Annotated in this window: 46 protein-coding genes (2 of these 46 cut by a window edge); 30 read left to right on the top strand and 16 right to left on the bottom strand. The window is 51.3% G+C overall.

The genetic code is table 11. The annotated features are described in order from the left end of the window. The 5 genes from AC0YNX_RS23090 to AC0YNX_RS23070 form a co-directional block, all read left to right on the top strand. Nucleotides 1-169, top strand: the end of a protein-coding gene (locus AC0YNX_RS23090) for a DUF6382 domain-containing protein (RefSeq protein ID WP_475818066.1). 1,469 nt of this gene lie to the left of the window's left edge; 169 of the gene's 1,638 nt are visible here — the last part of the coding sequence; the start codon falls outside the window, past its left edge; it ends in the stop codon at nt 167-169. Nucleotides 170-362: 193 nt separating this feature from the next. Beyond that, nucleotides 363-2,567, top strand: a complete 2,205-nt coding sequence (locus tag AC0YNX_RS23085) for a helix-turn-helix domain-containing protein (protein ID WP_475818065.1) — start codon at nt 363-365, stop codon at nt 2,565-2,567. Nucleotides 2,568-2,811: 244 nt separating this feature from the next. Next, nucleotides 2,812-3,786: an ABC transporter permease gene (locus tag AC0YNX_RS23080; protein WP_475818064.1), complete on the top strand. Its 975-nt coding sequence runs from the start codon at nt 2,812-2,814 to the stop codon at nt 3,784-3,786. 13 nt (nt 3,787-3,799) lie between these two features. Beyond that, a complete protein-coding gene (locus AC0YNX_RS23075; RefSeq protein WP_475818063.1) occupies nt 3,800-4,699 on the top strand; it encodes a carbohydrate ABC transporter permease in 900 nt (299 codons plus the stop codon). A 108-nt stretch (nt 4,700-4,807) separates the two neighbouring features. After that, nucleotides 4,808-6,502 (top strand): type 2 periplasmic-binding domain-containing protein, encoded by a 1,695-nt coding sequence (locus tag AC0YNX_RS23070; RefSeq protein WP_475818062.1) that lies wholly within the window; start codon nt 4,808-4,810, stop codon nt 6,500-6,502. A gap of 105 nt (nt 6,503-6,607) precedes the next feature. Here AC0YNX_RS23070 and AC0YNX_RS23065 read toward each other — a convergent pair whose 3' ends face one another. Both AC0YNX_RS23065 and AC0YNX_RS23060 read right to left on the bottom strand, forming a co-directional pair. Further along, complete coding sequence (locus AC0YNX_RS23065) at nt 6,608-7,513, bottom strand: TIGR01777 family oxidoreductase (protein WP_475818061.1); 906 nt, start codon at nt 7,511-7,513, stop codon at nt 6,608-6,610. Between the two features lie 52 nt (nt 7,514-7,565). Next, on the bottom strand, nt 7,566-7,997 hold the full coding sequence (locus AC0YNX_RS23060; RefSeq protein ID WP_475818060.1) for a DUF2621 domain-containing protein: 432 nt from the start codon (nt 7,995-7,997) through the stop codon (nt 7,566-7,568). Nucleotides 7,998-8,229: 232 nt separating this feature from the next. On the opposite strand from AC0YNX_RS23060, the gene AC0YNX_RS23055 reads away from it, so the two are divergent. The 4 genes from AC0YNX_RS23055 (at nt 8,230) to ppnP (ending at nt 13,022) form a co-directional block, all read left to right on the top strand. Then, nucleotides 8,230-9,357: a deoxyribonuclease IV gene (locus tag AC0YNX_RS23055; RefSeq protein WP_475818059.1), complete on the top strand. Its 1,128-nt coding sequence runs from the start codon at nt 8,230-8,232 to the stop codon at nt 9,355-9,357. Between the two features lie 43 nt (nt 9,358-9,400). After that, a complete protein-coding gene (gene purU / locus AC0YNX_RS23050) occupies nt 9,401-10,300 on the top strand; it encodes a formyltetrahydrofolate deformylase (protein WP_475818058.1) in 900 nt (299 codons plus the stop codon). A gap of 235 nt (nt 10,301-10,535) precedes the next feature. Then, nucleotides 10,536-12,551, top strand: coding sequence for a transketolase (tkt, locus tag AC0YNX_RS23045; protein WP_475818057.1), 2,016 nt, complete (start codon nt 10,536-10,538; stop codon nt 12,549-12,551). Between the two features lie 153 nt (nt 12,552-12,704). Further along, a complete protein-coding gene (gene ppnP, locus AC0YNX_RS23040) occupies nt 12,705-13,022 on the top strand; it encodes a pyrimidine/purine nucleoside phosphorylase (RefSeq protein WP_090576498.1) in 318 nt (105 codons plus the stop codon). 72 nt (nt 13,023-13,094) lie between these two features. Here ppnP and AC0YNX_RS23035 read toward each other — a convergent pair whose 3' ends face one another. Beyond that, the gene (locus AC0YNX_RS23035) at nt 13,095-14,420 is read right to left on the bottom strand and encodes an NAD(P)-binding domain-containing protein (RefSeq protein ID WP_475818056.1); all 1,326 of its coding nucleotides are present in this window, start codon (nt 14,418-14,420) and stop codon (nt 13,095-13,097) included. 145 nt (nt 14,421-14,565) lie between these two features. On the opposite strand from AC0YNX_RS23035, the gene AC0YNX_RS23030 reads away from it, so the two are divergent. From AC0YNX_RS23030 to AC0YNX_RS23005, 6 genes are all read left to right on the top strand, one after another. Further along, the gene (locus AC0YNX_RS23030; protein ID WP_475818055.1) at nt 14,566-15,915 is read left to right on the top strand and encodes a glucose-6-phosphate isomerase; all 1,350 of its coding nucleotides are present in this window, start codon (nt 14,566-14,568) and stop codon (nt 15,913-15,915) included. Nucleotides 15,916-15,924: 9 nt separating this feature from the next. After that, entirely contained in the window at nt 15,925-16,557 is a 633-nt protein-coding gene (locus tag AC0YNX_RS23025; RefSeq protein WP_475818054.1) for a YigZ family protein, read from the top strand. Between the two features lie 221 nt (nt 16,558-16,778). After that, nucleotides 16,779-17,582: a sulfate ABC transporter permease subunit CysT gene (gene cysT / locus AC0YNX_RS23020; protein WP_475818248.1), complete on the top strand. Its 804-nt coding sequence runs from the start codon at nt 16,779-16,781 to the stop codon at nt 17,580-17,582. Beyond that, nucleotides 17,579-18,376: a sulfate ABC transporter permease subunit gene (locus tag AC0YNX_RS23015; RefSeq protein WP_475818053.1), complete on the top strand. Its 798-nt coding sequence runs from the start codon at nt 17,579-17,581 to the stop codon at nt 18,374-18,376. The genes cysT and AC0YNX_RS23015 overlap by 4 nt, the downstream gene beginning before the upstream one ends. Nucleotides 18,377-18,379: 3 nt before the next feature. Beyond that, on the top strand, nt 18,380-19,444 hold the full coding sequence (locus tag AC0YNX_RS23010) for a sulfate/molybdate ABC transporter ATP-binding protein (RefSeq protein WP_475818052.1): 1,065 nt from the start codon (nt 18,380-18,382) through the stop codon (nt 19,442-19,444). A gap of 16 nt (nt 19,445-19,460) precedes the next feature. Further along, the gene (locus AC0YNX_RS23005) at nt 19,461-20,543 is read left to right on the top strand and encodes a sulfate ABC transporter substrate-binding protein (RefSeq protein WP_475818051.1); all 1,083 of its coding nucleotides are present in this window, start codon (nt 19,461-19,463) and stop codon (nt 20,541-20,543) included. A 1,085-nt stretch (nt 20,544-21,628) separates the two neighbouring features. Here AC0YNX_RS23005 and AC0YNX_RS23000 read toward each other — a convergent pair. Beyond that, on the bottom strand, nt 21,629-22,846 hold the full coding sequence (locus AC0YNX_RS23000) for a stalk domain-containing protein (RefSeq protein ID WP_475818050.1): 1,218 nt from the start codon (nt 22,844-22,846) through the stop codon (nt 21,629-21,631). Nucleotides 22,847-23,077: 231 nt separating this feature from the next. Here AC0YNX_RS23000 and AC0YNX_RS22995 point away from each other — a divergent pair, with 231 nt between their 5' ends. Further along, nucleotides 23,078-24,172 (top strand): YeiH family protein, encoded by a 1,095-nt coding sequence (locus tag AC0YNX_RS22995; protein ID WP_475818049.1) that lies wholly within the window; start codon nt 23,078-23,080, stop codon nt 24,170-24,172. 53 nt (nt 24,173-24,225) lie between these two features. On the opposite strand, the gene AC0YNX_RS22990 is transcribed toward AC0YNX_RS22995, so the two are convergent. Together AC0YNX_RS22990 and AC0YNX_RS22985 are read right to left on the bottom strand one after the other, a co-directional pair. Continuing rightward, a complete protein-coding gene (locus AC0YNX_RS22990) occupies nt 24,226-25,032 on the bottom strand; it encodes a Cof-type HAD-IIB family hydrolase (RefSeq protein ID WP_475818048.1) in 807 nt (268 codons plus the stop codon). Nucleotides 25,033-25,076: 44 nt separating this feature from the next. Beyond that, entirely contained in the window at nt 25,077-25,961 is an 885-nt protein-coding gene (locus AC0YNX_RS22985; RefSeq protein ID WP_475818047.1) for a helix-turn-helix transcriptional regulator, read from the bottom strand. Nucleotides 25,962-26,082: 121 nt separating this feature from the next. On the opposite strand from AC0YNX_RS22985, the gene AC0YNX_RS22980 reads away from it, so the two are divergent. The 3 genes from AC0YNX_RS22980 to AC0YNX_RS22970 all read left to right on the top strand — a co-directional run bounded on the left by AC0YNX_RS22980 (nt 26,083) and on the right by AC0YNX_RS22970 (nt 30,218). Further along, the gene (locus tag AC0YNX_RS22980) at nt 26,083-27,021 is read left to right on the top strand and encodes an aldo/keto reductase (RefSeq protein ID WP_475818046.1); all 939 of its coding nucleotides are present in this window, start codon (nt 26,083-26,085) and stop codon (nt 27,019-27,021) included. 181 nt (nt 27,022-27,202) lie between these two features. After that, a complete protein-coding gene (locus AC0YNX_RS22975; RefSeq protein ID WP_475818045.1) occupies nt 27,203-28,633 on the top strand; it encodes a S41 family peptidase in 1,431 nt (476 codons plus the stop codon). Nucleotides 28,634-28,718: 85 nt separating this feature from the next. Beyond that, nucleotides 28,719-30,218, top strand: coding sequence for an IMP dehydrogenase (locus tag AC0YNX_RS22970; RefSeq protein ID WP_475818044.1), 1,500 nt, complete (start codon nt 28,719-28,721; stop codon nt 30,216-30,218). 66 nt (nt 30,219-30,284) lie between these two features. Here the strand turns inward: AC0YNX_RS22970 and AC0YNX_RS22965 are convergent, their stop codons facing one another. The 4 genes from AC0YNX_RS22965 to AC0YNX_RS22950 all read right to left on the bottom strand — a co-directional run bounded on the left by AC0YNX_RS22965 (nt 30,285) and on the right by AC0YNX_RS22950 (nt 33,228). After that, nucleotides 30,285-30,890: a histidine phosphatase family protein gene (locus AC0YNX_RS22965; protein WP_475818043.1), complete on the bottom strand. Its 606-nt coding sequence runs from the start codon at nt 30,888-30,890 to the stop codon at nt 30,285-30,287. 41 nt (nt 30,891-30,931) lie between these two features. Further along, nucleotides 30,932-31,300, bottom strand: coding sequence for an antibiotic biosynthesis monooxygenase family protein (locus AC0YNX_RS22960; RefSeq protein ID WP_475818042.1), 369 nt, complete (start codon nt 31,298-31,300; stop codon nt 30,932-30,934). An 18-nt stretch (nt 31,301-31,318) separates the two neighbouring features. Next, nucleotides 31,319-31,933, bottom strand: coding sequence for a DUF2087 domain-containing protein (locus tag AC0YNX_RS22955; protein ID WP_475818247.1), 615 nt, complete (start codon nt 31,931-31,933; stop codon nt 31,319-31,321). A 143-nt stretch (nt 31,934-32,076) separates the two neighbouring features. Further along, the gene (locus AC0YNX_RS22950) at nt 32,077-33,228 is read right to left on the bottom strand and encodes a HupE/UreJ family protein (RefSeq protein WP_475818041.1); all 1,152 of its coding nucleotides are present in this window, start codon (nt 33,226-33,228) and stop codon (nt 32,077-32,079) included. Between the two features lie 222 nt (nt 33,229-33,450). Here AC0YNX_RS22950 and AC0YNX_RS22945 point away from each other — a divergent pair, with 222 nt between their 5' ends. Continuing rightward, a complete protein-coding gene (locus tag AC0YNX_RS22945) occupies nt 33,451-39,909 on the top strand; it encodes an S-layer homology domain-containing protein (RefSeq protein ID WP_475818040.1) in 6,459 nt (2,152 codons plus the stop codon). Nucleotides 39,910-40,454: 545 nt separating this feature from the next. Here AC0YNX_RS22945 and AC0YNX_RS22940 read toward each other — a convergent pair. The 3 genes from AC0YNX_RS22940 to AC0YNX_RS22930 all read right to left on the bottom strand — a co-directional run bounded on the left by AC0YNX_RS22940 (nt 40,455) and on the right by AC0YNX_RS22930 (nt 43,997). Continuing rightward, a complete protein-coding gene (locus AC0YNX_RS22940) occupies nt 40,455-41,441 on the bottom strand; it encodes a helix-turn-helix transcriptional regulator (RefSeq protein ID WP_475818039.1) in 987 nt (328 codons plus the stop codon). An 18-nt stretch (nt 41,442-41,459) separates the two neighbouring features. Further along, nucleotides 41,460-42,620: an RluA family pseudouridine synthase gene (locus tag AC0YNX_RS22935; protein WP_475818038.1), complete on the bottom strand. Its 1,161-nt coding sequence runs from the start codon at nt 42,618-42,620 to the stop codon at nt 41,460-41,462. Between the two features lie 543 nt (nt 42,621-43,163). Beyond that, a complete protein-coding gene (locus AC0YNX_RS22930) occupies nt 43,164-43,997 on the bottom strand; it encodes a phytanoyl-CoA dioxygenase family protein (protein WP_475818037.1) in 834 nt (277 codons plus the stop codon). A gap of 153 nt (nt 43,998-44,150) precedes the next feature. Between AC0YNX_RS22930 and AC0YNX_RS22925 the strand changes: the two genes are divergently transcribed. The 6 genes from AC0YNX_RS22925 (at nt 44,151) to AC0YNX_RS22900 (ending at nt 51,723) form a co-directional block, all read left to right on the top strand. Then, nucleotides 44,151-45,050, top strand: coding sequence for a helix-turn-helix domain-containing protein (locus tag AC0YNX_RS22925; RefSeq protein WP_475818036.1), 900 nt, complete (start codon nt 44,151-44,153; stop codon nt 45,048-45,050). Between the two features lie 117 nt (nt 45,051-45,167). After that, entirely contained in the window at nt 45,168-46,712 is a 1,545-nt protein-coding gene (locus tag AC0YNX_RS22920) for a stalk domain-containing protein (RefSeq protein WP_475818035.1), read from the top strand. Between the two features lie 167 nt (nt 46,713-46,879). Beyond that, the gene (locus tag AC0YNX_RS22915) at nt 46,880-48,697 is read left to right on the top strand and encodes a B12-binding domain-containing radical SAM protein (protein ID WP_475818246.1); all 1,818 of its coding nucleotides are present in this window, start codon (nt 46,880-46,882) and stop codon (nt 48,695-48,697) included. Between the two features lie 70 nt (nt 48,698-48,767). Beyond that, nucleotides 48,768-49,763 (top strand): L-glyceraldehyde 3-phosphate reductase, encoded by a 996-nt coding sequence (gene mgrA, locus AC0YNX_RS22910; protein ID WP_475818034.1) that lies wholly within the window; start codon nt 48,768-48,770, stop codon nt 49,761-49,763. Between the two features lie 185 nt (nt 49,764-49,948). Further along, complete coding sequence (locus AC0YNX_RS22905) at nt 49,949-50,953, top strand: phosphotransferase (RefSeq protein ID WP_475818245.1); 1,005 nt, start codon at nt 49,949-49,951, stop codon at nt 50,951-50,953. Between the two features lie 47 nt (nt 50,954-51,000). Then, entirely contained in the window at nt 51,001-51,723 is a 723-nt protein-coding gene (locus AC0YNX_RS22900; protein ID WP_475818033.1) for a DsbA family oxidoreductase, read from the top strand. 90 nt (nt 51,724-51,813) lie between these two features. Here AC0YNX_RS22900 and AC0YNX_RS22895 read toward each other — a convergent pair whose 3' ends face one another. Genes AC0YNX_RS22895 through AC0YNX_RS22885 form a run of 3 tightly spaced genes read right to left on the bottom strand, consistent with a single transcriptional unit; the run spans nt 51,814 to nt 53,312 of the window. Then, complete coding sequence (locus tag AC0YNX_RS22895) at nt 51,814-52,185, bottom strand: EamA family transporter (RefSeq protein WP_475818032.1); 372 nt, start codon at nt 52,183-52,185, stop codon at nt 51,814-51,816. Next, nucleotides 52,182-52,544: a DUF2304 domain-containing protein gene (locus tag AC0YNX_RS22890; protein WP_475818031.1), complete on the bottom strand. Its 363-nt coding sequence runs from the start codon at nt 52,542-52,544 to the stop codon at nt 52,182-52,184. Before AC0YNX_RS22890 ends, AC0YNX_RS22895 begins: the two co-directional genes overlap by 4 nt. Before the next feature lie 60 nt (nt 52,545-52,604). Continuing rightward, entirely contained in the window at nt 52,605-53,312 is a 708-nt protein-coding gene (locus AC0YNX_RS22885) for a glycosyltransferase family 2 protein (RefSeq protein ID WP_475818030.1), read from the bottom strand. 198 nt (nt 53,313-53,510) lie between these two features. Here AC0YNX_RS22885 and AC0YNX_RS22880 point away from each other — a divergent pair, with 198 nt between their 5' ends. From AC0YNX_RS22880 to AC0YNX_RS22865, 4 genes are all read left to right on the top strand, one after another. Next, complete coding sequence (locus AC0YNX_RS22880; RefSeq protein ID WP_475818029.1) at nt 53,511-54,731, top strand: glycosyltransferase family 39 protein; 1,221 nt, start codon at nt 53,511-53,513, stop codon at nt 54,729-54,731. A gap of 111 nt (nt 54,732-54,842) precedes the next feature. After that, nucleotides 54,843-55,916: a hypothetical protein gene (locus AC0YNX_RS22875; protein ID WP_475818028.1), complete on the top strand. Its 1,074-nt coding sequence runs from the start codon at nt 54,843-54,845 to the stop codon at nt 55,914-55,916. A gap of 12 nt (nt 55,917-55,928) precedes the next feature. Continuing rightward, complete coding sequence (locus AC0YNX_RS22870) at nt 55,929-56,789, top strand: hypothetical protein (protein WP_475818027.1); 861 nt, start codon at nt 55,929-55,931, stop codon at nt 56,787-56,789. A gap of 544 nt (nt 56,790-57,333) precedes the next feature. Further along, on the top strand, nt 57,334-57,671 hold the start of the coding sequence (locus AC0YNX_RS22865; RefSeq protein WP_475818026.1) for a glycoside hydrolase family 32 protein. The gene runs 1,066 nt beyond the window's last position; only the first 338 of its 1,404 coding nucleotides appear in the window; its start codon is at nt 57,334-57,336; its stop codon lies beyond the right edge, outside the window.

Below are 57,671 nucleotides of genomic sequence, written 5' to 3'. Positions count from 1 at the left end.
CAACAGCAAGGGGAGCTGGTCAGCCAAGGATATGGGCTCCCGCAATGGCAGTACATTAAATGGGAATACGATGATCCCATATAAGCCATATGCGCTGAATGACAATGACTTGGTTCAGCTGGCAGGCGTGAAAGGTCCGAAATATATTTTTCGAGCCAATAGCCATTAATTCAAACAAACGGAGTGCAAGCTCGGCGCCGGGTTGGGGAGTTCGTAATAGGGTTCGCCCATACAATTACTACCAATAGTTGCATGGACGATGATTACAGCTGAGAGTATAATGGAAAAGTAATGAATGCGGTTACATTTGAGGATTTCACCATGAATACGCGCAAACTTCCTTTAGAAGGAATGATGCTATTTTGAACCGTACATGGCTTCGAAGAATGATATGGTCCTATTTGCCGATCTTCTTTATTATGTTTTCCTTTCTCTTCTTTGTCTTCTTTCAGACGCTAGCCGAGCAAAATAACCGGAATACGAAAGAAGCCAGTAAGGTATTCGTTGGCCAGCTGCTTCAAACGGTCGACGTCAGCTTAAAGTCGCTGGACACGATGATGATTCGTGAGCTGGTATCCAGCAAGCTGCTCAGCGATTTCTTCCTGGCAAGCGGTAATGATAACGTGTTTCTGAACTATCAGGTCGTCAATCGAATGCAGCAAATGCAATACGAAATGTCGATCATTGATTCCTACTATTTGGTACGGTTCAAAGACGGTATCGTCTTCAATGGGAAGACGACGAAGATAGACGATTTCAAAGACATTGCGTTCATTCGTAGTGAGCAGAACAGCAAAGGAAGTCACACCTCTACTTGGAGCTCCATTCGACCGTATCAAGAACTGGTCGCTCAGAAGCCTAAGAGCGTTATTAGTCTCGTTCACCGAGTTTCCGTTGGGAGTGGTGCAGACGGACTTATCGTTGTGAATGTTAATGCGGCATCGCTTCGTGTGATGATTAAAGATATGTACAATACAGACCAAGCGTTTGTCCAGTTGTATGATCGCAGCAGACAGCCGTTGTTCGCGCAAGATGGAGCGAACACATCTGGTAAGGTTCTGGCGAGTCAGACGTCTCCATATTCTGGGTGGACGGTCGAGAGCGGCGTGGTGCATGGCAAGGTCGTTAACCTGATCTCGAATTTATCAAGTATATGGCTCGTGCTGGGACTTATTATTTTCTTAGCTGGCAGTGTCTCCATTGTTTATATCACTCGTAAGAACTATAAGCCGATTGAAGAGCTCGTATTTCGGATTCAAGATCAATTTGGATCGGGAAAGCCGACGCTGGGGAGGCTTGCGGTGGACGAGTTTACGTTCATCGAAACGGCGATCAATAACTTTGCCGAGCAGACCAAGCTGTTTCGCAAGGAAGCCGAAGCGTCTGCTATCAGCAAGCGAAAGACCGTCTTTATGGAATTGCTGCAGTTCGATAGAGTTGTGCAGGCGGAAGCTATTGACCTGACGACGCTGCCCCAGCACGATAAGCAGCGGGTTCTCGTCATCGAGATCGATCAACCGGAGCAAGTATTCAATCAGTATAAAAGCCGCGACCAGTCTTTATTCAAGTTCGTTATCAGCAGCGCAACCCATGAATTGTACACGCAACATGGCATTCCGATCTGGCTGGAGTGGACATCCTCCCTGCAACTGACAGGCATCTTGTTTTTACCGGATTGCTTACATGTTGAGGCAGAAACAATCTGCGAGCGTATTAACGGATGGATTCATCAGCATTTAGCTTTCACGGTAACGATTGGTCTGGGGGAAGTTCATGCAGGTGCTGAACTGGCGGGAGTGTCAAATAAACAGGCGTTGGAGGCACTAACGTTCAAGGCAGCGCTTGGGCACAATCGGGTCATTCAATACAGCGAAACGCAGCAGGCGGCAACGATGAAAGCGACCAATACACACTTGCAGGCGATTCACCGGCTTATTCAGCAGTTGCGCCTTCATGAAGAGAACTGGCGGGAGAGTTTCGACGCGATGTTCAATGGTATGCGAAGCTGCTGCTTGCCGAAGAATGAAATCTCCGAGCTATGCCGCTATTTGGTTGCACATATGGATCTTCAGCTGTCGCAGGCCTCGAAGGATTACTACGACGTTTGGAAGTCCGAAACATCAGCATCCCTGCGCCAAATCATAGATGAGTTCGATACGCTGGATGAGCTGCAAAGACTATGCTACGCGGCGTTGCAATCGTATGCCGATCAGATGGGGCAATTGTACAGCGGACGCCTGCATCATCTACTCTTGCAAGATGTTAGAGCCTATATAGGTCTACACTACTCTTATCCGGAGCTGTCGCTCGATTACTTGGCAGACAAATTCGGAATAAGCGCCAAATACATTAGCCAGTTGTTTAAAGAAGAGTTTGGCGAGAATTTCCTTGATTACTTGTCGCAGCTGCGAATTTCCGAAGCGAAGAAGCTGCTGCTCGAACAGCCGGATTCGATTCAGGAAGTCGGCGAGCACGTCGGCTACTTGAATGCGGCAACATTCAGACGCGTCTTTCGCAAAGTTGAAGGCATATCGCCAGTCGATTTCCGTAAACGCCATGCCATGTAATAAACAAAGGACCGCTCCCAAGCAGAAGAGCTGCTTGGGAGCGGTCTTTTTCTATGTATATAGGCTTAATTGGAAAGTTGAGCGCTGGCGGAAAGTTGAGCGGCGAACGCCGGAAATCCAGTAATGGCGCGGCTTTAGAAAATTGATCATCAGCCGGATTAGTGGTTGTTGTCGGCTATGTCCTGTGTCCATTATCGTTGAAAGCAATCAAGGTCAACTTCAAATAAGGGATGTGAGTGAAAGCATGTCTTCATCGACAGGAGTAATCGAAAGGGAGAAACCAGAAGCCCGCGTCAATGGCAGCTTGCTCCTGCTGAAGGATCGGGGCAAACGCATTAAGCGGCATTGGCAGCTCTATCTGCTTGTTCTGCTCCCGCTAGCGTATTTGGTTATTTTCAAATATATCCCGATGTATGGCGCTCAAATCGCTTTTCGGGATTTCAGTCCGGTACGAGGCATCCTCGGAAGCGAATGGGTCGGTTTAGCCAATTTCAACACATTCTTTAAGTCGCCGAATTTCTGGATGCTGATTAAGAACACGCTTATCATTAGCTCTTATTCGTTGCTCGTCGGCTTTCCGGCTCCGATCATTCTGGCGCTTGCGCTCAACGAGGTGCGGAGCATGCGCTTCAAACGGTTCGTTCAAATGGTGACGTTCGCGCCATACTTCATTTCGACGATCGTTATGGTGTCCATGATCATTCTGTTTCTATCTCCCAGACTTGGATTTATCGATCATATCCTGAGCGCATTTGGCATGGAAGCTGTTAACTTCATGGGCGTTCCGAGCTACTTCAGCAGCATCTTCGTATGGTCGAACGTATGGCAAGGCATCGGTTATGGTGCGGTCATCTATTTGGCGGCTCTGTCCGGGATTAATACCGATTTGTATGAAGCGGCCAGAGTTGACGGGGCGTCACGCATCCAGAAGGTTTGGCATATCGATATTCCCGGCATCATGCCTGCCGCGACGATTTTGCTCATATTGAACGTCGGACAGATCATGAACGTCGGCTTTGAGAAGATCTATTTAATGCAAAATCCTCTCAACACAAGCACTTCCGAGGTTATTTCAACCTACGTGTACAAGATCGGTCTGCTCGGCGCAAACTTCAGTTTCTCTGCTGCAGTCGATTTGTTTAATTCGGTCATCAATCTCATTCTGCTGCTCAGCGTCAACTATTTTGCTAGGCGCGTGTCCGAAAGCAGCTTATGGTAGGAGGTGTTCAAAGGTGGCGCGTACAAACGTTATTCGGGAATCAGCCTCAGACAAGCTATTTTTGACGCTGGTCTATGTTTTCTTGACGATTATCCTGCTGGCTGTGCTTTATCCGCTCATCTATATCCTGAGTTCATCCTTCAGTTCGCCCCAAGCGGTGATTAGCGGGAGAGTGTGGCTATTGCCGGTGGACTTCAGCTTAGCTGGCTATAAAGCGATCTTCTCTAATCCGATGATCATGACGGGCTATGGCAACTCGCTCTTCTATACGGTGTTCGGGGTCCTGATCAATGTATCCTTGACCATCATGCTAGCTTACCCGATCTCCAAATCTACCTTCTACGGTCGACATATCATCATGGTCATTCTAATTATTACGATGATGTTCAGCGGCGGTCTGATTCCATACTATCTGACTGTGAAGAACCTTGGCATATTGGACACGAGATGGGCGATGCTGCTTCCCGGCGCAATGGCGGTCTGGCAGGTTATTATTGCCCGAACCTTCTTTCAGTCCAGTATTCCTAAGGAGCTCGGGGAAGCCGCGGAGCTCGACGGATGCACAGACATCGGCTTCTTATGGCGGGTCGTCTTGCCATTATCCAAACCGATTCTGGCTGTGCTTGTGCTCATGTATGCGGTCGGGCATTGGAATGCCTACTTCGAAGCGCTGATATTCTTGAAATCACAAGATCTGTTCCCGCTTCAGATTGTGCTGCGGAACATTCTCATTCTGAATTCCATTGACTCCAGCATGATGGTGGACGCCAACAAAATGGCCGCGATGCAGGGTCTGCGTGATTTGCTTAAGTTCTCGCTTATCGTTGTCGCAACAGTGCCAATACTCGCCATTTATCCTTTCGTACAGAAATATTTTGTCCAAGGCATTCTGATCGGTTCTTTGAAAGGATAGCCGATGCTTACTCGGTTATGGAGGTGAAGCAAGCACAATAAACGTTAGGAATCATGCGCGGGAAGAATGAAGCGTGTTAAGATGAATATCATTGAGGAGGCGTCTGCTTTGAAGATGACCAAAAGTTCGAAAGTGCTAGCTTTACTAGTCATGATCGCTTTACTCATCACAGCAACGGCATGCGGAAGCAATGGCGATAATGGCGGCAATTCCAGCAATACTAGCGATAGCAGCAATAAAGGATCGAACGAGGGTTCGGGCGATAAGGTCGATACCGGAAAAACGGTCACGCTCAATACATTCATCAGCGTTTCGCCGAAGATCGAGGACATTACGACGAATGAAGTAACGAAGTATACGGAGAACAAGCTCAATATAAAGTTCAAGTTTGATGCAACGCCAAGCGCCAACGCAAAGGACAAGAAAAAGCTGATTCTGGCGAGCGGCGATTATCCGGCTATCTTCCTCTCGGGGGATTTCACGCAGGCGGAGCAAATCGATTACGGTAAGCAGGGCATCCTCACGCCGCTCAACGATTTGATCGACAAATATGGCGATGAAATCAAGCGTGCGTTCAACGAGGATAAGGATCTGAAGGATGCGATTACTGCGCCGGACGGCAACATTTATTCGCTGCCACATATTAATGATTGCTTCCACTGCTGGTATTCGCAGAAGCTCTGGATTAACAAGGCGTGGCTGGATAAGCTGAGTCTCCAAATGCCAACGACAACGGAAGAATATTACGAGGTGCTGAAAGCATTCAAGACAAAGGACCCGAACGGCAACGGCAAAGCGGATGAGATTCCGCTGACCGGCGCATTCAACACCTGGCACGCGATTCCTTCCAATTTCTTAATGAACGGCTTTATTTATGATAATGACGAAGATTTCTTCTACTTGAAGGATGGTAAAGTGCAACTGTCGGCTAATCAGCCAGAGTGGCGCAACGGTCTAACTTACATTAACAAGCTCTTCAGCGAAGGCTTGATCGATAAAGAATCATTCACGCAAAATATCGATCAAATGGCGCAAGTGGGCAACAAAGAAGGTGACAATGTTGTCGGCAGCGTCACTGCAGGCCACATTGGCATGGCATTCAGCTTGGCAGATGGACAGACTCGCCATAAGGATTATGTAACGGTACCGCCGCTTAAAGGTCCTGAGGGTGTCGCATATTCAGGTTACTATAAAGCTTATGGTAACGGGCAGTTCGCCATTACGAATAAGGCTTCAGAAGAAGAAGCCATTGCAGCGATCAAGATGGCCGATTACATGTATTCCGAAGAGTATGCCATCATGAACGAATATGGTCTTGAAGGGAACTACTGGAACAAGGCGCCAGAAGGCGAGAAGGATGTTCACGGCAATCCTGCCAAATACAGCCTGAATCCAAAATATTGGGACTCGACGGCGACGACATTCAACGATACTTGGGATCAAATGGGCATCACGAGACGGACACGCGAGATTCGCGAGTCTTGGACGGCACCAGCGGATATGTTCTCTCAACAAGGTTATGAGTTCCGACTCTTCACCGAAACAGCGAATAACTACGAGAACAAGCAGCCGGAAGAGACGTTCCCGCTCACGATCTTCATGGATGAGAACGACGCGAAGGAAACGATCATGCTGCGTACGCAGATCAATGAATACATTCGCTCCAACATGGCGCAGTTCGTTACGGGCTCCAAGAAGCTGACGGATGCCGAATGGGACAGCTATGTGAAGGGCTTTGACGGCTTGAACTTGACCCATTATCTAGATATCTATCAAAAAGCATACGATAGTAAGAAGAAATAAAAAGAATAAGAAGAACTAAGAAGAATTAAGGAAACAACAAACAGCCATGCGAACAAGGAGATCATCTCATCTCCTATGTCACATGGCTGTTTTCTTCGAACCGGATTAACGCCTTCCAAACAACTGCTCGAAGGCCTTCTCGGTAGTGGGGAAATTGAACACGAAGCCGTTATCCAACGCTTTGCGAGGTACAGCGCGAGTGCCTTCCAGGAGCAGCATGGATAGCTCGCCAAGCGCTGCTTTCAGCGGGAAAGCAGGGACGGGGAACCAGTGCGGTCTTCCTGCTGCTTTGCCTATTGCCCGGCCGAAAGCGTCATTCGTGACTGGCTCCGGAGCGCAAGCATTGACGGGACCTGACACATCTGGATGATCGAGGCAGAAGAGAATGAGGCGCGTCATGTCGTCCTCGTGAATCCAAGGAATCCACTGCTTGCCGCTGCCCATGCGGCCGCCGATGCCGAGCTTGTAAGGAAGCACCATCTTGGGGAAGGCGCCGCCCTCCATGCCAAGCACAAGTCCGATCCGCAGCTTCACGAGCCGAGGGACCCCAATACGGTCAACCGCCGCTTCCCATTTATCTACGATCGTGGCGAGAAAATCTGCAATGCGAGCCGGGCTCGCTTCATCAGCCGCAGCCTCGTCAGGCGCGCTATTGCCATAGATGGAGATGCCTGACGCGTTTACAACGACGCGAGGCTTCACATCCACAGCCGCGACGAATTGCTCGATGGCCTTCGCTGCATCAAGCCTCGATTGCAGAATGGCGTGCTTGCCTTCCTTGGTCCATCTGCGATTGATAGACTCGCCTGCCAGATTCACGATGGCATCGATGCCTTCGAGCTTCTTCGGATTGTCCGCAAGCTCTTTCCAGCTCATGAGATGTAGCCCTGGCTTAGTTGACTGTTTGCTGCTCGACCGAGTAATAATCCACACTTCATCACCCCGTTCGAGAAGCGCCTTTACTACATGGCTTCCAACATAGCCCGTACCGCCGCTAACCGCAACCTTCATCCGTTCTCTCCTCCTCCGCTATGTACAACAAAAGCCGCCAAGCTGGCGGCTTCTATTTATTGAGCAAGTGCTGATAAGGCGTGTAGTCGATCTGCTCCTTCTCGAGGAACGTAATCAAGCTGCGGTAATCCCGTTTCGGCGTTGCCCGGATATACCCTTCAATACAGTGGTTGCGAGCCACTTCACTGGCTCCGCCTTCAACAGCAACCTGCGCAATCTTAGCAGCGATCGAATGTCTCGCAATGTCGCGGAACGCGCTTGGAACCGGAGAAACGAGCTGGTCCAGGAAGCTCTTCGCGTCTTCCGTCCACATGCCACGGCTTCGCTCTACCCAGTAGTTCTGCCAATCAAGCTTCGACTTGCCGTCGCGCATCGGAAGCACTTTAAGAAATTTGCGGAACATGAAGTATCCGCCGATGGACATAAAGCCAATCATGACAAATGCCCAGAACATAATGAAATACATAAACCAATTCGGTGCCATCCGCCGTCTTCACCTCTGACTGCTACAATAAAATTGCTTTCATTATAAGCTAATTTTGCATACGCTCGCAACAAAGGAGGCAATTGTTGAACCTAGATTTATTTGAATATTCCTTGTAAAATAGGAAGGACAAGCATTTTTGTGAGATTCTGCGAGATTCATTGTTTTAATGCATGTGATTTTTGCTGAAACTGATAGAGAAGCAAAAAACACTAAAGGAGCGGACTAGTCCATGTTAAAAATTGGTTCACACGTTTCATTTTCGGATAAAGGCTTGCTTACTGCAACGAACGAAGCTGTTTCCTACGGCTCAAACACCTTCATGATTTATACGGGAGCTCCGCAGAACACTCGCCGCAAACCGATTGAAGACTTATATATTCCAGATGGCAGAATCGCTATGGGCGAAGCTAATATCGACGAAATCGTCGTTCATGCCCCTTACATCGTTAATCTCGGTTCGTATAAAGACGACACATTCGAGCTGGCGGTTCGCTTCCTGCAAGAGGAAATTCGCCGCACAGACGCGATCGGCGTACGCAATATCGTACTTCACCCAGGCGCTTACACAGACAAGGACGCAGAGTACGGCATCGCTCGTATCGCGGAAGGTCTGAACGAAGTGCTGAATGGCACGAAAGAAACGAATGTTAACATCGCTCTTGAAACGATGGCTGGCAAAGGCACGGAGATCGGTCGCAGCTTCGATGAGATCGCAGCAATCATTGATAAAGTAAGCGCTAATGAGCGCCTTACCGTATGTATGGATACTTGCCACATGCACGATGCCGGTTATGATCTCGTCGATGATCTTGACGGCGTGCTGAAGCAGTTCGACAGCATCGTTGGATTAGACCGCGTAGCCGTTGTTCACGTGAACGACAGCAAGAACCCGCGTGGCGCAGGGAAAGACCGCCATGCACCAATCGGCGCTGGCTGGATTGGTCATGATGCGATCCGCAACATCGTTCATCATGAAGCGCTCAAAGGTCGTCCGTTCATTCTTGAGACGCCTTGGATCGGCCAGAATGACAAGACGCAGCGTCCGATGTACGAAGCTGAGATTGCTCTGCTTCGCGGCGATGCACATACGCGCTTTGGTGGCGAGTTCATGGAAGACGTGGAGCGTCTGCATCACTTCTTCAATAAACAAGACATCAGTCACCGCGACTACGTACTCTCGGTATGGGATGTGCTTAAGAACGATGCGAAAGCGAAGAAGGCGGATCCTCGCGAGCCGATGGATCGTCTCTACGAACTCGTTGCTGAGCACCGCGTCCTGCCGGAGATTTCCGAAGAAGGTATCAACCAGCGGATTACAGCTTGGTTTGCGGGCAAAACATTACTCGTTAATGCATAAATTTACTACCTATTTTCGTCCATGGAAGGAAGACTAATTCTATATGCAAAACATTCATCAGCCTGGGCAATCCGCGCAGCGTCCGGATAAACGCCATCGTGCGAGAATGCTCATCTCTTGTCCGGATCGCCCGGGAATCGTAGCTGCCGTTTCCCATTTCCTCTATGAGCATGGCGCTAACATTGTACAATCTGACCAGTATTCCATGGATCCTGGCGGCGGTATGTTCTTCATCCGTTTTGAATTCGATCTGAAAGATCTCGACAAAGAGCTGCCAGTCCTTCAAGAGGATTTTGCTCGTGTTGCAGACCGCTTCGAGATGAAGTGGCTTACATTCCGCGCAAGCCGCAAGAAGCGTCTCGCGATCTTTGTTTCCAAGGAAGATCACTGTCTGCTGGAGCTGCTCTGGCAGTGGCAGGCAGGTGATCTGGATGCTGAGATTGCAATGGTCATCAGCAACCATGCAGATATGCAAGGACTTGTGGAATCATTCGGCATTCCGTTCCATCACATTCCGGTAACGCCTGATACGAAGGCGGATGCGGAGAAGAAGCAGATTGAGATTGTTTCGGACAAAGCTGATCTGATTGTACTCGCGCGTTATATGCAGATTATTTCGCCGAAGTTCATCGAACAGTTCCCGAACCGAATTATTAACATTCATCATTCCTTCTTGCCAGCCTTCGTCGGCGGCAAACCTTATGCGCAAGCCTACAACCGCGGTGTCAAAATCATCGGCGCTACAGCGCACTACGTAACGGAAGAGCTCGATGGCGGCCCTATTATTGAGCAGGACGTGCAGCGTGTCAGCCACCGCGACGATGTGGATAACCTGAAGCGGATTGGCCGTACGATTGAACGTGTCGTGCTTGCCCGTGCGGTTAAATGGCATGTGGAAGACCGAATTCTCGTTCATCAGAACAAGACGGTTGTTTTTAATTAATGGTGAAGAATTGGCGTGTCTGCCCGGAGTTATCCGGCGGGCACGCTATTTTTTTTGCAGCAGGCGTGATCTTGTCGAATTTTAGCACGCTTGCCCATTCAAGGATGGAAATGCCGGATTGGTAATGGTACAATGTTTCAAAGCAAGTAGGGGCTAAACGACCTATTTTCAAAGAGATAATGTGATCAACAAGCTATGGAAGCAAGCTTATTCGGATTTAGGAGGAGTTTACGTAATGACAGTTACACAGAAGTCCATCGACCAGCTTTCCATCGACACGATCCGCACACTTGCAATCGATTCGATCGAGAAAGCCAATTCCGGACACCCGGGCATGCCAATGGGAGCTGCACCGATGGGGTACCAATTGTTTGCGAAAACAATGAAGCACAATCCGTCCAACCCAACGTGGATCAACCGCGACCGTTTCGTTCTGTCGGCAGGTCATGGTTCGATGCTGCTGTACAGCCTGCTTCACTTGTCGGGGTATGATCTTCCAATCGAAGAGCTGCAAAACTTCCGTCAATGGGGCTCCAAAACGCCGGGTCATCCGGAATTCGGCCACACAGCTGGCGTAGATGCAACGACTGGTCCACTTGGACAAGGTGTTGCTATGGCTGTTGGTATGGCAATGGCTGAAGCGCAGCTTGGCGCAACGTACAATAAACAAGATCTGAACGTGATCGATCACTATACATTCGCGATTTGCGGCGACGGCGATTTGATGGAAGGCGTAGCAAGCGAAGCAGCTTCCCTTGCAGCTCACCTGAAGCTCGGCAAGCTGGTCGTGCTTTACGATTCCAATGACATCTCGCTTGACGGCGAGCTGAACCTGTCATTCTCCGAGAACGTACAAGGTCGCTTCGAAGCTTATGGCTGGCAAGTGCTGCGCGTAGAAGACGGCAATGACTTGAACGCGCTTGGCCAAGCAGTAGCGGCAGCACAAGCAGACACAAGCAAACCGACGCTGATTGAAGTGAAAACGACAATCGGTTACGGCAGCCCGAACAAAGGCGGCAAAGGCGGCCATCTTGGTACGCACGGCAGCCCGCTCGGCGCTGAAGAGACTGTACTGACGAAGCAATTCTACGGCTGGGAGAACGAAGCATTCACAGTTCCAGCTGAAGTGCGCTCGCACTTCGCTGCAGTGAAAGACAGCGGCGAGAAAGTAAACGCGGCATGGGATGCACTGTTCGCTTCCTATAAAGCGGCATATCCAGAGCTTGCAGCTCAGTTCGAAACAGCAATCAGCGGCAATCTGCCTGAGGGCTGGGACGCGGATCTGCCTGCATACGCACCAACAGACAAAGCGCTGTCGACGCGTGTGGCTTCCGGTAACGCACTGAACGGTCTTGCGAAGAACATCCCGAACCTGATCGGCGGTTCCGCTGACCTTGAGAGCTCGACAATGACGCACCTGAAAGGCTTGCCAGTGTTCAAGCCAGGCAGCTACGAAGGCCGCAACGTATACTTCGGCGTTCGTGAGTTCGCAATGGCTGCAGCAATCAACGGTATGAGCCTGCATGGCGGCGTGAAAGTATATGGCGCAACATTCTTCGTATTCACAGACTACCTGCGTCCAGCAGTTCGTCTGTCGGCGCTGATGAAGCAGCCGGTTGTATTCGTGCTGACGCATGACAGTATCGCTGTCGGCGAAGACGGCCCTACGCATGAGCCGATCGAGCAGCTTGCTTCCCTGCGTATCATCCCGCAATTGACGACGATTCGTCCTGCGGATGCGAACGAGACATCGGCAGCATGGGCATACGCACTAGCTGATGCAGATCAGCCGGTTGCGCTCGTTCTCACGCGTCAAAACCTGCCAATCTTGGAAAGTACGGCTGAGCAAGCTCGCGAAGGCATTGCAAAAGGTGCATATGTAGTCTCAGAAGCAGCGAATGGCAAGCCGCAAGCACAGCTGATCGCAACTGGCTCCGAGGTACAGCTTGCAGTAGCAGCTCAGAAAGCTCTTGCAGCTGAAGGCATTCACGTACGCGTCATCAGCATGCCGAGCTTCGACCTGTTCGAGCGTCAGTCGAAAGAATACAAAAATTCGGTCATTCTGCCTGAAGTGAAAGCTCGTCTTGCAATCGAGATGGCTTCGCCGTTCGGTTGGGAGCGTTATGTTGGCGATCAAGGCGCTGTCCTTGGCATCAACACATTCGGCGCATCTGCTAAAGGCGACCGTGTCATTGCAGAATACGGCTTTACAGTAGAGAATGTAGTAAGCAAAGTTAAAGGCCTGCTGTAGGAGCTAGGATAACACAGCGCCCGGAAGACTGTTTCTTCGATTAACGGTGTGGGTAGCAGCTGCTAGGATTCGATTTAGTTCGATGAACCAGCGGCTGCAAGCCCTGCTTTTTTTCCACCTAATACCTAATCCCTGTTAAGGAGCGAATAACGAATGTCCCAATACGCTAACGTAACTGTAGTTAAGAAAGCAAACGTTTATTTCGATGGTAAAGTAACAAGCCGCACAGTGCTGTTTGAGGATGGAACGAAGAAGACACTGGGCATTATGATGCCAGGTGAGTACGAGTTCGGTACAGATGTTAAAGAAATTATGGAAATTCTTGCTGGCGATCTGAAAGTATTGCTTCCGGGCGAATCCGAGTGGATCAGCATTTCGGGCGAAGGCGAATTCACGGTTCCGGCAAACGCGAAGTTCAAGCTTCAAGTCGCGACTGTGACAGACTATGCTTGCTCTTATATTCAGGAATAATACGTAGCATACAGATGAAAAAGGCTGCTCCGCATCGCGCGGGCAGCCTTTTTGTATGTTTAGCTTGTTAAGTTAATCCGCAGTAATGCGTTGATTATTGATATAAGCTTCCAGCTGAAGGCGCTGGTACGGAGCAAGTCCAGCAAGCAGACAGCCGTAACGGAAGCGGCTTGCGCTTGTCTCGATGCGGATAATGCGACCAATCATCGGAGGAAGCTCGGAGTCTTGCGGGAAGTGGATGACGACGAACATGTCCAGTTCAAGCGGAGACGCACTCGACAGCTGAAGGCCATTGTCCGAGATGTCGCAGAGCGTGCTGTCGATAAGCTGGCCGGAGAAAGCACCTTCTTGCTCCCATTGGTATACAGACAGTTTCAAAGGTATGTTCAGCGTCAAGCGCTCGCTGCGTCTACGGTTTGAGTTCGAAGCGTCTACAGCCGTTGCTTCCTCTATGACAGCCGCGGTCTGCTCAATTGCAGAAGCTGCTGCTACCGCATCCTCGACATCGCTATGGTTCGTAATCCGTTTATTAATCCATTGCTCGTAATTGTGAGCGAGCGCCGATAGATCAAGGTCAGCAAGTCCCATCGCGTCGCCCATCTGGTAAAGGCTCTTCACCGCCTCGAGAATTGGCGTTGGCGTCTTCAGCTCATCCGAGAGCGTAGAAGCAAGGCGCAGGTCCTTCAGCATCAGGCCAAGCGAGAATTGGACGCTGAAATCACGGTCAAGCAGCTTCGGCGCCTTCAGATCCGCCATCTTGCTTGCAGCGCCGCCCGATTGAACGAGCTCGAGGAAGTTCTTCGCATCAATATCGCCGCTTGCTGCGATTGCCATGCCTTCGAGCAAGGCTGCAACATTAGCGCCGACAATCGTATTGTGCGCGAGCTTCGCGATCGAACCGTTGCCGCCGGGCCCCATTGGAATGATTTTGCGGCCCATTGTCTCGAGGACATCCTTCACTTTATGTATGACTTCAATATCGCCGCCGACCATGAACACGAGCGAGCCGCTCTCAGCCGCAGGCTTGCTGCCTGTAACCGGCGCATCAAGGAAGTCGCCGAACTTGGCCGTAATGTCATGGTGCAGCTGGCGGGAAAGTGCAGGGGAAATGGTGCTGCTGTCGATGACGACTGCACCAGGCATGATGGAGCTAATCAGGCCGTTCTCGCCATAATACACTTCACGAACCGAATCATCGTTGCTAATCATCGTAATAATAACTTCGGACGCACGCGCTACGGCAGCAGGCGTTGCCGCTGTGTCCGCGCCAAGTTCGATGAGCTTGTCCGCTTTGCCAGGCGTACGGTTGTAGACTGTGACTGGATAGCCTTTACGAAGTAAATTTGCAGCCATTGGCTCGCCCATGACGCCGAGGCCGATAAAGCCGATTTTGAACATCAAATTCATCTCCTTGGAACCGAAATTTAACTGTTTTCATTTTATCATAAAAAAGTGACGTGTTGTATGGAGCTAACGCAATCCCTTGTTTTTAGTAAACAAATCCTTTATCCTAGTGCTAATGAAAAAGGAGGTTTTTACCGGAATGAGTAAAGCAGTTCAGTTTGATTACAGCAAAGCGCTGACGTTTATCGGCCAGCATGAAATTGACAATTTGGCGGCGCAAGTACGCACTGCCCATGATCAGCTCCACAATGGAACAGGCGCAGGCTCAGACTACCTAGGCTGGATTGACTTGCCGAATAGCTATGATAAAGAAGAGTTCTCCCGCATTCAGAAAGCGGCTGCGAAGATCCAGTCGGACTCCGAGGTGCTGATTGTTATCGGTATCGGCGGTTCTTACCTAGGCGCTCGCGCTGCAATCGAGATGCTATCGCACTCTTTCTATAACTTGCTCCCGGGCGAGCAGCGCAAGACGCCGCAAGTGCTCTTCGCTGGCAACAATATCAGCTCTACATATGTAACGCATCTGCTTCAATTGCTTGAAGGCCGCGACTGGTCGATCAACGTAATCTCGAAGTCGGGTACAACAACAGAGCCGGCAATCGCGTTCCGCGTATTCCGCGCAGCTCTTGAAGAGAAGTACGGCAAGGCTGAGGCTCGCAAACGTATCTACGCAACGACTGACCGTGCAAAGGGCGCACTGAAGAAGCTCGCAACAGAGGAAGGCTACGAGTCGTTCATTATTCCAGACGATGTAGGCGGCCGTTACTCGGTTCTGACAGCGGTTGGCTTGCTGCCGATTGCAGCAGCTGGCATCAACATCGAAGAGATGATGAAAGGCGCAGCAGACGCTTCGCAAGCATATAGCAACCCAGAGCTCTCGGAGAACGAAGCTTACCAATATGCTGCAGCGCGTAACGCTCTGTACCGCAAAGGCAAAACAACGGAAATCCTCGTAAACTACGAGCCTGCCCTTCACTTCGTATCGGAGTGGTGGAAGCAGCTATACGGCGAGAGCGAAGGCAAAGACTACAAAGGGATTTTCCCAGCTGCTGTAGACTTCTCGACGGATCTGCACTCCATGGGTCAATTCATTCAAGAAGGCAACCGGAACATCTTCGAAACGGTTATTCAAGTGAACAATGTGGCTGAACAAATTACGATCGCACATGACGAGAACGATTTGGACGGGCTGAACTTCCTGACCGGCAAGACGATGGACTTCGTGAATAAGAAAGCGTTCGAAGGCACGCTGCTTGCACACACAGACGGCCAAGTGCCTAACTTTGTCGTGAACATTGCAGACATGAAGCCATACACATTCGGCTACCTCGTGTACTTCTTCGAGATCGCATGCGGCATCAGCGGCTACCTGCTAGGCGTGAATCCGTTCGACCAGCCGGGCGTTGAAGCGTACAAGAAGAACATGTTTGCTCTGCTTGGCAAGCCAGGCTATGAGAAAGAAAAGGCTGAGCTCGAAGCTCGGTTGTAATCGGCGGTCATGCTAGCCAGATACAAGACGTTTCGCCAGCAGGCGAGCGCTGAAATTATCATCAAGAAATCCCGGTTCATCGGCTATGGCAAGCCGGTCACGTCGGAAGCAGAGGCGATAGCATTCATCGAAGAGCTGAAGAAGCAGCACTGGAATGCGAATCATAACTGTTCGGCGTACGTGCTCGGCGAGCGGGATGAGATCCAGAAGGAGTCGGATGATGGCGAGCCAAGCGGCACGGCGGGCAAACCGATTCTTGAAGTGATCAAGCACCATGGCCTCAAAAATGTCGTCATCGTCGTAACCCGTTATTTTGGCGGAATTATGCTCGGTGCCGGCGGTCTCATCCGTGCTTACACGGATGGGGCGGTCACTGCGATTGAAGCAGCGGAAGCGATCACCAATGTGCTTCATCGTGAAGTCATTGTCGATGTCGACTATACGTGGTATGGCAAGCTCGAGAACGAGTTCCATGCCCGCAGCGTCCGGATTGGCGGGACAGATTTCACCGACCGTGTGATCATCACTTGCTTGCCTGAAGCAGCGGATGCCGAGCGATTCAGCAACTGGATCACCGACTTGACTCAAGGACAGGCCAAGCTGGCAATCGGCGAAGATCGATATTATATCGAGGGCGAGTAGCCCTAACACCAGAAACTCCTTAGCGATGATGCGCTAAGGAGTTTTTTTGCTAGAGCAGCAGAAGCTGATCCTAATAATAACGATTGACTAGACGCGCTTCTGTCTGCTACATTTAATACCAAGTAGTTTAATGGGGATTAAGTTGAATTAGTAGATTTTTGAAAACGTACCCGCGATTCCTCAAGGAAAGCGGCAGGAGGTAAGTCAGCTTGAATATCATAATGCGCAACCGATTGTGGAGCTTCGGTTTTCGAAGCACCATTATGCTCTATTTTGTGCTCTTGATTGTACTGCCGATTATTGGGATTTACTCGCAATCGCTTGAACTGGGCTGGACGCCTTTCTGGGACAGCATTATTGACCCGCTTGCATGGAAAGCGGTATTGCTTACGATCAAATTATCGGTTATTGCTGCACTTATTAATGTCGTTCTCGGAACGATGATTGGTTGGGTTCTTATCCGCTACCGGTTCCCCGGACGCCGCATCTTGAACAGCCTTGTCGATTTGCCTTTTGCGCTGCCGACAGCAGTCGGCGGCTTGATGATATTGCTGCTGCTAGGACCGAATAGCATTGTTGGCAATCTAGCTGATAAGCTCGGATTTGAAATTGTGTTCCACGAGCCGGCGATTATTATCGCCATGGTGTTCGTCACCTTCCCATTCGTCATCCGTGGCGTGCAGCCGCTGCTTGAAGAGCTGGATAAGTCAGAGGAGGAGGCGTCCTATACGCTAGGCGCTTCGCGGGCTAGAACGTTCTTTCAGGTGATCTTCCCATCTATGCTGCCTGGCATTATTAGCGGCGCGATGCTGGCGTTCTCCCGCGCGCTTGCTGAATTCGGCGCAGTCGTGCTCGTTGCAGGCAACATACCGGGCAAGACGCTCATCGCTTCGGTCTATATTTTCGGAGAAATTGAAAGCGATAACGCGCAAGGAGCAGCGGCTGTATCCGTACTGCTGCTGACGCTATCCTTCCTCATTCTAGGCGCAGTCAACTATGTGCAGTCGAGGAGGCATGGCAAATGAGAAGGCTTTGGATCACGTTAACGTATGCGGTATTCCTCGTTCTACTGATCGTACCGCTTATTAAGATTTTTACCGGCTCATGGGGAAAGGGCTGGAGCGGCTTCACAGATGCGCTTACCCGTCCTGAATCGCTTCATGCGCTTATGATGACCGGCATGATCGTCGTAGTTGTTACATTGCTCAATACGCTGTTCGGCGTTATGTTAGCGCTCTATCTTGTTCGCGGGACTTGGCTCGGCAGACGTCTGAAAGCTTTTATGAATAGTATCGTTGACTTGCCGTTCGCGGTATCGCCTGTTATCGGCGGTTTGATGATCGTCCTTATGCTCGGACCGAGCTCGGTGCTCGGGACGTTCTTCGAAGATATCGGCTTCAAAGTGGTTTATGCGCTGCCAGGGATGATACTTGCGACATTGTTCGTTACTTTCCCGCTTATGGTGCGCGAAGTAATGCCAGTGCTGCAGGAGATTGGGGCTCAGCAGGAAGAAGCTGCCTCAACGCTCGGCGCGTACTCGTGGTACACCTTCTGGAAAGTAACATGGCCGTCGATCCGCTGGGGCGTCATCTATGGCGTCGTGCTAACAGTCGCGAGATCGCTTGGAGAGTTCGGAGCCGTGCTCGTCGTTTCCGGCAATATCATGAATAAGACACAGACAGCGACAACGCTCGTCTATCAGGATGTAGAGAACTTCAATGTCGCGGCGGCGAGCAGCGTAGCGCTTGTGCTTGCGGCTTTCTCAGTCGGATTGCTACTCCTTATGGAATGGGCCAAGAAGAGAAAGGAAGTGCATTAAGCGATGCATATCGAGGTGCGCGGTTTAAATAAACAGTTCGGTGATTTTCAAGCGGTTAACGATGTCAGCTTCGACATTGCCAAAGGACAATTGATCGGCCTGCTCGGCCCAAGCGGCGGCGGCAAAACGTCAATTCTCCGTATGCTGGCGGGTCTTGAGGCGCCGACTTCCGGCGATATTGTGTTTCACGGCAAGCGTGTTAATGACCTGCCTCCACAGGAGCGCGGAATCGGGTTTGTTTTTCAGAACTATGCGCTGTTCAAGCATATGACGGTCTACGATAACGTTGCATTCGGGCTGAAAGTGAAGAAGGTGACGAAGGATGTTATCCGCGAGCGTGTTATGTCGCTGCTTGAGCTGACTGGGCTCAAAGGCTTCGAGCATCGTTATCCGCACCAGCTATCTGGCGGACAGCGGCAGCGGGTTGCTTTTGCAAGGGCGCTTGCTCCTCAGCCGCAGCTGTTGCTGCTTGATGAGCCTTTTGCCGCGATTGATGCGAAGATTCGTACGGAGCTGCGCACGTGGCTGAAAGAAATGATCGAGCGTCTTGGCATTACGTCGATCTTCGTTACGCATGACCAGGACGAAGCGATTGAAGTGGCAGACGAGATTATGATTATTAACAAAGGGCGCCTGGAGCAGAAGGGTACGCCTTGGGATATTTATAAGAATCCACAGACGCAGTTCGTGGCGAGCTTCATCGGCGAGTCGACGATCGTGGATCAGGTGGAGCGGCTCAAAGGCTTCGAGGAAGCAGCCAACTGGCCAGGAACAAAAGCACTTATTCGTCCGGAATATATTGAAATCGGCAAGCGTCACGAATTCCGTCTCCCGTCGGCTACGGTTGCTGGCAAAGTGAAGCATCTGCACTTCCGCGGCAGCGAGTGGATGGTTGAGGTCATGGTCGGCGACATTAAGCTGATCACGTATCGCTCACTAGAGAAGGATGTATTGCAGCCAGGCGAAGAAATCAGTGTACTGATCCACCGTGCGTACCTCTTCAATGACAATGACACGTGGATTATGGAGAACAAGCTGAAGGAAGATCCAATGCCAATGCATATCTAATAAGAAGGTGTACACGATGAAACCTACCCTAACAAAAGGATGGCGAATGGCGGGATTAGCGCTAGTCTCGGTTGCGCTGCTATTGACGGCTGCATGCGGAACAAGCGGTGAGGCCAAGCCGGTCAGCGGCGGTGATGGTTCAACAGCTGCAGTGAAGAAAAGCGATGTCACGCTTGTTATCGGCGCTTATTCGGTCGCAAGAGATGCGCTCGGCAAGCTGCTGCCGCAATTTGCGAAAGAGTGGAAAGCGAAGACGGGTCAGACCGTTGATTTCCAGGAATCGTACGAAGCATCAGGAACACAAGCACGCGCCATCGCCGGAGGATTCGAAGCGGATATAGCCGTTCTCGCGATGGAGAGCGATATTGATAAAATTGCAAAAGCAGGCTTTATTACGAGCGATTGGCGCTCAGCCCCATATGGAGGCATGATTACGCGCTCGATCGCGGTTATGGGTACCCGTGAGGGCAATCCGAAGGGCATTCATGACTGGGAGGATCTGACCCGCAAAGGCGTGAAGGTGCTCTACCCGAACCCGAAAACATCGGGCGGGGCGCAGTGGGACATTAATGCGATGTACGGCGCGGGGCTGATGGAATCCGAAGCGAAGACGGGGAAGAAGGACCCGGCTTATGCGAAGGCATTCCTGGAGCGAATCCACAAAAACGTAGAGTCGCTGGATAAGAGCGGCCGTGCCTCGATGGCGGCCTTCGAGTACGGCGTTGGCGATGTTATTGTAACGTATGAGAACGAGCTGCTGGCTCGGATCAAGAGCGGCGTTCCTTACGATGTAGTCGTGCCGAAGTCGACGATTCTCATTGAGAATCCAGCGGCTGTCGTCGATAAGAATGTCGACAAGCACGGCACGCGCAAAGTGGCGGAAGCGTTCCTTAGTTTTATGTTCACAACGGAAGCACAGCAGGTGTTCGCTGATTACGGCTTCCGTCCGGTCGATCCGGCAGTGATGGACAAGGTGAAGGGCAACTATAAAGTACCTGAGGACCTGTTCGATATCAGCTATTTGGGCGGATGGGATGAAGTACGCAAGAACCTTTATTCGCCGAAAGGCGTGTGGTATCAGGTGCTTGCGGGGATTTAGGTTGTAGAGTGGGCAGAGGCAAGGCAAGGCAAGGCAGGGCAGGGCAGGGGAGAATCGTGCCCTGCCTTTTTGTTTGCGTTAGAGCCGTAAGACGATGAGCGAGGGGAAACCGCTCTCGAGGGGCGAAAACAGCGAGACGGAGGCTGAGAGAGTGAAATTCCTCTCTCGAGGGCGAAAACAGGTAAATCTGAGTCTGAAAGCGGAAAATACCTCTCTCAGTATGAGAAAACCGCTCCGAGCTCGGATTTTCTGCACCGAGAGAGGAAATATCCGCTCTCGGTGAGCGAAAATAGCTAAAACGGATGCTGAGAGAGGCAAAAACCTCTCTCAGCGGCAGGGCGACCGCTCTCGAGGGGCGAAAACAGCGAGACGGAGGCTGAGAGAGTGAAATTCCTCTCTCGAGGGCGAAAACAGGTAAATCTGAGTCTGAAAGCGGAAAATACCTCTCTCAGTATGAGAAAACCGCTCCGAGCTCGGATTTTCTGCACCGAGAGAGGAAATATCCGCTCTCGGTGAGCGAAAATAGCTAAAACGGATGCTGAGAGAGGCAAAAACCTCTCTCAGCGGCAGGGCGAGTGCGCGCGGTGGGGGATAAGATGCCGTGAAACGAGTACAATCTCTTAACACCAAGCGGGGGCGACCCGCAAGCTGCGCAAAAAAGGAACTGAGAGAACATATACGTGCTCTCAGCACCCAAAACGCGCCGAAAGTCGGCTGAGAGAACACATATGTGCTCTCAGCGCCGAAGTTGAACAAACTAACCAATATTGTGGAGCTGAGAGAACGTATACGTGCTCTCAGCACCCAAAACGCGCCGAAAGTCGGTTGAGAGAACACATATGTGCTCTCAGCGCTGAAGTTGAACAAACTAACCAATATTGTGGAGCTGAGAGAACATATACGTGCTCTCAGCACTCAAAACGCGCCGAAAGTCGGCCGAGAGCACACATAAGTGCTCTCAGCGCCGAAGTTGAACAAACTAACCTCTATCGTGTAGCAGAGAGAACACATACGTGCTCTCAGCACCAAAAACGCACAAAAAAAAAGAAGCTGAGAGAATCAATTCGTTCTCTCAGCTTCTTCTATTACTTCGCAGCTTCGGTTATCGTAACCGAATCCTGGCTATAAGCCACCTGCGCCTTCAGCACTTGCGAGAAAAACGCGAGCGGTACATAGATTGCTTTGTCTTTCACAACCGGCGCAGCGCCGAGTTTGAATGGTGCGACTTTTGCATAGGTGTAGCGGTCTTTGCCGACTTGGAGCGAAGTGAACTGCGCACCTTTCGTAAGCTCCACGCTCTGCGTCTTCGCATTCCAGCCAATCGTGTAGCCGAGCTGAATGGCAAGCGGACGAAGCGGAGCCATCGCGACGCCATTCTTGTTCACGAACAGCTTCGCAGCAGCGACCGACTTACCATTCACAACGATAGGAAGGGACGCAGCATTGCTTGGTACTGGAATGTTCACCGCAACCTCAGGCATTCCCGCTGCGTACGGTGCGATTTCGTACTGCTGGAAGATGATCTGCGCCTTGTTGTCTTTTACATAGAAGGCTTGATTGTCGGAGATCGTCTTAAAGGTATCTGGGAAAAACAAGTCCGAATGTGCCGCAATTTCAGCGGATACAGCTTTGTTAATAATGGTCTTGTAGCTGCTGCCGAACAGATCTTTCAGCTTGATCTGAGACGCGGTTGCTGTGTTGCGCACATTATAGGTTTGTGCAATTGTAGCACCGTGAGCACCGCCAGTGAACGTATACGTAAGTACTTTGAATGACAAAATATTGCCGGCTGCTTCATTGCCGTCCGACATGACCTCGTAGCTCACATAAACCGAGTACGGGCGGAATTCATAGGAGCCATCCGCAGCAGCGGCGTCAGCCTTCGCTTGCTTGTGAAGCTTATCGGCAACTGCCATTGCCCGTGCAGCGATATTCGCATTAAGCGCCTGCTGGTATTTCGCGTCTTTCATCCCGCTGATGACCGGCAGATGCAGCTCATAATCAAAGATTTTATCTTCTTTAAGCGTCAGTTTCTTCTCTTGAATCTTTACGGCGCCTGAGAGTTGTTTCGAAACGACAACAATCGGCTCAACGGTGACAGGGCCGCCGGTGACGACTATCGGATGTGCTGTAGGGCCATCGGTGGATTCAATCGGTGCCGATGGATTAGCGCCGGGATCGACGGTTGCAATTGGCGTGATTTCATCCGCATAGGCCAGTGGGGCGGAAGCGGCGATGATAAGTGTGCCGAATGCGCCGAGTGTAAGCTGTTTAAGTGGTTTCTTGAAACGATTGCTGAACATAATGGATCCCTCCGCGTTGTTGTGATTACTCTATCATTATAGACGGTTGCTCAAGGAGTAAAGTTACAAAAAGGTAACGGACATCCATGCCTCGCTATGGAAAAAGAAACGATTCACGATTTCATAACAATTGTTTATTTCATTCATCATTATGATTGATTTCTCTTATCAGACTGTGCCACGTATAATGGGAACCATCTCATACGATCGTCAAGGAGGCGGCAAGCCCATATGGCAGCAGCACATCATACGAATTCCGTTAAGCCGCTTGTCTCCGCACAAGTACAACACGTACATGTAATCTCCGCTCTACAACAGCGGTTGTCCGGTGTCGGCTTTACGTTTCTCATAGCCACGGCAGGGTACTGCATCTCACGCCTGCCCGGTTTCCACTACGCGGGGCAAATGGCCTGCGCCATTATACTCGCCGTTCTGTATCGGCACTTCTGCGGATATCCGCCGGACACATTGCGATCGGGTATCGCCTTCTCGGGCAAAAGCTTACTTCGACTTGCTATCATCCTGTATGGGGTGAAGCTGAATATTGCGCAGGTATTTCAAGATGGGCTTGGCCTTCTCGGGCGCGATGCACTGGCGGCCGTCTTCGCAATTGGCTGCACGCTGCTGCTGGCCAGATGGCTCAAGGCCGACATGAAGCTGTCGTTGCTGCTTGGCATCGGCACCGGCATTTGCGGTGCAGCGGCGATTGCCGCCGTCTCGCCAATCGTCCAAGCCAAAGAAGAAGAGACAGCACTCAGCGCAGGACTGATTGCGCTCATCGGTACTTTCTTCGCCGTCAGCTACACGCTGCTGCGGCCTATCATCGGGCTCACGGATCTGCAATATGCAGTCTGGTCCGGAACAAGCCTGCACGAAATCGCCCATGTCGCACTGGCAGCAGCGCCTGCCGGACAGGATGCTCTCGCGCTTGCCCTGCTCGCGAAGCTCGGGCGCGTCTTCCTGCTCGTGCCGCTGTGCCTGGTGCTTGTAGCAGTCATGAAGCGTATCCGCAGCAATGCACAAACCAATGGGCAAGCGGATGATGCTAGCGGTAAGCCAATCGCAATGCCGTGGTTTCTGCTTGGTTTCTTGCTCATGAGCCTTCTCGGCAGCAGCAGCACCGGCCAAGCGATACTGCAATCCTCGCCTGCGCTAACGAATGGACTAACGACGTTGACCACATTTTTACTTACGATGGCGATGGTTGCACTGGGACTAAACGTGAACCTGCGGGGAGATGGCCAGCGAGCATCCGTGGTGAAGCCGCTCATTGCAATGCTGGTGACGTCCCTGCTGCTCACCCTATGGACATACTTAACTGTCTAGTCATCCCAATTAAAAAAGAGCTGTGCCTCAGGCACAGCTCTCCCCATTACGATTTACACCGTCTCCGCTTGCAAAACAAACTTCTCAATAACATGGCGTACGCCTTCGTCATTGTTTGTCTCCGTTACATATTGCGCAATGTCCTTCAGCTTCTGAACCGCATTGCCCATCGCTACGCCGAGTCCGGCCACCTCGATCATTTCGTGGTCGTTCCAGGAATCGCCGATCGCAATGACTTCGTCCATCGTGCAGCCGATGTGCTGTGCCATAAACGAGATCGCATGGCCCTTCGTGCCTTCCTTATGCGTAACTTCGAGGAAGTGCGGCTTCGATTTGGTAATATGCGTGTTAACGCCAATGAGTTTCTTCAGATCGACAGCAACCTCGTCGAGGCGCGCAGGGTCGTCGATCATGAGCATTTTGGCAGTCGGACGTTTGATTAATGATTTGAAATCCGGCTCGACCACGAACGGGAGATTCGCCAGACTCGAATAGTCGCGTGCATGCTGGTTGTCTTCTCGCACATAGATAACATCGTCGGTATACAGTTGGAGATGAATATTGTTCTCCTCACAGTAGTTCATCAGCAGCTCCGCCGCATCCTGCGGCACGTAACGCTCGTAGAGAACCTGCTCGTCAAGCAAGGTCTTAACGCTGGATCCTTGATACGTAATAATCGGAACATTCAATTCGATCTGATCGGCAATCTTGCGCGCAGAAGGGAACATGCGGCCGGTAGCCAGGGTAACGAACACGCCTCTCTCCATCGCAGCGATCAGCGCTTCCTTCGTTCCCGGCGTTACTGTACGTTCGTCTGTCAGCAAAGTGTCGTCAATATCAATGGCAATGAGTTTATACATAAGTTCTCTCCTGCTCCTTTTGTCTCTCTATTTCGTGCGTATTTTCATTGATTGTAGCCCAAATCGGAGGGAGGAACAAGCGACTGCATATAAAATTGCTGGCGGTAAGCGGTCGGCGTCATATTCTCGCTTTCCTGAAACCGCTTGTTGAAATAGCTGTGGTGCACGTAGCCGGACAATCGGGCAATTTCCTGGACGCTTAAGCTTTGCCGTTCAACGAGCAGCTGCTTCGCCCGCTGGATGCGGCACATCGTCACGAATTCCAGCGGTGTCTGGCCAGCAGCGCGGCGAAACCATCGGCAGAACGCATAGCGGTTCGTTCCCGCGCGCGCCGCCCATTCGTCCAGATCGAACGGCTCAACCGCTGCCGCTTGCAGCTCCGGCAGAAGCTTGAGCACGCGCTCGATGGCAGATGCGCCGGCGCCAGGTGCAGAGATCGGCTCTGCTTGTTCAATGAACTCGGCAATTATGCCATACATCAGCATCGAGATGCGGCTCGGATGAAGCATTTTATGCCGGTCCATCTCGAGCAGCAACTCGTCGATCAGACTCTCCAGCACAGAGGATGAACGGATTCGCCAGCCGGTCGAGCGGTGGAAGCCGCGCTCGGTCAAATCGGCAAGAATACCGCTGCCGTAGAAGTGAATCCATTTGAAGTCCCACGGACGCTCTTTGTCGGCGTAATACACTTGTTTGTCGCCTGGGAAATAAAGAAAGGCATCGCCGGCTGTAAGCTCGTAGCGCTGATGTTCCAGCTCGACATAGCCGACTCCCGCGGTTACAAGATGAAGATTGAATTCCTGCAGCATGCCTGCGGCACGGCGAACCTCATGGCCCTGATAATGCCGGTAGTAGCCGGCGGACTCGGGAAAGCAGTAGAATCGGTTGTTCCGCTGGAGCGGAAGCGTTAAGTGCTGCAGCTGGACCATTCGCGTGAACCTCTCCTCATGGAATCAATATCGTTGTAGTCGATGCAATATATTTCGATTTTGTTAAGCAAATTCCTCTACTATAATGAGCAATATAACGATATGAAGGAGTGCAGAACCGATGAAACGAATTGCCGTCGCAGGCATCGAACAGGGCATTACCCAATTGGTGCATGGCTCAATGATGCTGGACAAGAATCGGATGGACTACTCTGGCGGACTGCTTGATGCTTTTACCGCGGCCGGAGGCAACGCGATTGATACCGGACATATCTATGGAGAAAGCTCCGCCCGCGCGATCGGACTTTGGATGGAAGCTCGCGGCAATCGCAGCGAAATCGTCATTATCGGCAAAGGGGCGCATCCGTACGAGCAATCTCGGATGACGAAAACCTGCATTCAAAGCGATTTGGTGGAATCGCTTGACCGGCTCATGACGGATTATATGGATATGTACATGCTCCATCGTGACGATCCGAACGTCAATGTCGGCTATATCCTGGAAGGGCTGAACGACCAGATCGCTGCCGGCCGCTGCCGTGCGATCGGCGCGTCCAACTGGAGCGTCGCGCGCATTCAGGAAGCGAATGCTTACGCGGCGAAGCATGGCTTGACGGGCTTCGCCTGCAGCAGTCCGAACTTGGGGCTGGCTAGACCGAACGAAGCGCGCTGGGCAGGCTGTGTATCGACGACAGCCGAGGACGAGGCTTGGCATGAGAAATCGCAGCTGCCGATTCTATCCTGGTCGTCGCAATCCGGCGGCTTCTTCACGAATCGGTACTCCCCAGATAACCGTGAGGATGCAGAGATGGTTCGCGTCAACTACAGCGAGGAGAACTGGGAGCGTAAGCGCAGAGCGACAGTGCTGGCGGAGAAATACGGCGTAACCGCGAATCATATTGCGCTTGCTTATGTGCTGAATCAGCCGTTCCCTGTCGCAGCGATCATCGGTCCGCAGCAGCCGTCCGAGCTTCAGGATAGTCTTAAGGCGTTGCCTGTCATCCTCACGGATGCGGAACGCGCTTGGCTCAATCTGCGGACAGAGAGTATCGCTCTGTAGGCTATTGTCCACATAATTGCCGGACTGCGGTTAATCCGCGAGACCGACCCGAAAGAGGCCCATGCAGCTCATGCATGGGCCTTCATTACATGGTCGCCTTTTACCTTTCGGCCATCAACTTGCGACGGTTGCCTGAATGCGATAGAGTGAGTTACAGGTTCATTTTGGAAGAGGTGCTAACATGAGTGTATTTGGTGAGCAAGCGGTCAAACAACGCCGGCGAGTAACATTAGTCGTTGTTCTCGTTATTGCGGTTGCGGTAGGGGTTGCAGGAGGCAGAGTCAGCATGCTGATTCAATATCCGGTGATGAAAGAAGCGGCGTTTAAGAACTTATCTTACGCTTACAACGAAATAATGAATCAGTACTTAAACGGTGCGGAAGCGAAGGCGCTCGTGGATGGCGCTGCCGAAGGGATGGTCGCTTCGCTCGATGATCCGTATTCCGTCTATATGACCGGCGAGAAGGGCGAGCAGTTCGTTCAGTCCTATGAGGATCATTTTGTCGGAATCGGCGTAGAAATACGGCAAGAAGATGGCATGTTTGTCATTGATAATGTCATTAAAGGAGCGCCTGCGGAGAAGTCCGAACTAAGGGCTGGCGATACGTTCGTGGCTGTTGATGGCAAGCAAGTGAAAGGGCTTGAGCTAGCTGATCTGAAGGCACTGTTGCAAGGTAAAGAGGGCACGAAGGTGAAGATCACTGTCCGCCGTGAAGGGGCGAGCGTGACGAATGATGTGACTGTTTCGCGCGGCGCTGTTCCGGTGCTGACTGTATCTTATGAGATGAAGCAGGACGGTATTGGCCAGATTACGATCAGCCGCTTCGCAGAGAAGACGGCGGATGAGTTTGCTGCGGCAATCGCAGCACTGCAGAAGAAGGGCATGAAATCGCTGCTGCTCGATCTGCGCGGCAATCCGGGCGGTCTGCTTGAACCGACGATTGAAATTGCGAACCGCTTCGTGCCGAAAGGCAAAACGATCGTTCAAGTTGTTTATAAAGACGAGAAGCATGTCATTACCCATACATCGAGCCAGAAAGAACCGTGGAAGCTGCCGATTGCGATTCTGGTTGACGCTCATACGGCTAGCTCCGCAGAAGTATTGACAGCGGCGCTCAAAGAGGATGCAGGCGCGCAGGTGGTTGGGGAGAAAACGTTTGGCAAAGGCATCGTCCAGAACTTCCGCCAGCTGAAGGACGGCTCTGTACTGAAGCTGACTGAAGCGCAGTGGCGTACTCCTAAAGGGAGCTGGATACATAAGAAGGGCATCGATCCTACGGTCGTAGTAGCTGCACCGGATTATACAATGCTTTCGAGACTGCCGGTAGGGCTCAATCTGAAGATTGGCGATTACGGGGATCAGGTCGTTACGGTGCAGAAGATGCTCCAAGTGCTCAGCTACAATGTTGGCACAAGCTTCGGCATTTACAACTCGGATACGGAGAATGCGGTACGTGCGTTCCAATCGAATGAGAAGCTTCCGGTCACTGGAACGGTGAATGACAAGGCGGCTTATAAGATGGTTGACCGGCTCGCGGATAAATTTAACGTGGAGGATCCGCAGCGGAACAAAGCGATGACGCTTCTGGAAACGGCGACGAAGGAAAAGTAGAAAGGTGCATTGCTTGTTTTTATACGCTGTGATATGCTTGTAAAAATTTATTTTCGTGAATCGATCGCGATCGGAGGCGTATGTTTTGGCACACTATTACATGGAACCATCCCGCACCTTTAGTGAATTTCTGCTGGTGCCGAATTTAACCACGAAGGACTGCAATCCTACCAACGTCACGCTCAAAACACCGATTGTCAAATTCAAAAAAGGCGAGAAACCAGCGTATTCGCTCAATATTCCATTCTCGTCAGCAGTCATGCAGGCCGTTTCCGATGACCGTATGGCAGTTGCGCTCGCTCGCAGCGGCGGCATCTCGTTCATCTTCGGCTCCCAGAGCGTCGAGGGTCAGGCAGCAATGGTGCGCAAAGCGAAGAGCTACAAGGCAGGCTTCGTTGTCAGCCGCTCGAACTTGACGCCAAGCCATACGCTCAAAGACGTGCTGGATCTGAAGGAACAGACAGGTCACTCGACTGTAGCGATTACAAGCGATGGTTCAGCGAACGGCAGGCTGCTCGGCATCGTCACTGGCCGAGACTATCGGATCAGCCGGGATTCGCTCTCGAAGCAAGTAAGTGATTTCATGACGCCATTCGAGAAGCTCATTTATGGCAAATCCGGCATTACACTTTCGGAAGCGAATGATCTTATCTGGGATCATAAGCTGAACTGTCTGCCTGTTGTTGATGCAGAGAACAACCTCGATTACCTCGTATTCCGCAAAGACTATGATGAGCATAAAGAAAATCCATCTGAGCTGCTTGATACCAACAAGAGCTATGTCGTTGGAGCGGGCATTAACACGAAGGACTATGAAGAGCGCGTACCGGCGCTTGTTGCGGCAGGAGCAGACGTTCTCGTCATTGATTCCTCCGACGGCTATTCGGAGTGGCAGCAGAGTACGATTCAATTCGTGAAATCGAACTTCGATGTGAAGATCGGCGCTGGTAACGTCGTTGACCGCGAAGGGTTCCTTTACCTGGTCGAGGCTGGCGCAGACTTTATCAAAGTCGGCATCGGTGGCGGTTCCATCTGTATTACGCGGGAACAGAAGGGTATCGGCCGTGGACAAGCATCGGCGCTGATTGAAGTGGCGGCTGCGCGTGACGAGTATTTCGAGCAGACGGGCATTTACGTTCCAATCTGTTCGGACGGCGGTATCGTTCACGACTACCACATTACGTTGGCATTAGCTATGGGTGCGGACTTCGTGATGATGGGCAGATATTTCGCCCGGTTCGACGAGAGCCCGACGCGGAAGCTGAAAGTGGGCAACAATTTCGTGAAAGAGTTCTGGGGCGAAGGCTCGAACCGTGCGCGAAATTGGGAGCGGTATGACACTGGCGGCAAGGCGGGTCTCATGTTCGAGGAAGGCGTTGACTCCTACGTGCCTTACGCAGGAAGTCTGCAAGAGAACCTTAGCAAGACGATCCATAAGATCAAATCGACAATGTGCAACTGCGGCTCGCTGACGATTGAGGAACTCCAGAAGAATGCTCGCATCACGCTTGTTTCAGCGACAAGTATCGTTGAGGGCGGCGCGCATGACGTTATCCTGAAAGAAAACAGTATTACTGGCGAGTAAGTTAAATAGAGGGCTGCCTAGACCCGGGTTCGTGAAGAATCCGTCGTGTGAGGCGGCCCTTTTTGTTTAGGGAAATAAGTGATCGACCGCTGCAAAGTCGGTTAGTTCGAACTTGCCGTTCGAATAAATAAGTGTCGTAATCGAACACTCGGGGACTAATCTAGTTTGTGCAGCTATGAATTGAGGATGCCAGAATTCCAGCGTACTCTGAGGGAATGCTTGAACGAGAAAGTCGGTTATTAAACCGCCATGCGTAACCAATACGATATTGCTGTGAACGGAATATTGCTCGGCCACCTCTACTAGTAGAGAGGCCAAGCGTGCGCCAGCTTGCTTCGCTGATTGGCCAACGGGCGGCATATATTCGGGGTTCAGTGTACAGCGCTCCCACAAGGCAACAAACTCTTCAAACGTCTGATCCGGGAAGTCTCCCCAATTCGCGCGTTCCCGCAAACGATCATCCACTTGGAGGTTTGCATTCGCTTGAATAGCAATATAGTCGGCCGTTTCTTTCGCTCGTTGAAGCGGACTTGATAATAGGGCTGTGATTTGCATATGACGAAAACGTTCAGCTGTCGCTTGAGCTTGTAGCACGCCTTCATCGGTTATCGAAACATCCCCGATAGATCGTTCTTTTATAGCATGCCTGACAAGGTAGAGAGTCGGATTCATGATGCATCTCCTCCCAGGATCTTAAGCGAAATTGATTGATTTCAGAAAAAATAATCCCGTTCCACGCGGCTAATCCGAACGCCGTATGTCTTGTACCAGTCCGTCTGTCCCTTGCGCTGAACGCCGAGATGGAGCGGATTTTCTTTCCAGTTCTTGATCGCTTCAAGCGACTCCCAGTAGGAGACGGTGATGCCGACTCCGCTGCTATCCCGCGCGCTCTCCACGCCGAGGAAGCCCGGTTGATCGGCAGCAAGCTCGACCATACGATCCGCCATCGCACCATAGCCATTATCGCCATCCGTTCGTTCAGAGGTGAAAATGACGGCATAGTAGGGTGGTTCAGGTGTTTTAGCGATACTAGGATTCGAACTTGAATCTGAATTGGAGTTGGTATAATTGTGACTCATCATTTTGGCCTCCATTTGCCTTTAAGATAATGTCTCCCAGCGTTCCCACATTTCCCGAGGGTTCCGTTCATAGACCTCTTGCTCACGATACAAGTAAGCATGCATGATGAATTCTCGGCGAATGGTCGCGAAGTCGGGATGGTACTGCTGGATAAACATGTTTAATTCCTTCTCTGTATATTTTCGGCCTTCATCCAGCTTCTCTGCAAGATGCTCCAGCACGATTCTTTTCTTCTTCAGCTGAGCGGGAATATGCTTCAGCTTGCCGTCCGCTGTAATAAAATTACGCAGGACAGACTGCTTCAGCCGCTCGTTCTTCTCATCCACTGTTTCCAGCTCCTTATCTTCAGTGTTGTTCGCGTTGGGCTTCGCCAGAATGGACTGGAGCGAGCTCTCGTACTGCTTCAAGAAATAGCGGTCCAATGAGAAATAGATTGCATTCTTGTCGCGCCGTTCATGAATTAAGCTGACGGCTCGCAGCTTCGCGGCATGGTGGGTAATCGTAGCGGGGGAGAGGCACAGCTTCTCTGCTAATGTTTGACCAGTCAACTCGCCCTCCGACAGCAGAATCAATATTCGAATACGGGTGGGATCAGCCAGCGCTTTGTGGTAATTGACGATTTTGTCGAGCTGCATCATAGCGGAAGCCTGCCTTTCATTTCGTTGGAATTGGTGATCTGAATTTAACAGTTATCTAATTAGATAATAATCAAATTAGATGCACGTGTCAAACCCAAAAAAACCGGAGCACATGGGCTCCGGTTTTTTTATGAGTTAACTTATACGGCAAACAGTCGTTCAAACAGCCAAATACCGCCCATGACGCAAACGGCAGCCGAAGCGAATTTGATTGCGGTGAGGTAGTGCAGCCGGTTCTGGAGCAATTTGAGCAGCGGGACCACAAGTGCCATCAGCAGCAGCTGAATGGCTTCGATACCTAGGTTGAAGCTGATGAGGCTGACAGCCATCTTGGATTTCGGGAGATCCATACCCATGAGAATGTCTGCGAAGCCAACGCCGTGCACAAGTCCGAACAAGAAAGTGACTGGCCAGCGGTAACGGATTTTTTTGCGGAAAATATTCTCCAACGCGACATAGCAGATGCTGAGTGCGATCACCGATTCCACCCAGCGCGAAGGGATGTGAATGAGTCCCAGCGTCGCAAGCGACAGCGTGATGCTGTGTGCGATTGTGAAGGCGGTAATGACGCCGGCGTATTGCTTCCATGACTGACGGCTGAGCAACAAGGCGAGAAGGAACAACAGGTGATCATAACCGGTTAGGATATGATTCATTCCCAGATTGAAGAAAGTAATCCACGCCGAAGGCTGGCTCGTCGTAACGACTTGCTCCTGCTGAGGTGCAGCATTGGCAGCGCCGTTATCGCTTGGCGCCTGTGTCGATGCCAGCGAGTTGCCATCTTGTTGCTCTTGCTGATTTTCAGTCACGAGCAGCGTAAAGCTGCGGTCCTTGCCCCGAAGAACACTCTCACTTGATTGCTCGTAGAAATGCATCGAAACAAAATCCGCATAATTCGTATTGTCATCTCCGGAATAGAGATCGTCCTCATACTTAAATGATTGTCCTGTCTGCAAGTGAGGCAATGTAAATGTGAATGTAACCACATCTTTATCCGCTTTCGTCTCGAAAGCGGAGCTGACGTAGGACGCTTCGACGGTTTTGTTATCAACCTCAAAGAGGAGGCTGTCCTCGAAAAAGTGACTAACCTGTGGTTCTTTAGCTTTTAGCTCATCTGCACTCAACTTGTAATCGCCATCAGAATCGATGCCCTTCACTTGCTCAATAATCGATAAGATGTCGAGCGAGAAGGTTACGGTCGTGTCCTTATCATTTACGTCGATTGTGGTATAGCTGACGCTGTAAGGATGTGCTGAAACAGAAGTGAGTGGTAGCGAAACAACGAGGAGCATGAGGAGTAGAACAGTTCTATAAAACAGTTTTCGTTTCATTGTGAGTTATGAGTCCTCCACTTGTAAGATAGGTCAAGTATGGAGTTGGAATGTTAAGACATTGTCAAAATTGACATATCAATAAAAACTTAACAAAAAAATGGGAGAATTGGTGATAGACTTAACCACGTGTTTTAGGGAAGTATGCAATTCAAACTAGATTTATAGGGAGGATTTACAAGCGTGGGGAAATGGAGCGCTAACAGGAAGAGATGGACAGGCGTTGTTATGGCATCAGTGCTCAGCCTTGGGCAGTTATTGCCGCTTGTGCAGCCGGGAGTGGCTGAGGCAGCAGTTGCGACGCGTGTTGTCATTAGTGAAGCATATGGTGGTGGCGGGAATTCAAATGCAACCTATACAAATGATTTTATCGAGCTGTACAATCCAACGGACTCGGAAGTTGATCTAACGAACTGGTCTGTTCAATATGCATCGGCTACCGGAACTACATATCAAAAAACAAATTTGACTGGCAGCATTCAGCCGCATAGCTATTACTTGGTCCAGGAAGCATCGAATGCAGCGGTAGGCGCTTCAATGCCGACCCCTGATGCAAGCGGTACGATCTCCATGGCAGCTGGTGCTTTCAAGGTTGCTCTTATCGATAATCAGACGACGCTAAGCGGAGTTGGAGTGCCGGTAGGTGTTGTCGATTTCGTAGGGGTGGGCACGACGGCGAATGCCTATGAAGGGACAAGCTATGCACCGGTTCCATCCGCAACGCTTAGCGTTCAGCGGAAGTCGAACAACGGGGTCGTGCCTGCCACGGATAACAGCGGTAACGGCTGGGATACGGACGACAATAGTGCGGACTTCGTAGCGGGAGCGCCTAATCCGCGCAACACGGCATCTGAGGCTGAGCCTCCGCTAGGAGGAGGGCCGGTGCAAACAACTGCACTTACAGGCACTGCAATGTTGTTTAACAATGCAGATGAAGCGAACGGTACTCTTACAGGTGAAGCATCTTCGCTAGCATCGAATGCGACGATTAACGTGTATTCCTCTGAAACTGGCGGGGATCTGCTCGGCACTGTGGTTGCTGAGACTGATGGCTCGTTCACGATCAGCAACACAGCTCTGGTCGGTTTGACTAGTGTGTATGCAACCGCAACTGCAGTAGAGAAGACAGAAAGCGACCGCGTCCAGATTAATGCGGCAACTGCAAGTGCAGCTTTGAACGGACTTACCTACGTCAAATCGGGCACGACTGGCACGCTTACTGGTACAACAAGCACGCCAAATGCTCGTGTTTATGTCTATGCCTCTAACGATACTTCCCCGGGGAATCGCGTCCAAAATGCGGTATCGGGTTCCAATAAGTCGTTCTCGACCGCACTGAACAATCAGCCGGATACTATATATGTCACGCAGCTTGAAGTGACAGATAACGGCCAGAATTATGAGAGCGTTCCGGTCTCGGTCACGAAGTTGGCTGATCCTATAGATGCGACGCCAATCCAGACGCTGCGCGCTTCTGACACGAATGGTTATCCAACATCAAGCTTGACGCCGGATTACATCATCGAAGGTGTTGCGACAGTAGATAATCAAATTCTGGGTACGCAAGCAAACAATTACTACATCCAAGATGCGACAGGAGGCATAAATATATTTGGCGGCACTGCGCCTGGTATTACGATTACTGCAGGAGACGTCGTGCGACTGACGGGTAAACTCGCCTTCTATAACGGGTTGCTCGAGTTCACGCCAAGCACAACAGAGAAGCTCGGAACGCAGGCACTGCCAGCCGCCATCTCGAAGACCGTAACGGATCTTACGACCTATGCCGGGGCAGAGCCTGTCGAAGGTCAGCTTATCGAAGTGACTGGTGCAGTCACGGCGGTGACGGCTAGTGGTGCGAATTATAACGTTACTTTCCAAGATTCCGCGGACACGTCCAAAACGACAACCGTGCGTGTAATCAGCGTCACAGGTATTAACGTCACTACGCAGCTTGTTGTCGGTCAATCGTATACGATTACTGGGATCGTCAGTCAATATGACACTTCATCGCCATATACGACTGGCTACCAGTTATTCCCACGTAAAAGTGCAGACATTGTTCCAGCGTTGACGCTGACTCATACGCCGATGACTGAAATTCTGAAAGGCGTGGATGTATCTTTTACAGCTAAAGCAGCAGGAGTAACAAGCGTAACGGTCTATTACCGGACCAAAGGCAGCAGCGATCCCTACACAGCGCTCAGCATGAGCAGCACAAATCAAAGCGATTATACAGCTGAATTGCTTACAACAAATGTGCCGGATGCAGGGATCGAATATTACATCGAAGCAGTAAATAGCGACCGAGTGAAGCAAAGTGGTACTGCAGCTCAGCCTTATCAAGTGAATGTCATCAACGATTCGGTTGGACCGGATTTCGGCTCTGAGAAGCCTGAGGTTGCATCCCGAGTTGAAAACGCCAAGCCAACGATCTCGCTGGCATTCTCCGATCCAAGCGGCGTTGATCAAGCTTCCGTGAAGATTGACTTGGACAGCGTGGATATTACCTCGCAAGCGACAGTAAGTGCAAGCGGAGTAAGCTATTTGCCGGCAGCAGATTTAGAAATTGGCATTCATACTGTACACGTAACGGTACAGGATACACACGGCAATAAAACCGAACAGCAATGGACGTTTGAAGTGGTTCAAGCCTTCACTGGCGGTAACCATTACAGAGGAACGACGCATAACCATACGAAGCTTTCTCATGATGCGGCAGGCACGCCTGAAGATGCTCTGAAAGCAGCTATTGCGCATCAGTATGACTACTTCGCATTTTCCGATCACTCGCATGATCTCGATGACACTGCACGCTCAACCGATGGCACGTCGCATGGCAATATGCCGGAGCGCACAGGCGCCTCCGACTGGCAGCTGACAAAGGATCTAGCGAAACAATATACGAAGGATGGCAAGTTTGTCGTATTCCCAGCGTTCGAGATGACTTCTACAACATGGGGCCACTCGAATGTTTTCGGAACGGAGAACTTTATCGACCGGAAGCAGGATGGCGGCAAATATCAGGATCTGAACCAATACTACGCATGGGTGCTGACGTACGATAACATTGTTGCGCAGTTCAACCATCCGGATATGTCGGCAAATGCATTTAACAACTTCAGTCCCTATCAAAAAGCTGTTGATGACCGTTTCACAATGCTCGAAGTGGGCAACGGCTCCGGTCATTACGGCTACGCGAATGCGGAGAAAACGTATTATAAAGCGCTGGATCTCGGTTGGCATGTTGCACCGACTTACGGCGAAGACAACCACGACGGCACATGGGGTCAAACGACTAAACGGACTGTTATTGTCGCAAGCGACTTATCTGAAGCATCGCTCTTCGACTCCATGAAGAAACGCAGAGTTTACATGTCCGAGGATGCCAACTTCTCGCTGGACTTCAGCGCTAACGGCTCCTACATGGGCTCTATTGTAGATGGCTCTACATTGAACTTTGAAGTAAAGGGCAAGGATCCGGTTGCCGAATCAAAAACGATGCCTGAGTATTCGTATCTTCCTAGCAGCTATCTATCGAATGACATTGTCGACAAGGTTGAGCTGATCTCTAACGGCGGCAAAGTACTGGAGACATATCATCCGGGCACAAAGGACTTTACATGGACACATTCCGTTCAAGTGACTGGCGGTCAGCAGTGGTTCATGATTAAAGTGACCCAGAAGGATGGCGAGCAAATCTACTCGTCGCCGATCTGGTCGAAAGAAGTTTCGGTTGACCTTAAAGTGAGCACGTTCGAGGCAATCGGCGGAGCGCTGATCGAAGGAAATCCGGTAGAATTGCAAGCTGGCATCAGCAACATGGGCAGTGAATCGGCTTCGGCATTTAAAGCGAATTTCTACTATGATCAAGCGGATGATGCTCATCTAATTGGCAGCGTGAATGTGCCTGATATGGCAGGACGATCCACGTATAATGCAAAGGTGACGTGGAATGATCCGATTCTTGGCAATCATCAGATTTTAGTAAGGCTTATAAGCGTTCCCGCATCCGACGATGTGTCAGATAATCAATTTTCGACGGCGGTTCAAGTAAAACCATCGCTAGGCATTACAATTATGATTGATGCTGCGCATGGCAATGAGAACACGTCAACGGACACAGGCACATACAAGGATAATTTGAAAATGATGACTCAAAAACTAAGACAGCTCGGCTACACAGTCGTTGAGAACAAAGCTGCTATTACGGCGAGTGTCCTCAGCGGGGCGAAAGTGCTTCTTCTTACCCATCCGAAGACGGATCTTACCATTACAGAGAATTCGGCTGTCACGGATTGGGTGAAGAGTGGCGGCTCGTTGTTCCTGGCGGACAAGAGCAACTATAACAATAACTCTACGATCAATAATGATCTCCTGATTGAGATGGGATCGACGATTCAAATTAGCAATGACGGAATTTTCGACGCTTCCAAAGAGGGCAACTTCTGGACAACGCCTTCAACTTCGCTGTTCGCTGTGCGTCTGCATCCGACTCCAGTCAGCAACTATTTGACAGACCGTGCTTCGACAGTTGAATACTACAGCGGCGCAAGTTTGGAGAAGGTTGGGCATTTGTCGCTGACAGACAGCGCAACGGTGACCGTACTGGTAAGAGGAAACGAAACAACGTATCAAGACAGCGTAGCTGGTGGAACGAATGTATACGATAATGTGTCAGACAATACGGGAGGATCAGCAATTCCGGCTATTGCATCCGAACAAATTGGAGCGGGGCGAATAGTCATCTCGGGTATGAACCTTATTAACGATAAGCAGCTGGACGAAACGTATAATGCGAAGGGTAATGATGAGCTGGGCATTAATCTGTTCAACTGGCTGGCAGGTCGCGGCGTAACGGTCAGCAAGATTGCGGACGCAAAGACGCATGCAGATGATGCATCTGTAGTGGTGGAAGGCACGGTAACGACAGGAGCAGATGTCTTCTTCGACGCTTTCTACCTTCAGGATGAGACCGGCGGTATTATGGCGTTCCAAGAAGTTCCGAGCGGCAGCTTAGCTCCAGGCGATCGGGTGCGGGTATACGGGAAACTGCAAACGTTCGAGAATAACCGTGAGCTTATCTTTGATAAGTTTGATACGGATGTTATCAAGCTCGGACATGTTGATCCGATTGTACCTGCAGTCGTAACAACGCATGATGCTGCATCGGAATCGAAGCAAGGCTTGCTTGTTAAAGTTAAAGGTAAGGTCGTCACGAAGTACGACGACAATTCTTATATCATCAATGATGGCAGCGGTCCAGTTCTCGTCTTCACAGACGGTTACATCGCGCTTCAGCACAACGTGCCTGTTCCGTCTCTGAAAGCAGGCGATACGTATGAAGCAGTTGGCGTAACCGGAAAATATGCAGAAGGCATCCGGATACGGGTACGCGATACTCGCGAGTTATCTTACACGAAAGCTGGCACGACAGGTCCTGTAGTTGGTCCAATTACGGATCCTAGTGGAGACAACGAACCAGGTAAACCGGTTGTAAAAGATGAGAATGGCCATAAGCAAGCCAGCTTAGTGGTGGATGGTCCGATTAAACCGAATTCAGAAGGCGTGTTGACCATCAATGCGATAACATCGGAGAAGGTAGACGAGGTTAAAGTTGCGATCCATGCTGATGTAGTTGATCAATTGGTGAAGGACGAGTCGAACTCCAAGCTGACCATTCTTACCTCTCTCGGCCAATATGACTTGCCGGTTAGCGAGCTTGTTAAGGCGCTGGGTAATCAGTCGGGAATAGCGCTACAAGTGATCATTTCGGTGAACGACCAAGCGAAACAAACGGCAAATTCATATGGAAAGCATGCATTAGCCTCAGTAGAGTTTAAAGTAACGGCTACTTCTACGACAGGGCAGCAGAAGGAGTTATCAACGTTCACACAATATGTGTCAAGAACAGTGCTTTTGGATTCGACTACATCCGGCAATCAGCTGGCGGTAGTTAGAGAAGTAGCAGGAGCAAATGGCAAAGTTGCTTACGAGCCTGTTCCATTCACGGTAGAAGGCAACAAAGTCGTCATTTACAGTCTCACGAACAGCACATATCTTGTTCTCCGCAATACGAGCACGTTTGCAGATATCCAGAATCACTGGGCTCGTAAGGAGATTGAAGCTGCAGCGGGCAAAATGATCGTTAACGGGATGGACGTCAACGAATTTAAGCCAAGCGGTACCGTAACGAGAGCTGAATTTGCCGTCATGCTGGCTAAGGCGCTTGGTATGAAATCATTGGGGACAGCAGGACAACCAGCGTTCCATGACGTGAAGCCGGATGCATGGTTTGCGCAATCGGTACAATCGTTAACGGACTACGGCATCCTGAAAGGCGATAAGGCAGGCAATTTCAATCCGAATGCAACGATTACGAGAGAAGAACTTGCTGTTATGCTTTACAGAGCGATGGAGCTTGCGGGGTATGCTTTCGACAAATCGGCAGTAGAGTCTAGCTTTAGCGATGCAATCAACATCCACAGTTGGGCACTCGAAGCCGTGTCACAGCTGGAGCAAGCAAAGATGATCAAAGGAACAGCGGGCAAATTTAATGCCGGCTCGAAGACAACTCGCGCGGAAAGCGTCGTGTTCATAATTCGGATGCTGTCCGTGGTAAGCTTTACGAAGATGACGTAGTTGAATGGTTAGGCATGAGGTCCATGGAGCAAGTCTCCGTGGGCCTTTGTGCACAACAGAAAACAGTATAATAGGGATCCCGCTTGTCTAAGACAACCGAAATCCCTATCGATACTCACCATTACTATTCAATTTTCACCTGCACTCCATTCACTTCAAACAACTGCCGTTGCTCTCAATTTTTCATTAAACCCTTGTTATCTTGTAATCCGCTTATTATCCGTTGTCGTTTACTTGTACCCGCATGTCCCAGAAACTATACCGGATACTCCTTTCCCGAGTGAATAGGGGACATACTTCGCTAACCTATTTCAATGGACTATCCCCTCTCTGTTAGAGCTGGTTGATCATCTTGAGCCTCTCGCTGCTTTCACCGGATTCTTTGTAATGCCTCCGCTTGAGAAGCGAGTGCGTCTTGTTTGATCTGACCTTAGTGTACAGGCAATTCGCCTATTGTGTAAATATTCAGAAAAATCAAAATAAAGCGAAAAATAAGAGGTTTTACACACTTTTCTCTCGTTTTCTCACTCTTCTTTACAATTGCTTCATAAATCGAAACTTGTCGGATTTTGATAATAAGCAAGCAGTTTTGTCGTTAGTTCGACTAGATGCTCCCGGAGCATGAGCGGCTCTAGCACTTGAATGCGCATGCCGTAACTGAGCAGGTGGTAGGGGATGTAAGTTAGCAGTGATTTCTCATCTATCATGAAATGAGCCTCGTCACTCTTGCGCTCGATCAATGAATCATTGAACAGCCAATGCTCGGCGAGTGATTCCAATGCGCGCGGGTGGCCCTTGATAATGATGCGGACGAGCTGCTCATCGCTTGTGAGCCATGGCTTGATGTTCTGCCTCAAGTACTCGCGTGCGGAGAAGTCGGAAGGGCGCTCGTACCGGTCATCCGAGCCGGTGATCGCTTGAATGCGGTCGACTCGGAAGCTGCGGATATCTTCGCGGAGATGGCAGAAGGCGATCATGTACCATTTGCCCCGCCAGTGGATGAGACCGTATGGGTTGATGCGGCGCTGCTCGATTTCCATGCCATAGCCTTTTTGATAGCCAATGAGCTGCGTGCAGCTGCTTGCGACGGCTTGCTCCAGCTGCTGCAGAAGGGGTTCGATGCCGATGCTTGTGTGCGCTGCGGCGTTCATCACTTCGAAGCCAGTCAGATGCCGGTCAAGCTCGCTGCGCTGCTCTTCATTCGTGTAGCGTTTCAGCTTGGTAATGGCTCTTCTAAGCACATCCGTGTAGGGATAGCCTGCTTCCTCCGCGAAGAGTGCAGCTTGTACTAGAGCTTTCTGCTCGCCCGGGTCAAAGAGTAGCGGCGATTCCTTGAAGTGATCAAGCAGGCTGTAGCCGCCGTTATGCCCCGCATCCGCGACAATGGGAACGCCGCTTGCACACAGCGCATCGATGTAGCGGTATACGGTTCGGATATGCATTTCGAGCGAATCAGCCAGCTGCTTGGCGGTCATGCGTTTATTTGCTTTGAGCAGCCATAGAATGGTCAGCATGTTATCTGCTTTGGACATGGCTAAGCTGCCTCCTTATTATTTGCGGGTAAAGCCTTCCTTGAACGGCTGGAAGAATGCTCGCGGAATGTCTGCTTCGAAGCGGACAAGCTTACCGGTTGTCGGATGGACGAATGCCAGTACTCGAGCATGCAGGCCGAGGCGGCTCAGCGCTTTGGACCTGGAACTGTACTTCTTGTCGCCGACGATCGGATGGCCGATGTCTTCCATATGGACGCGGATTTGATTCTTCCGTCCGGTTTCAAGCGACACTTCAAGCAATGAGAAATTGCTGTTCTGCTGCAACACCTTGTAATGCGTAACAGCGTGCTGAGCGTCTGCTTGGTTCGAGGTGGAGTACATTTTCAGCGTCTTGCTTTCTTTGAGGTAAGAAGAGATGGTGTCTTCTTGTTTTCTAACCTTGCCCTCAACAAGTGCGATGTAAGTGCGTTCCTTGACCGTATCTTGCCAAGTCGTCTGCAGCTGCTGCTGGATGTGTTCGCTCTTGGCGAACATCATGACGCCTGATGTATCGCGGTCCAGTCGGTGAACGACGAAGATACGTCCGCCCGGATTGCTGGCGCGAACATGTGCCGTCAGCTGCCGGTAGGCAGTGAGCTCGGACTCTTGTTCGGAAGCGATGGACAAGAGGCCTGCTTCCTTAATTACGACGATGACATCAGCATCCTCGTAGAGAATCGTGAGGCCGATGAGCGGCGGCGTCTCGATGATGCGTTCCTTCGACAACGTCACAGTTTGTCCCGGCTGCAGCATATAGTTGTACACTTTCTGCGGCGTGCCATCTACTGCGATCTGTCCGCGGCTCAGCATCGCTTTGATCGCGTTGCGGCCTTCGCCCTTCACTTCTTGCAGCAGGAAGGCGAGTAGCTCCGCTGGCTCCTGCGCTACATAGCTCTTGCTCGGCGCTGGTGCTGCCGGGCGCGGACTTGGAGCTGGCCGCCGCGCTGACTTGGCGCTGGCTTGCGGCTGTGCTGCTGCTGGTCGCCGATTGGGAGCATCGGCGGCGGATTTGCCGAACTGGCGGGGGGCTGCTTGCGCGGCTGACCGCTGCGTTTGTCCTGACGCGCGACCACGGTCGTTCTGCTGCTGCGCTTGCCCTGCAGAATCACGCCGCGAAGCGCTTCCCGCTCGCGGGGACTGCTGCTGTTTCGGCGGTCGTGCTGAATGTTTCTTATTCATCTATCTGACGCTCCTAGTACAATTCGAATTGGTTACCCGCATCTACTATACCGAAAGAAGCGATTACGCACAAATGGTGGGAAGGCGAAAGTGGCAAACTAACTGGCTGGTTTGGTGGTGAGAGAACGTATACGTGCTCTCAGCTTCGAAAACACGTGGAAAGGTGCATGAGAGAACATATATGATCTCTCAGCGGCGGAAATGGTGGAAAACTGGCTAATTGGAAGGTGAGAGAGGAATAATCCTCTCTCAATGCACGAAGAGACGGGATTTGTGAGTCGAGAGCGGGAATAACCTCTCTCCGCGCAGGAATCTGAAGTAAATCGCATAATTGCGGCATTGAGAGCGGAATAAGCCTCTCTCAGTTCGCGAATTGCTTAAAAAGTTTGTTGAGAGCGGAAAATGCCGCTATTGGCGGAGAAAGGAGTAGGGGGTGGCAAAAGGGAAGCCTGAAAACCCGCCCCACGCGCACCTGCGCCACCGGCCAACCCAGCCACCCCAAAACAAAAAAGCCGCGCATCCCGGCGCGGCTCCCAAACCAATTTACACCTGTACCCCTTGCTTCCGGTACACCTCTGGAAAATGATCGCCAACCAGCAGCTCGCCCGGCTTAACGTTGACGTAGGAGAGCATGACGTGCTCGCCAATCGGCTCGTAGCGAGTGTGGCCCGGCATGTAGTGCACGGCGATGGCGCGGCGCTTCATCTCGGAGCGGTTGTGCGGGCTGCCGTGCCAAGTCAGGCAGTGGTGGTAGCCCACTTGGCCTTTCTTGATTTCGAACGGAACAGCTTCCACGACCGCGTTGTTCGGCAGCATTTCCGGCTGCTTGTGGAACGGCTTGAACTCTTTTGTGCTGGACAGGTAGCGCTGGTGGTTGCCCCACTTATGGCTGCCTGGCACCATCCACATGCAGCCGTTCTCGATGACGGCATCATCAAGCGCGACCCATGCGCTTACGAGGTCAGCTGGCTGGATGATCGGCCACAGCGGGTGATCTTGATGCCAGTGTGTTGGTCCGCCCGTAATCGGCGGCTTATATTGGATTTGATCATGCCAGATGCGAAGCGAATTGGAATGGCACAGCTGTGCGACTTCCTCGCAGATTTGCGTGTTTCCGGCATGCTGCAGGAAACGGTCGCTGGCGAGCCAAATATTAACGATTTGGACGACTTTGTCGCTTGCGACCATTTTCATATTGTCGTAAGGGGAGTCCGACCCCAGCATGTTATGGTTCAGTACGGGCTTCTTCACCGTTTCGCCGTTCATCACCTTATCGAGCTCCTCACGAAGCTCTTCTACCTCGGCGTCACTCAGGATGACGTCACCTTTTAGAAAACCGTTGTTTTCAAACTCCGTGATTTGTGCTTGACTTAGCATAGAAGCAATTCCTCCCTATATTCAGTAGTTTCGCTTACCAAAGCGTTTAGCTCTATGTGATAAGAATAGCGCATATTGTAAGCGGTGTATTTACACATACGAAACAGGGCTTTGCACTTTTCAAATATCCTTCTCGCGAGGTGATTCAACCGTATGCCTGAGCAGACGCCATATCCATATTCGAATCCAGATATAGTACTAGGCACCTTGGATGATCTGCAGCCAACGGTGAATTTTGCGAGTCATGCCGAAGTGCCTGCCGCTGAACAGTGGGGACCGCGCATCATTCCGGACTACCAGCTGTTTTGTTTGCTATCCGGCGAGGCCGAAGTGCTAATCGGTCAGGAGCAATACACCCTTACAGCTGGAGACAGCGCACTATATGGACCCCATTGTCCGCACAAAATCACCATTAAGAGCGACGCTGTCTTCATCGGCATTCATTTTGCTTACATCCAGGAGTCACTAGAGCCTATCCACCCTGCCTATTCAATAGAAACATGCAGCGAAGAAGCCCTTAACACGAGCGAGCGTCGCTGCTATAAGCTCGAACTCCCTAACGATGAACGGCTGGAGCTGCCGCCTTACTTCACGTTGCCAGGTCTCGAGCCGATTCTGATGCGTATCGTCAACGAGTATTTGAACGAGCAGCTGGGCTACAGGATTGTCCTTCGAGCGCTCATGACGGAGCTGCTCGCTGCCATTGTCCGCAATCAGCTGACGAAGCGTCCAAGGTCGCTGGAACAGAGCAAGATTGACCCCGCCTTGCAGGCGATCAATAAACAGCCGGAGAAGAACTGGACTGTGAATGAGCTCGCAGCGCTGTGCGGCTATCATGTGATCTATTTCTCATCCCTATTTCGAAAATGCACCGGCGAAAGTCCCAAACAATATCTCATCTCCGAACGTATCCGCAAAGCCAAATATTACTTGCTGAGCGGCGAGAAGATGGAAGTCATCGCAGAGCGTCTCGGTTATGCCAGCGTTCATTATTTCTCCCGTAATTTCAAAGAGGAAACGGGACTGACGCCAACGGAATTTAAGCAGCAGTAGAGCCCTTTTTCTATTATTTTCTTCACATGCATTTCATAGACAAAGAAGATTGCGAGTGTTACGATTACGAGACGAGAGAGATGTAAGATTTGGGAGATTACTGGAGGAACCTACAGCGTGAATTGGACAATTAAATGGAAGAGCAACATAGTGCTATCCGTACTATCAGCAGGCCTTATTCTATCACCGGTTATCGGAGCAACAGGCACGGCTTCAGCAGCAACAGTAACGACAGCAAAAGCCGTTCAATCGTCAACTTATTCCGTCATCTTGGATGGCAAGAAGCTCGCACTTAACCCGGCACCTCAGCAGATCAAAGGGACAACGTTCGTCCCGATGCGTTCGATCTTTAGCGCGCTTCATGCAAGCGTGACCTATGAAGCATCGACGAAGACGATCCTCATCGTGAAGGGGCGCACAACGATCTCGCTTCAGCTGGGCTCGAAGAAAGCCGTGCAGAACGGGAAGACGCTGACGCTAACGCAGGCCCCGCAGCAGATTAAGGGCGCTACGATGGTCCCGCTTCGATTCGTGGCGGAAGCGCTTGGCGCTGACGTCCAGCTGGCAGCGAACAACACGATTCGAATTACTTCGAGCGAAGCGATTGCGAAGAAAGCGCAGGAAGCAGCTGAGGAGAAGAATCAGGATAAAGCGCCTGTCGTCCTGACAACGAAGCAGATCGTCGCGAAGAATGACAGCAAAGTCGTCATGATTACGACTGATGTCGCGCAAGGCAGCGGCGTGGTCATCGGTAAGAATCAGATTCTTACGAATTACCATGTGATGCAAGGCGCAACACAAGGCAGTATTACAACGCTGGACGGCAAAGATTTCAAAATCCAGGGCATCGTCGGTTATAACAAGGATTCCGATCTAGCTGTTATTCAAACGACGACATCGCTTGGCATTAATCCGGTTGAGATCGGCTTCTCCGCTTATAAAGGCGACCATGTCGTTGCAATCGGCAGCCCTCTCGGTTTGCAGAATACGGTGTCGGACGGCGTCATCAGCAACATTATTACCGATAACGCCCAGCTCTACCAGATCAGTGCACCGATTGACCACGGCAGCTCGGGCGGCGGCTTGTTCAACGATTACGGACAGCTGATCGGCATTACATCGTCCGGTATTGATGCGACGCAAGCGGATTTGAACTTCGCGATCTCATCGCTGAACATTCAGATGCTGCTGTACGACCTGGAAGACAGCCCTCCGGCGAAGATTGAATTCCTGCCGCAGGAGCTGCCTGCTTCACTCGTAGGTGCTTCTACCGACGAGATCCGTGACCTGATGGATGATCAATTCTCTGCCATCCAAACGACGGAAGGCACAACAGTGCTGAAACAGTTCGACGTCAAGCGTGATTCGGAAGGCTGGCTCGTTATTAATGCGGTTATTGATCCAAGCTTCTACATGGTTTATGGCGAAGAAGCGAATCAGGATCTACGTCTTTGGGCACTGAATACCGGCTATGAGCTTCGCCGGATGCTGCCAGACGATAAGATCCAGCTGACCGTCTACTATGACCAAGAGTTCACCTTCGAGCCGCGCGGCTTTGAGCCAGACGAAGTGACGGATGAAGGTAATGGCAAGTGGCGGGTCCGCTTCCCGGTTATTGAGTATCAGGGCAAAGAGAAAGCGATCGTGAAAGTACGCACGTAGAGATAAAGAAGGAAGAGTAGTTCATTCCAATGCAAGCTGTGTTAGCAGCTAAAGCTGGCGAAATGCTGGCGCGAAGCGTGGGAGCGGAACTGCTCTTCTTTTTTGCCATCAAGTTCGTTACAATATAGGAATGGTTTCTATTTAAGCATGGTGAAGGAATGACGAAGATGAAAGTCGTATTGGCGACGCTTAACGCAAAGTTTATTCATACCTCCCTTGCTCTGCGCTGCTTGAAGGCGTACAGCGAGAAAGATTTTGATATCGATATAGCTGAATATACGATCAAAGATCCGGCGATGAACATCGTCGCGGATTTATATGCGAGAAACGCCGATGTGGTCGGGTTCTCCTGCTACATCTGGAACATTGAAGAGACGATTACAGTCATCGACATGCTCCGCAAAATAAAGCCGGACATCAAGATCGTGCTCGGCGGTCCGGAAGTTAGCTACGATACGCAAGGCTGGCTGGAGCGGCTGAAGCAGGTCGATTATATCGTCGTCGGCGAAGGGGAAGAGACGTTCCACCATCTGCTGACCGAGCTGTCCAGCACATGCAAGTTCCATCTCGTCTTCGGGCTTGCGTATCGCAAAGAGCATCAGGACGGACGAATCGAGATTATCGTGAACCCGCCAAGGCCGAAGCTGGATCTGGCTACATTGCCGTCGCCACACCGGTTTGCGGAAGATATACCGCGTCTAGCCAGTCGTGTCGTCTACTTCGAGACGAGCCGAGGCTGTCCGTTCAGCTGCCAGTTCTGCCTCTCCAGTATTGAGGTCGGCGTTCGTTATTTCGATATGGAACGGACGAAGTCGGACATTCTCTACTTGATTGATGCCGGAGCGAAGCTGATTAAGTTCGTTGACCGGACGTTTAATATTAAGCGGGACTATGCGCTCGAGATCTTCCAGTTCCTCATCGAGAATCACCGCGGCTGCGTATTCCAGTTCGAGATTACGGCGGACATTATGCGCCCAGAAGTGCTCGATTACTTGGCGGAGCATGCTCCTCCAGGTATATTCCGCTTCGAGATTGGCGTGCAGTCGACCAATGATCTGACGAACGAAGCGGTGCAGCGCCGCCAGAACTTTGCGAAGCTGACGCGTACCGTCATGAAGGTCAAGGAGAGCGGCAAGATCGATCAGCATCTTGACTTGATTGCCGGTCTGCCTCACGAGGATTACAACTCCTTCCGCAAAACCTTCAATGACGTGTTCGAGCTTCGCCCTGAGGAGCTGCAGCTTGGCTTCTTGAAGATGCTGCGCGGCACAGGCATGCGCCTTGATGCGGAGAAGCACGGGTACATCTACATGGACCGTGCGCCGTACGAGATTCTCGGCAACGACATTATGCCGTTCTCGGACATCGTGCGCATTAAGCGGGTCGAGGATGTGCTGGAGAAATATTGGAATGCGCACCGGATGGACCATGCGCTGCTCTACCTCGTGGAGCGCGCCTTCCCTTCGGCGTTCGACTTCTTCCAGCAGTTCGGGGACTTCTGGGAAGGACGCGGCTGGCAGAAGATCGGTCACCAGCTGGAGGATCTGTTCTCGCGGCTCTGGTCGTTCCTATCCGAGGAGCATAGTCGTAAGCAAGCCCAAGAAGATGGCGGGGAGTGGTCGCTGGACGTTGTGCTTGGACTCATGAAGCTCGATTACTTCCTTCAGCATAATTACAAGCCGCGCAAGGTGTGGTGGGACTTCACGATGGACAAGCAGGTGCTTGGCAGCTGGATGCAGCGCCTTGCCGAGCGACCGCAGGATGTATCCGAGCAGTTCGCAGCGCTTGGCCTTAGCGAGAAGGAGCTTCAGAAGCATGCGGTTATTGAGCAGCTGCCGTTCGATCTGAAGAAATACCTCGCAGAAGGCGTAGTGTCGACGGAGGAAGAAACATTGTTGATCGTTATCTATAGCGGTGGCGGCAAGAGCGATGTGCGAACGGCACAATTCTATACGCTCCCTCTCATTCCGGTAAGTCAAGCTTGAGCCGTGTTGTTAATTGTTGTAAGCTTTAATAGTTTCGTACAAGTACACTCAATAGAGGAGCGATAGAAACATGGTATATGCGGCAAATAACGAGCGTTATGGATCGATGAAATACAATCGCGTTGGGCGTTCCGGCCTGAAGCTTCCAGCGATTTCCCTTGGATTGTGGCACAACTTCGGCGGCGTGGATACGTATGAGAACGGCCGCGCAATGCTGACTCGTGCTTTTGACCTTGGCATTACGCATTTTGACCTCGCGAACAACTACGGCCCTCCGGCAGGATCGGCAGAAGAAATGTTCGGCCGGATTATGCAGACGGACTTCAAGCCATACCGCGACGAGATGATCATCTCCTCCAAAGCCGGTTACTACATGTGGCCGGGGCCATACGGCGAATGGGGCTCGCGCAAGTACCTGATCGCTAGCCTTGAGCAAAGCTTGAAACGGATGAACCTGGAGTACGTTGATATTTTCTATTCGCACCGTCCAGATCCAGAGACGCCGCTTGAAGAAACAATGGGCGCGCTCGATCATATGGTCCGTTCCGGCAAGGCTCTGTATGTCGGTATCTCCAGCTATAGCGCTGAGCAATCCGCGGAAGCGATCAAGATTATGAAGCAGCTTGGCACGCCGCTGCTGATCCACCAGCCGAGCTACAATATGTTCGACCGCTGGATCGAGAACGGCCTGCAGGATGTGCTTGAAGAGAACGGCGTAGGCAGCATCGCCTTCTGTCCGCTGGCACAAGGTCTGCTGACGAACAAATATTTGACTGGCAGCATTCCGACAGATTCGCGTGCGGCAAGCAAGACGGGCTTCCTGCAAGAGAGCGCAGTTAGTGCTCAGCGCGTGGCGCAGCTGAACAAGCTGAACGCAATTGCAGCAGAACGCGGTCAATCGCTCGCACAGATGGCGCTCGCATGGGTGCTCCGCGGCGGACGCGTGACTTCGGCATTGATCGGCGCAAGCCGTGTCAGCCAAATCGAAGACAACGTGGCGGCGCTGAACAATCTGTCGTTCACGAGCGAAGAGCTGGCAAGCATTGAAGACATCATTCGTGCATAATAAAGAAGAAGCCTTGGGAGACCGATTTGGTCCTCCAAGGCTTTTGTTTGTTTGTATGGGTGAAAAAACATAGAACTCATTCAACATCATAACATCGGGTCTCGAAACAGTCTATATTTCATGCGAGTTTTTCGGTATGTTTGTTTGTGCGAGGAAGCGACAAACAAGGGAGCTGTGGTGGCGTGATGGAGAGGGAGAGCTGGGACTGTCCGGTGCAGCAAGACGATCTGACGAATGAGCTGCGGCAGGCGCTCGGGAACGATTATTCGGTGGCAGAAGTGACGAATATGCACGGCGGCGCACAGAAGGTCGTCTATCGTGTGCGTACGGGAAATGGCAGCACGTTGATGCTCTATATTTGGGATATCTCGCTCAATTATTTTCAAGCGGAGATCGAAGAAGCGGCGGCAGAAGATCATGATGGGCAGAGTTCCTTTGGCGCGGAGCTATTCCTCAACAACAATAGGTTCATGCGTGAGCATGGCGTAAGAACGCCTGCGATCTATGCGGTGAACACTTCGCGGGAGCGTTATCCTTTCGATTACGCCTTGGTGGAGTATGTCGGTGGCGGTGATTTACAGCCTTATATGGAGCACCCATCCACTGCGGTGCGGGACAAAGTATTCGGCGGCTGCCAAGAGCTGCTTGGCAAGCTGCATCAGATCCGTCATGCGAGCTGGGGGCAGCTTACCTCAGCAGGCAAGCTGCCTGATGGATCGCGCACGGCCAGATGTGAAGCAGGCATCCATGACAATGCGAGGCGAAATCTCTCTTTTCTCATGCAGGAAAAGAAATTGTCGCCGCCGCAGCAAGGGAAGCTTGAAGAGCTGCTAGAGAGAATTCGTGAAAGCATCGTTCCCCGCGCTGATTATCGCCTCATTCATAGCGAGCTTGGGCCTGATCACATCCTGTTGAATGAGCAGCTTGAACCGTATCTGATCGACATCGAAGGAGCACAATTCTTCGATTTGGAGCATGAGCACAGCTTCCTGCAATTCCGCTTCGCGAACTATGAGCGCTACTTGACTAGAGAAGACCTCGACGAGGTCAGGATGCGTTTCTACAAGCTATGCCATCATATCTCCTGTGCAGATGGGGGCCTCAAGCTGCTGCAGCGCGGATTTCCGAATCGAGCGCTAGCGCAGGAAATCATGTCGTTCAACCTCTCTCAAACATTGTCTTACCTGTAGGCGAGGTCTATAATGGAGCTACAAGAGAGAAGGGGTGAACTCCATTGATGAAAGTTGAAATTTGGTCGGACATCATGTGTCCGTTCTGCTATATTGGCAAACGCCGTTTTGAAGAGGGTCTGGAACAGTTCAAGCATAAAGATGAGGTTGAGGTGATTTACCGCAGCTTCCAGCTCGACCCGAACGCTTCGAAGGACCCGGATCACGATGTGTACGGCCTCGTCGCGAAGAAGTACGGCGTTAGCCGCGAGCAATCGGTCCAGATGCACGCAGGTCTAGTGCAACAGGCGGCTGCGCTTGGCCTCGAGTACAACTTCGACCACGCGATTCCAGCGAACTCGTTCGACGCGCATCGTCTCATTCATTTCGGCGCGGCGCATGGCAAGCGGACGGAAGTGGCGGAGCTGCTGTTCAAGGCGTACTTCACCGACTCGAAGCATATTGCGAAGATGGAGACGCTGAAGGGCATCGCGGCTGAAGCCGGCCTTGATCCGGAAGCGCTTGAAGCGGCGCTGAACAGCGATGCTTACAAGCAGGAAGTGCTTGCGGAGTGCGCGGAAGCTAACCAGCTAGGCGCGAACGGCGTGCCGTTCTTCGTCGTTAACCGCAAATACGCGGTATCCGGCGCGCAGCAGAGCGATGTCTTCCTCGATGTGCTGAACAAGAGCTGGGAGGAAGAGAAGCCGCTAATTATTCTCGATCCTTCATCGTCTGGCGCGGATGGTCAAGTGTGCACGGACGATGCATGCGGTATCGACGAAGCCAAGTAAATCGGCTTGCATCGTCAAACGACATGACATAAGCAAATAAGCAAAAGCACGGCAAAGGTGGAATCCACCCCATGCCGTGCTTTTATTATTTTACGCATATTTGCCGGACAATCCGATGCAAGCGACCCCTGCCAGAATGAGCAGGCAGCCGACAATCTTCAGAGCCGATAGTGACTCGCCGAAGAAGTAGTAAGCGCCGATGATCGAGATGATATAGGCGAGACTTTGAATCGGGTAAGCAAGGCTGAGATCAACGCGGGAAACGATGAACAGCCAGAGCACCGTTGCGCAGCCATAGATGAACAAGCCGCCGATGATGTAAGGGGAGAAGATGAGCTCAAGAATCGTACGAATCGACTCGAATGGCTTCTCGCGCTGCATCAGCCCGTATTTCCACAAGAACTGCCCAGTTACGAGCATGAGCGTGTTGGCGAGAATGAGAAGGAAGGATGACATGTTCATACGGATTCACGTCCTTCCACAGATTGCTGAAGTTCAAGCAGTTTCTTCTCCATGACGGCGAATTCCTGCGTCAGCCTCTTCATCTTCTCCGACTGGTTCGATAAGCTCATCGTCTGCCTCACTAAGAGCGCCAGGATGAAAATAATCGTAACGAGGAAGACGAATGTCGGCATGTACGCGATGCCGAGCCATAGCGCGAACCTGTTTAGCAGAGGAATGCAGGCGGCTGAGAGCACGCCGGCAATGGCCGTGATGAGCCATAGGAACGCATAGCGATCTTTCAGTTTATGCGTCACCGTGAACGAGACGATGAGGCCGAGGAAGAATAGCGTTATCAGGATGGCAACAAGCTGATTCATAGATTAGGGACCTTGTCCTTTCAGTGGCGTTTCTTTCGATCTTTGGTTCTTTTGTTCCAATTACGAGAAGCTCTTCCGAATGACCGAGAACATCGTAACCTTCATCATATAGTAGATCGACTTCGACCAATTGATGGAGGACGCGCCTCCCTGTCGATTTCGCATTTCGACGCTGATCTCCTTGAGCTTGTAGCCTCGCTTGGACAGGCTCACGAGCACTTCAACCTCGGGGTAATCTGTCGGGTATGTGCGTGAGAACAGCTCAATTGCTCTGCGCCCGACGATGCGGAAGCCGCTCGTTGGATCATAGACGCGGACGCCTGTCAGCAGGCGTATGAGCCAGTAGAAGTACAGAATGCCGGCGCGGCGGGACAAGCTGCCCCGGTAGCTGCTGTGCTCGACGAATCGCGAGCCGATGACCATGTCATAGCCGCTCGATTGAATCTCTTCCACGAGCTTCGCAATGTCGGCAGGGCGGTGCTGGCCGTCGGCATCGAGCTGGATCGCATATTGATAGCCGTTCTGGTCGGCATAGCGGTAGCCGCTTTGCATAGAGCCGCCGATGCCGAGGTTGACGGCGTGCCGGAGAGCGGGGAAGCCTTCCTCCCGAATAATAGCAGGCGTACGGTCCTTGGAGCCGTCGTCAATGACGATGAAGTCATATGGCGTATGCCGTTTCAGCTCGTGGACGGTCTTCGCAAGCGTATCTTCTTCGTTGTAAGCAGGAATAATGACTAGAATATCGCTGCTGCGTTGCTGGGAACTCATAACTTGCACCTTCTTTCTATCTAGCGATCTTGCGGTTAAGCTAGCCTTCATGCGCTATGTAAGGGTTGCTTTTATCCAAATCTTATATAGTATAATAGAAATCTCTGTTATTTTAAAATACCAGTAAATTGGAAAGGGAGTTTTAAGGTGTTTTCCTTAACTAACGAGTCATCCCGCATGCGGAGGTTTGTGTGGATCATGTTGGCCGTCGTTTTCCTCGTGCACGTCATTGTCGTGCTGTCGCTAGGCGATCACTTCCTGCTCGGCTCCTACGAGAAGCGCAACAACGATGATGTCAAATACGTCCACGCCGCGCAGGTGCTGCTCGAGCATCACACTCTTGTCTATAACAGCGGCATGAATCCGACCAACTATATCATGCCTGTCGTACCTGTCGTGCTAAGCGGCTTCATGTCGTTTCTGGATCGTGACGCGGCCGTTATGGGCTTCCGTCTTCTGCAGTGTCTCATGCAGACCGTGTCACTCTATCTTATCTTCGTTATCGCCCGCGAGCTGCTTGGCAGACGAGTCGCGGTTGTCGCTGTTATTCTTGATGCGATCTACGTCCCGAACTTGTTTGCCTCGGGAGCGATTCTAACAGAATCGACGTTTAAGCTGCTCTTTTTGTTGCTCATCTGCACCATCATTCACGCAATCAAGCGAAAGACAGCAGGCGCTTATGCAATAGCCGGGGTCATGCTCGGCATTACCTGTTACGTGAAGCCGCAATGCGCGCTGCTGCCTGTCTGTTTCCTGATCATCTGGCTTGTCCAACGCTATAGCCTGAAGGATATGGTGAAGTACACGGCGATTATCGGCGTATGCAGCATGCTGATGCTGTCTCCTTGGTGGATTCGCAATTACGCGGCGTTCCATGAGTTTATTCCTTTTACCAAATCAACAGGCAACCCGATGCTGCTCGGTGCATTGATTGAACGTGCCATGCCGCCAAAAGGGTTCTTCGAGCAATATCCGCAGTATAATGAGAAGCTGTTCACGGGAAGCGACAGCTCCGAGAAGCTTGCTGCGCAGCGGATCATTAAGTACGGTTTCACGCACAAGCCGCTAGACTATGCGTATTGGTTTACGGTAGGCAAGTCGTTGCAACTGTTCGAGAATCCGTTCTACTCAAAGCCGGTGCCAGGCTTGCCAAGACCAGCTATTAATGTCGTGCATTGGATTTATGTGCTGCTCGGGTTCAGCGGAATCGTCTTGCTAGGCATTAAGCGCCGCTATAAGTACGTGCTGCCTCTGCTGCTGCCTTTTCTCTATTATTGGTTTATACATTTACCATTTATTACCTTTGGGCGCTACGGTTATCCGCTCGTCTGTCTATTAACGATATTTGGCGCTGTCACCATCGTCGCTTTGCTCGAGCGAAGAGGCGTGTGGAAAGAGCGGGAACAAGCCGCCGGTTAACGACCGGGCGGCTTTTTTTTGCAAAAGGCAGTAGTTGGGAGTGAATCGGCATAGTACAATGGAGCTGTAAGCGCTAACAAATTATGATCTACCTTAATGGGAGGGACTTTGATGAATGCTTCTGCTTCGCCGTTAGCTGTAACAACCGCCGCACGGACAGTCAGAGTGACGACGGGCAAAGACTATATGACGATCCTGTTTGGGATGTGGCTCATCGGCGGGATTTTCGTGGATGGGTTTGCTCACAATCACGGAGTCGTAGAGACGTTCTTCACGCCTTGGCATGCCATTCTGTATTCCGGCTTCATGGCCTCAGCGCTGTGGATGACTTGGCTGCTATACCGTTCGAAGCGAGCCACGGGAGTTTCATGGGTAAAAGCAGCTCCTGTCGGTTATGGGCTAGGCTTGCTCGGAGTCGTTATTTTTCTATTCGGCGGCTTATTCGATATGTACTGGCATGTTGTGTTCGGCATTGAGAAGAATGCGGCAGCCTTGCTGAGCCCTTCCCATCTGATGCTGCTGATCGGCGGCATTCTCATTGTATCGAGTCCCTATCGGGCGAGTTGTCATAATGAACGGATGGTAAAGCCCGGCTGGGGCGAGTTCGCGCCAGCGTTTGTGTCGCTTGTTATCACGACAGGCGCGGTTGGCTTCTTCCTCATGTATGCGTGGATGTTCCGCTATAATTTGCCGGCAGCTTCTACCGTTGATTGGTATCTAAGCACTTTCGGTTCGGGCATGATTGTTGAGAACAACGAGCTGCGCGGCCTCACGTATATCCTCGTCGATACGATTGTGTATATGGTTCCTGTCTTTCTGCTTATGAAGCGCTGGTCGCTGCCCATTGGCGTCATGACTGCGCATTTTACAATCATTACGGCATTGATGAACGTACTGGACGGGTTCGAGAACTACCAGTCGATTATTATCGCATTCGGGGCAGGTCTGCTCGGCGATATTTGTTACCTGGCGCTGAAGGCTGCTCGGCCAGAGCGTGAATGGGCGAGAAGAATCGTCGGCGCTGTGCTGCCGATTGCACTGTGGAGCTTTTATTTCGCATGGATGTACGCAACGGACGGTATCGGCTGGGAGACGGAGCTGTGGGCTGGCGCAATTGTTGAAGCGACGCTGCTGTCGCTTGGCGTGCAGCTGCTGGCAGCACCTCGTCCTTCGGTCAAAGGATAGATGATGATGAAGATGATGCGACAACGAGTTTTTACAGCGGCGACTATGCTGCTGATCGTTCTTATTCTAAGCAGCTGCGCAGGCAAGCCAATGAGCAATGTCGAGATTCATCCCCCTTCCAAGGGGCTCCTTCATTACTTGCAGCAAGACCAGATGGCGAATGTATCCGATAACGGTTATCGAGCCGTGATTGACACGACGAGTATCCGCAATCTGCAGAGCAAAGAGGAATCCTCCATTGATTTGCAGGTGGTGGACCCTTCCGGGAAGCCGGTTCAACATTTCAAAGAAGACATGACGAAGCTGATGCATCTCATTGTCGTCAGCAGCGACCTGTCGACCTTTGAGCATGTCCATCCTGATTACGCTGCTAACGGGTGGTTCCATGCGAAGGTGAATTTTCCTCATGGGGGGCAGTTCCTGCTCGTCTCAGAGTTTATGCCGGATGATGCCGGACTGACCGTCTATAAACAGTGGGTGACGGTAGATGGGAAGAATGGCGCCGCGAAGAAGCTGGAGCCTGACAAGCAGCTAACGCAAACCGTTGGTGGACTGCAAATCACTTTATCCGCGATGCCGGATATAGCAGAAGTGCGTGCAGGCGATATGGCGATGCTGAACTTCACGCTGAAGGATGCCGCTACAGGCAAGTTCATTCAGCTTGAGCCTTATCTCGGCACGGCGGGGCACTGCGTCATTCTCGACGAGAAGGCGAAGCAATATATCCATGTCCACGCTGCGACCGATATGAGTTCGGGCTCGAACGTCATGTTCCATGCGGAATTCCCGAAGGCAGGCCTCTATAAGCTGTGGGGGCAGTTCCAGTACAAAGGGAAAGTGATTGTTGCGCCGTTCGTGATTGAGGTGAAGTGATCGGATGCTTGACCTTGGCAAAGATGATGCTGCGAGGAGTCATTACTCGCCGCGCGTCCGGCTAACGCATCGTACACACCTTATTAGCCTCAAAATAGCTCTCGAAAAATTGTAACGAACTCCAGAAGCCTTATTCGCTCCATTTCCTGCTGGAAGAGGCTGATTTTACTGAAATAACATCTCTGAGATTCGTTAGATTGGCTGAACGAGCCGTTTGTGCCGAATAACGATTCTGGGGTTCGTTAGAATTCTGAAATCGCTGAAACACGGAAAACGCTGAAATGTAGAAAACGTTGAAACCTAGAATCGCTGGAAGTGCTGAATTCACTTGAATCCGCTGGCTTCCACTTTGCAACCATAGCGTCCACGTTCACCTTAGGGTCTCCAGTTCAGGAGACCTTTTTTTATTTTGAAATAGGAGGAACAGGAGCAAGAATATCGAAAACTTGGACGTGCGACTTGCCAAAGGTATGGCAGCGAGCTTTCGCGAACGTATTCGTTTGGAAGCGATGTCAACTAAAGTGAATATCAAGGAGAGATAACTATGGATCGTTACAAACCGAAGTATCATTTTACACCGCCTCGCAATTGGATGAACGACCCGAACGGCCCTTTTCAGCTGAACGGCGAATATCATCTGTTCTACCAACATAACCCTGATGCGCCGGAGTGGGGCCAGATTCATTGGGGGCACGCGAAGAGTCTCGATCTGGTGAACTGGGAGCAGCTGCCGCCCGCATTGGCGCCTTCCCGCGATCTCGGAGAACATCACTGCTACTCGGGCTGCGCAGTTGTCGATGGCGAAGATGTTCGCTTGTTCTATACGAGCATCGGCGAGGGCGAGCGGAATGCGACGAGCGGTGCGGAGCAGTGGACCGTTAA

This window comes from Paenibacillus sp. J31R98, from assembly GCF_056269245.1.
The sequence above is the reverse complement of the archived record's forward strand: the minus strand, read 5'-3'. Positions and strand labels throughout refer to the sequence as shown.

Bases quoted from the DNA above. Each gene is read 5' to 3' on its own strand.
- AC0YNX_RS23035 (WP_475818056.1), bottom strand. From the start codon at position 14,420: ATGTTCAAAATCGGCTTTATCGGCCTCGGCGTCATGGGCGAGCCAATG.
- AC0YNX_RS22985 (WP_475818047.1), bottom strand. From the start codon at position 25,961: ATGGTCCAGCTGCAGCACTTAACGCTTCCGCTCCAGCGGAACAACCGA.
- AC0YNX_RS22875 (WP_475818028.1), top strand. From the start codon at position 54,843: ATGAATGCTTCTGCTTCGCCGTTAGCTGTAACAACCGCCGCACGGACA.
- AC0YNX_RS22915 (WP_475818246.1), top strand. From the start codon at position 46,880: ATGAAAGTCGTATTGGCGACGCTTAACGCAAAGTTTATTCATACCTCC.
- AC0YNX_RS23015 (WP_475818053.1), top strand. From the start codon at position 17,579: ATGAGAAGGCTTTGGATCACGTTAACGTATGCGGTATTCCTCGTTCTA.
- AC0YNX_RS22960 (WP_475818042.1), bottom strand. From the start codon at position 31,300: ATGATGAGTCACAATTATACCAACTCCAATTCAGATTCAAGTTCGAAT.
- AC0YNX_RS22905 (WP_475818245.1), top strand. From the start codon at position 49,949: ATGGAGAGGGAGAGCTGGGACTGTCCGGTGCAGCAAGACGATCTGACG.
- AC0YNX_RS22925 (WP_475818036.1), top strand. From the start codon at position 44,151: ATGCCTGAGCAGACGCCATATCCATATTCGAATCCAGATATAGTACTA.
- AC0YNX_RS22895 (WP_475818032.1), bottom strand. From the start codon at position 52,185: ATGAACATGTCATCCTTCCTTCTCATTCTCGCCAACACGCTCATGCTC.
- purU (WP_475818058.1), top strand. From the start codon at position 9,401: ATGCAAAACATTCATCAGCCTGGGCAATCCGCGCAGCGTCCGGATAAA.
- AC0YNX_RS22995 (WP_475818049.1), top strand. From the start codon at position 23,078: ATGGCAGCAGCACATCATACGAATTCCGTTAAGCCGCTTGTCTCCGCA.
- AC0YNX_RS22900 (WP_475818033.1), top strand. From the start codon at position 51,001: ATGAAAGTTGAAATTTGGTCGGACATCATGTGTCCGTTCTGCTATATT.
- AC0YNX_RS23030 (WP_475818055.1), top strand. From the start codon at position 14,566: ATGAGTAAAGCAGTTCAGTTTGATTACAGCAAAGCGCTGACGTTTATC.
- AC0YNX_RS22950 (WP_475818041.1), bottom strand. From the start codon at position 33,228: ATGCTCCTCGTTGTTTCGCTACCACTCACTTCTGTTTCAGCACATCCT.
- AC0YNX_RS22965 (WP_475818043.1), bottom strand. From the start codon at position 30,890: ATGAATCCGACTCTCTACCTTGTCAGGCATGCTATAAAAGAACGATCT.
- AC0YNX_RS23065 (WP_475818061.1), bottom strand. From the start codon at position 7,513: ATGAAGGTTGCGGTTAGCGGCGGTACGGGCTATGTTGGAAGCCATGTA.
- AC0YNX_RS23055 (WP_475818059.1), top strand. From the start codon at position 8,230: ATGTTAAAAATTGGTTCACACGTTTCATTTTCGGATAAAGGCTTGCTT.
- AC0YNX_RS23060 (WP_475818060.1), bottom strand. From the start codon at position 7,997: ATGGCACCGAATTGGTTTATGTATTTCATTATGTTCTGGGCATTTGTC.
- AC0YNX_RS22990 (WP_475818048.1), bottom strand. From the start codon at position 25,032: ATGTATAAACTCATTGCCATTGATATTGACGACACTTTGCTGACAGAC.
- ppnP (WP_090576498.1), top strand. From the start codon at position 12,705: ATGTCCCAATACGCTAACGTAACTGTAGTTAAGAAAGCAAACGTTTAT.
- AC0YNX_RS23025 (WP_475818054.1), top strand. From the start codon at position 15,925: ATGCTAGCCAGATACAAGACGTTTCGCCAGCAGGCGAGCGCTGAAATT.
- AC0YNX_RS22930 (WP_475818037.1), bottom strand. From the start codon at position 43,997: ATGCTAAGTCAAGCACAAATCACGGAGTTTGAAAACAACGGTTTTCTA.
- cysT (WP_475818248.1), top strand. From the start codon at position 16,779: ATGCGCAACCGATTGTGGAGCTTCGGTTTTCGAAGCACCATTATGCTC.
- AC0YNX_RS22885 (WP_475818030.1), bottom strand. From the start codon at position 53,312: ATGAGTTCCCAGCAACGCAGCAGCGATATTCTAGTCATTATTCCTGCT.
- mgrA (WP_475818034.1), top strand. From the start codon at position 48,768: ATGGTATATGCGGCAAATAACGAGCGTTATGGATCGATGAAATACAAT.
- AC0YNX_RS22935 (WP_475818038.1), bottom strand. From the start codon at position 42,620: ATGAATAAGAAACATTCAGCACGACCGCCGAAACAGCAGCAGTCCCCG.
- AC0YNX_RS23000 (WP_475818050.1), bottom strand. From the start codon at position 22,846: ATGTTCAGCAATCGTTTCAAGAAACCACTTAAACAGCTTACACTCGGC.
- AC0YNX_RS22890 (WP_475818031.1), bottom strand. From the start codon at position 52,544: ATGAATCAGCTTGTTGCCATCCTGATAACGCTATTCTTCCTCGGCCTC.
- AC0YNX_RS22870 (WP_475818027.1), top strand. From the start codon at position 55,929: ATGATGCGACAACGAGTTTTTACAGCGGCGACTATGCTGCTGATCGTT.
- AC0YNX_RS22980 (WP_475818046.1), top strand. From the start codon at position 26,083: ATGAAACGAATTGCCGTCGCAGGCATCGAACAGGGCATTACCCAATTG.
- AC0YNX_RS22940 (WP_475818039.1), bottom strand. From the start codon at position 41,441: ATGTCCAAAGCAGATAACATGCTGACCATTCTATGGCTGCTCAAAGCA.
- AC0YNX_RS22880 (WP_475818029.1), top strand. From the start codon at position 53,511: ATGTTGGCCGTCGTTTTCCTCGTGCACGTCATTGTCGTGCTGTCGCTA.
- AC0YNX_RS22955 (WP_475818247.1), bottom strand. From the start codon at position 31,933: ATGCAGCTCGACAAAATCGTCAATTACCACAAAGCGCTGGCTGATCCC.
- AC0YNX_RS23005 (WP_475818051.1), top strand. From the start codon at position 19,461: ATGAAACCTACCCTAACAAAAGGATGGCGAATGGCGGGATTAGCGCTA.
- AC0YNX_RS23010 (WP_475818052.1), top strand. From the start codon at position 18,380: ATGCATATCGAGGTGCGCGGTTTAAATAAACAGTTCGGTGATTTTCAA.
- tkt (WP_475818057.1), top strand. From the start codon at position 10,536: ATGACAGTTACACAGAAGTCCATCGACCAGCTTTCCATCGACACGATC.
- AC0YNX_RS23080 (WP_475818064.1), top strand. From the start codon at position 2,812: ATGTCTTCATCGACAGGAGTAATCGAAAGGGAGAAACCAGAAGCCCGC.
- AC0YNX_RS22975 (WP_475818045.1), top strand. From the start codon at position 27,203: ATGAGTGTATTTGGTGAGCAAGCGGTCAAACAACGCCGGCGAGTAACA.